The organism is Clostridium sp. AF23-6LB (assembly GCF_003461085.1).
GTDB lineage: Bacteria > Bacillota > Clostridia > Lachnospirales > Lachnospiraceae > Coprococcus > Coprococcus ammoniilyticus.
This window is the reverse complement of record NZ_QTWK01000005.1, coordinates 1-57,671: the sequence shown is the minus strand read 5'-3', so window position 1 is coordinate 57,671 and position 57,671 is coordinate 1. Positions and strand designations below refer to the sequence as shown.

General features: G+C 41.9%; 47 protein-coding genes, 6 tRNA genes and 1 other RNA gene (1 of these 54 running past the window's edge). 10 read left to right on the top strand and 44 right to left on the bottom strand.

Annotated elements, in window-relative coordinates:
* The 4 genes from DWY07_RS11745 to DWY07_RS11730 all read right to left on the bottom strand — a co-directional run.
* On the bottom strand, nt 1-688 hold the start of the coding sequence (locus tag DWY07_RS11745) for a glutamate synthase subunit beta (RefSeq protein ID WP_117823311.1). 881 nt of this gene lie to the left of the window's left edge; only the first 688 of its 1,569 coding nucleotides appear in the window; its start codon is at nt 686-688; the stop codon falls past the left edge of the window.
* A 2-nt stretch (nt 689-690) separates the two neighbouring features.
* Entirely contained in the window at nt 691-5,238 is a 4,548-nt protein-coding gene (gene gltB / locus DWY07_RS11740) for a glutamate synthase large subunit (protein ID WP_117823308.1), read from the bottom strand.
* 320 nt (nt 5,239-5,558) lie between these two features.
* Nucleotides 5,559-6,854, bottom strand: a complete 1,296-nt coding sequence (locus tag DWY07_RS11735) for a glycoside hydrolase family 3 N-terminal domain-containing protein (protein ID WP_181983927.1) — start codon at nt 6,852-6,854, stop codon at nt 5,559-5,561.
* Between the two features lie 107 nt (nt 6,855-6,961).
* Nucleotides 6,962-8,788 carry an LCP family protein gene (locus DWY07_RS11730; RefSeq protein ID WP_181983926.1) on the bottom strand — a complete coding sequence of 609 codons (1,827 nt, stop codon included), beginning with the start codon at nt 8,786-8,788 and terminating at the stop codon, nt 6,962-6,964.
* Nucleotides 8,789-8,989: 201 nt separating this feature from the next.
* On the opposite strand from DWY07_RS11730, the gene DWY07_RS11720 reads away from it, so the two are divergent.
* Nucleotides 8,990-10,216 (top strand): argininosuccinate synthase, encoded by a 1,227-nt coding sequence (locus DWY07_RS11720; protein ID WP_021944730.1) that lies wholly within the window; start codon nt 8,990-8,992, stop codon nt 10,214-10,216.
* Nucleotides 10,217-10,493: 277 nt separating this feature from the next.
* Here the strand turns inward: DWY07_RS11720 and DWY07_RS11715 are convergent, their stop codons facing one another.
* Genes DWY07_RS11715 through DWY07_RS11705 form a run of 3 tightly spaced genes read right to left on the bottom strand, consistent with a single transcriptional unit; the run spans nt 10,494 to nt 13,718 of the window.
* Nucleotides 10,494-11,648 carry an ABC transporter permease gene (locus DWY07_RS11715; RefSeq protein WP_117823300.1) on the bottom strand — a complete coding sequence of 385 codons (1,155 nt, stop codon included), beginning with the start codon at nt 11,646-11,648 and terminating at the stop codon, nt 10,494-10,496.
* Nucleotides 11,635-12,768, bottom strand: coding sequence for an ABC transporter permease (locus DWY07_RS11710; protein ID WP_117823298.1), 1,134 nt, complete (start codon nt 12,766-12,768; stop codon nt 11,635-11,637). Before DWY07_RS11710 ends, DWY07_RS11715 begins: the two co-directional genes overlap by 14 nt.
* 11 nt (nt 12,769-12,779) lie before the next feature.
* Nucleotides 12,780-13,718 carry an ABC transporter ATP-binding protein gene (locus DWY07_RS11705; RefSeq protein WP_242997354.1) on the bottom strand — a complete coding sequence of 313 codons (939 nt, stop codon included), beginning with the start codon at nt 13,716-13,718 and terminating at the stop codon, nt 12,780-12,782.
* A 304-nt stretch (nt 13,719-14,022) separates the two neighbouring features.
* Here DWY07_RS11705 and DWY07_RS11700 point away from each other — a divergent pair, with 304 nt between their 5' ends.
* Nucleotides 14,023-15,111 carry a histidine kinase gene (locus tag DWY07_RS11700; protein WP_117823294.1) on the top strand — a complete coding sequence of 363 codons (1,089 nt, stop codon included), beginning with the start codon at nt 14,023-14,025 and terminating at the stop codon, nt 15,109-15,111.
* 5 nt (nt 15,112-15,116) lie between these two features.
* Nucleotides 15,117-15,740, top strand: coding sequence for a response regulator transcription factor (locus tag DWY07_RS11695; protein WP_117823292.1), 624 nt, complete (start codon nt 15,117-15,119; stop codon nt 15,738-15,740).
* Between the two features lie 47 nt (nt 15,741-15,787).
* Here DWY07_RS11695 and DWY07_RS11690 read toward each other — a convergent pair whose 3' ends face one another.
* Nucleotides 15,788-18,427, bottom strand: a complete 2,640-nt coding sequence (locus tag DWY07_RS11690; protein WP_181983925.1) for a YfhO family protein — start codon at nt 18,425-18,427, stop codon at nt 15,788-15,790.
* Nucleotides 18,428-18,449: 22 nt separating this feature from the next.
* A complete protein-coding gene (locus tag DWY07_RS11685; protein ID WP_117823288.1) occupies nt 18,450-19,814 on the bottom strand; it encodes a cell wall hydrolase in 1,365 nt (454 codons plus the stop codon).
* Nucleotides 19,815-20,197: 383 nt separating this feature from the next.
* On the opposite strand from DWY07_RS11685, the gene DWY07_RS11680 reads away from it, so the two are divergent.
* Entirely contained in the window at nt 20,198-20,923 is a 726-nt protein-coding gene (locus DWY07_RS11680) for a pseudouridine synthase (protein WP_117823286.1), read from the top strand.
* Nucleotides 20,924-21,232: 309 nt separating this feature from the next.
* Here DWY07_RS11680 and DWY07_RS11675 read toward each other — a convergent pair whose 3' ends face one another.
* Nucleotides 21,233-21,946 carry a hypothetical protein gene (locus tag DWY07_RS11675; protein WP_021943496.1) on the bottom strand — a complete coding sequence of 238 codons (714 nt, stop codon included), beginning with the start codon at nt 21,944-21,946 and terminating at the stop codon, nt 21,233-21,235.
* Between the two features lie 184 nt (nt 21,947-22,130).
* On the opposite strand from DWY07_RS11675, the gene rnpB reads away from it, so the two are divergent.
* Nucleotides 22,131-22,481: RNase P RNA component class A (gene rnpB, locus DWY07_RS11670), an RNA gene on the top strand.
* Between the two features lie 191 nt (nt 22,482-22,672).
* Here rnpB and DWY07_RS11665 read toward each other — a convergent pair.
* From DWY07_RS11665 to DWY07_RS11625, 9 genes are all read right to left on the bottom strand, one after another.
* A complete protein-coding gene (locus tag DWY07_RS11665; protein ID WP_117808763.1) occupies nt 22,673-23,674 on the bottom strand; it encodes a nucleoside kinase in 1,002 nt (333 codons plus the stop codon).
* Between the two features lie 70 nt (nt 23,675-23,744).
* Nucleotides 23,745-24,479, bottom strand: coding sequence for a class I SAM-dependent methyltransferase (locus DWY07_RS11660; protein ID WP_117808764.1), 735 nt, complete (start codon nt 24,477-24,479; stop codon nt 23,745-23,747).
* Nucleotides 24,480-24,497: 18 nt separating this feature from the next.
* Complete coding sequence (rpoD, locus tag DWY07_RS11655; RefSeq protein ID WP_021943499.1) at nt 24,498-25,631, bottom strand: RNA polymerase sigma factor RpoD; 1,134 nt, start codon at nt 25,629-25,631, stop codon at nt 24,498-24,500.
* Nucleotides 25,632-25,671: 40 nt separating this feature from the next.
* The gene (dnaG, locus tag DWY07_RS11650; protein WP_117823284.1) at nt 25,672-27,441 is read right to left on the bottom strand and encodes a DNA primase; all 1,770 of its coding nucleotides are present in this window, start codon (nt 27,439-27,441) and stop codon (nt 25,672-25,674) included.
* Nucleotides 27,442-27,534: 93 nt separating this feature from the next.
* Nucleotides 27,535-28,542, bottom strand: coding sequence for a deoxyguanosinetriphosphate triphosphohydrolase (locus DWY07_RS11645; RefSeq protein WP_117823282.1), 1,008 nt, complete (start codon nt 28,540-28,542; stop codon nt 27,535-27,537).
* 122 nt (nt 28,543-28,664) lie between these two features.
* On the bottom strand, nt 28,665-29,417 hold the full coding sequence (locus DWY07_RS11640; protein ID WP_117823280.1) for a YesL family protein: 753 nt from the start codon (nt 29,415-29,417) through the stop codon (nt 28,665-28,667).
* Nucleotides 29,418-29,549: 132 nt separating this feature from the next.
* Nucleotides 29,550-30,419, bottom strand: coding sequence for a carbohydrate ABC transporter permease (locus DWY07_RS11635; RefSeq protein WP_117823278.1), 870 nt, complete (start codon nt 30,417-30,419; stop codon nt 29,550-29,552).
* Nucleotides 30,420-31,364: a sugar ABC transporter permease gene (locus DWY07_RS11630; protein WP_117823277.1), complete on the bottom strand. Its 945-nt coding sequence runs from the start codon at nt 31,362-31,364 to the stop codon at nt 30,420-30,422. It abuts the gene before it with no gap.
* A gap of 104 nt (nt 31,365-31,468) precedes the next feature.
* Complete coding sequence (locus DWY07_RS11625) at nt 31,469-32,905, bottom strand: ABC transporter substrate-binding protein (protein ID WP_117823275.1); 1,437 nt, start codon at nt 32,903-32,905, stop codon at nt 31,469-31,471.
* Nucleotides 32,906-33,568: 663 nt separating this feature from the next.
* On the opposite strand from DWY07_RS11625, the gene DWY07_RS11620 reads away from it, so the two are divergent.
* Nucleotides 33,569-34,576 (top strand): hypothetical protein, encoded by a 1,008-nt coding sequence (locus DWY07_RS11620; protein WP_117823273.1) that lies wholly within the window; start codon nt 33,569-33,571, stop codon nt 34,574-34,576.
* A 269-nt stretch (nt 34,577-34,845) separates the two neighbouring features.
* Here the strand turns inward: DWY07_RS11620 and DWY07_RS11610 are convergent, their stop codons facing one another.
* From DWY07_RS11610 to DWY07_RS11600, 3 genes are all read right to left on the bottom strand, one after another.
* Entirely contained in the window at nt 34,846-35,829 is a 984-nt protein-coding gene (locus DWY07_RS11610) for a CPBP family intramembrane glutamic endopeptidase (RefSeq protein ID WP_173784124.1), read from the bottom strand.
* 36 nt (nt 35,830-35,865) lie between these two features.
* The gene (locus tag DWY07_RS11605; RefSeq protein ID WP_008401240.1) at nt 35,866-37,497 is read right to left on the bottom strand and encodes an ATP-binding cassette domain-containing protein; all 1,632 of its coding nucleotides are present in this window, start codon (nt 37,495-37,497) and stop codon (nt 35,866-35,868) included.
* Between the two features lie 166 nt (nt 37,498-37,663).
* The gene (locus DWY07_RS11600) at nt 37,664-37,852 is read right to left on the bottom strand and encodes a hypothetical protein (RefSeq protein WP_021943509.1); all 189 of its coding nucleotides are present in this window, start codon (nt 37,850-37,852) and stop codon (nt 37,664-37,666) included.
* A gap of 269 nt (nt 37,853-38,121) precedes the next feature.
* Between DWY07_RS11600 and DWY07_RS11595 the strand changes: the two genes are divergently transcribed.
* Both DWY07_RS11595 and DWY07_RS11590 read left to right on the top strand, forming a co-directional pair.
* A complete protein-coding gene (locus DWY07_RS11595; RefSeq protein WP_117823269.1) occupies nt 38,122-39,414 on the top strand; it encodes a hemolysin family protein in 1,293 nt (430 codons plus the stop codon).
* A 237-nt stretch (nt 39,415-39,651) separates the two neighbouring features.
* Complete coding sequence (locus tag DWY07_RS11590; protein ID WP_226801120.1) at nt 39,652-40,419, top strand: DUF1836 domain-containing protein; 768 nt, start codon at nt 39,652-39,654, stop codon at nt 40,417-40,419.
* A 235-nt stretch (nt 40,420-40,654) separates the two neighbouring features.
* On the opposite strand, the gene DWY07_RS11585 is transcribed toward DWY07_RS11590, so the two are convergent.
* The 4 genes from DWY07_RS11585 to DWY07_RS11575 form a co-directional block, all read right to left on the bottom strand.
* Nucleotides 40,655-41,677, bottom strand: a complete 1,023-nt coding sequence (locus tag DWY07_RS11585) for a glycosyl hydrolase 53 family protein (RefSeq protein ID WP_117823267.1) — start codon at nt 41,675-41,677, stop codon at nt 40,655-40,657.
* A 144-nt stretch (nt 41,678-41,821) separates the two neighbouring features.
* Entirely contained in the window at nt 41,822-42,208 is a 387-nt protein-coding gene (locus DWY07_RS13485; RefSeq protein WP_226801121.1) for a beta-galactosidase, read from the bottom strand.
* Between the two features lie 119 nt (nt 42,209-42,327).
* Nucleotides 42,328-42,459 (bottom strand): hypothetical protein, encoded by a 132-nt coding sequence (locus tag DWY07_RS13540; protein WP_264293250.1) that lies wholly within the window; start codon nt 42,457-42,459, stop codon nt 42,328-42,330.
* 187 nt (nt 42,460-42,646) lie between these two features.
* A complete protein-coding gene (locus tag DWY07_RS11575) occupies nt 42,647-43,651 on the bottom strand; it encodes a LacI family DNA-binding transcriptional regulator (protein ID WP_117823265.1) in 1,005 nt (334 codons plus the stop codon).
* A 267-nt stretch (nt 43,652-43,918) separates the two neighbouring features.
* Between DWY07_RS11575 and DWY07_RS11570 the strand changes: the two genes are divergently transcribed.
* Together DWY07_RS11570 and galT are read left to right on the top strand one after the other, a co-directional pair.
* Nucleotides 43,919-45,199 carry a galactokinase family protein gene (locus DWY07_RS11570; RefSeq protein ID WP_117808778.1) on the top strand — a complete coding sequence of 427 codons (1,281 nt, stop codon included), beginning with the start codon at nt 43,919-43,921 and terminating at the stop codon, nt 45,197-45,199.
* Nucleotides 45,200-45,393: 194 nt separating this feature from the next.
* On the top strand, nt 45,394-46,881 hold the full coding sequence (gene galT, locus DWY07_RS11565; protein WP_117808779.1) for a UDP-glucose--hexose-1-phosphate uridylyltransferase: 1,488 nt from the start codon (nt 45,394-45,396) through the stop codon (nt 46,879-46,881).
* Nucleotides 46,882-47,264: 383 nt separating this feature from the next.
* On the opposite strand, the gene DWY07_RS11560 is transcribed toward galT, so the two are convergent.
* From DWY07_RS11560 to DWY07_RS11475, 18 genes are all read right to left on the bottom strand, one after another.
* On the bottom strand, nt 47,265-47,576 hold the full coding sequence (locus DWY07_RS11560) for a YerC/YecD family TrpR-related protein (protein ID WP_008401229.1): 312 nt from the start codon (nt 47,574-47,576) through the stop codon (nt 47,265-47,267).
* A 102-nt stretch (nt 47,577-47,678) separates the two neighbouring features.
* Complete coding sequence (locus tag DWY07_RS11555; protein WP_117823263.1) at nt 47,679-49,145, bottom strand: alpha-amylase; 1,467 nt, start codon at nt 49,143-49,145, stop codon at nt 47,679-47,681.
* A 41-nt stretch (nt 49,146-49,186) separates the two neighbouring features.
* On the bottom strand, nt 49,187-50,404 hold the full coding sequence (locus DWY07_RS11550; protein WP_008401227.1) for an LL-diaminopimelate aminotransferase: 1,218 nt from the start codon (nt 50,402-50,404) through the stop codon (nt 49,187-49,189).
* 11 nt (nt 50,405-50,415) lie between these two features.
* Nucleotides 50,416-51,252: a diaminopimelate epimerase gene (gene dapF / locus DWY07_RS11545; RefSeq protein WP_117823261.1), complete on the bottom strand. Its 837-nt coding sequence runs from the start codon at nt 51,250-51,252 to the stop codon at nt 50,416-50,418.
* A gap of 12 nt (nt 51,253-51,264) precedes the next feature.
* The gene (locus tag DWY07_RS11540; RefSeq protein WP_021943521.1) at nt 51,265-51,816 is read right to left on the bottom strand and encodes an ANTAR domain-containing protein; all 552 of its coding nucleotides are present in this window, start codon (nt 51,814-51,816) and stop codon (nt 51,265-51,267) included.
* A 150-nt stretch (nt 51,817-51,966) separates the two neighbouring features.
* A complete protein-coding gene (gene glnA, locus DWY07_RS11535) occupies nt 51,967-53,298 on the bottom strand; it encodes a type I glutamate--ammonia ligase (protein WP_008401224.1) in 1,332 nt (443 codons plus the stop codon).
* A 219-nt stretch (nt 53,299-53,517) separates the two neighbouring features.
* Complete coding sequence (locus tag DWY07_RS11530) at nt 53,518-54,330, bottom strand: ABC transporter permease (RefSeq protein WP_117823259.1); 813 nt, start codon at nt 54,328-54,330, stop codon at nt 53,518-53,520.
* A 175-nt stretch (nt 54,331-54,505) separates the two neighbouring features.
* Complete coding sequence (locus DWY07_RS11525) at nt 54,506-55,216, bottom strand: ATP-binding cassette domain-containing protein (protein ID WP_117823257.1); 711 nt, start codon at nt 55,214-55,216, stop codon at nt 54,506-54,508.
* A gap of 308 nt (nt 55,217-55,524) precedes the next feature.
* On the bottom strand, nt 55,525-55,788 hold the full coding sequence (gene rpsR / locus DWY07_RS11520) for a 30S ribosomal protein S18 (protein WP_008401221.1): 264 nt from the start codon (nt 55,786-55,788) through the stop codon (nt 55,525-55,527).
* Between the two features lie 17 nt (nt 55,789-55,805).
* On the bottom strand, nt 55,806-56,246 hold the full coding sequence (locus DWY07_RS11515; protein ID WP_008401219.1) for a single-stranded DNA-binding protein: 441 nt from the start codon (nt 56,244-56,246) through the stop codon (nt 55,806-55,808).
* A 15-nt stretch (nt 56,247-56,261) separates the two neighbouring features.
* Nucleotides 56,262-56,552, bottom strand: coding sequence for a 30S ribosomal protein S6 (rpsF, locus tag DWY07_RS11510; protein ID WP_008401218.1), 291 nt, complete (start codon nt 56,550-56,552; stop codon nt 56,262-56,264).
* Between the two features lie 153 nt (nt 56,553-56,705).
* Nucleotides 56,706-56,882, bottom strand: coding sequence for a DUF951 domain-containing protein (locus DWY07_RS11505; protein ID WP_117823255.1), 177 nt, complete (start codon nt 56,880-56,882; stop codon nt 56,706-56,708).
* Nucleotides 56,883-56,987: 105 nt separating this feature from the next.
* A tRNA-Phe gene (locus DWY07_RS11500) sits at nt 56,988-57,060 on the bottom strand.
* Between the two features lie 14 nt (nt 57,061-57,074).
* Nucleotides 57,075-57,148, bottom strand: a tRNA-Met gene (locus DWY07_RS11495).
* Nucleotides 57,149-57,166: 18 nt separating this feature from the next.
* Nucleotides 57,167-57,248, bottom strand: a tRNA-Tyr gene (locus DWY07_RS11490).
* A 21-nt stretch (nt 57,249-57,269) separates the two neighbouring features.
* Nucleotides 57,270-57,342: transfer RNA gene (locus tag DWY07_RS11485), tRNA-Thr, on the bottom strand.
* 13 nt (nt 57,343-57,355) lie between these two features.
* A tRNA-Glu gene (locus tag DWY07_RS11480) sits at nt 57,356-57,427 on the bottom strand.
* A gap of 12 nt (nt 57,428-57,439) precedes the next feature.
* Nucleotides 57,440-57,511 (bottom strand) — tRNA-Asn (locus DWY07_RS11475).
* Nucleotides 57,512-57,671: the final 160 nt, after the last annotated feature.

Below are 57,671 nucleotides of genomic sequence, written 5' to 3'. Positions count from 1 at the left end.
ACTTTCCGGTTGCCACTTCTGTATTTAATATAAAACGGATGCCTCGCTTTTCCATATATGCGATCTTACGGTCGATGACTTCTTTTTCCAGTTTCATATTTGGAATACCATACATCAGAAGTCCGCCCGGTCTGTCACTTCTCTCATATACAGTGACGTCATGTCCACGGCTGTTTAACATATCCGCTACAGCAAGTCCAGATGGACCGGAACCAATCACGGCAACTTTTTTGTCAGTTTTTCCTTTTGGAGGCTGATCATTTACCAGACCATTTGCATAGGCATATTCAATGATCGCACGTTCATTTTCTCTTACGGATACCGGATCACCGTTAATATTACAGGTACACGCCTTCTCACAGAGAGCCGGACATACACGGCTGGTAAATTCAGGAAAATTATTGGTCTTGCTCAGTCTGGCATAAGCATGTTCCCAGTTGTCATTATAGATCATATCGTTCCATTCAGGGATCAGATTATTTAACGGACAACCGGATGCCATACTGCCGATCATCATACCTGCCTGACAGAATGGAACACCACAGTCCATACATCTGGCAGCCTGGATCTTCTGTTCTTCAAGACTTAATGGTATATGGAATTCATTGAAATTCTTAATTCTTTCTTCCGGAGCGATCTCTATACTGGTTTCTCTTTCATATTCTAAAAATCCCGTTGGCTTTCCCATATCTATTTACCTCCATTTTTAATCTTGTAGAATGCTTCGATCGTTGCCTGTTCACTGGTCAAACCCTTTTCTTCCATCGCAACAATGGTGTTCATCATCTTCTCATAATCCTTTGGAATGATCTTCTTGAATTTTGGAAGATACTCATTAAACTTATCCAGGATTCGTTTTCCAATCTCTGAATTTGTATAATTTACATGATCCATGATCATCTGCTTCAGTTCACCGATCTCATATTTGTCGGATACTGCTTCCACATGGATCATTTCCTTATTCAGACGCTTATACAGGTCATTCTCCATATCAAGAACATATGCGATACCACCACTCATGCCGGCTGCAAAGTTCTTTCCGGTGCGTCCAAGGACTACCACCTTACCACCTGTCATATATTCACAACCATGATCGCCGACACCTTCAACAACTGCGGTTGCTCCGGAGTTACGAACTGCAAATCGCTCACCGGCAACGCCGTTGATATATGCCTTGCCACTGGTTGCTCCGTAAAGTGCTACATTACCGATAATAATATTGTCTTCATGGACAAATTTTGCGGAACGTGGCGGATATACGATCAGCTTACCACCGGAAAGTCCTTTTCCGAAGTAGTCATTGCTGTCTCCGACAAGCTCTAAGGTAAGTCCCTTTGGTACAAATGCACCAAAGCTCTGTCCACCTGCACCATTACATTTTACAAGGTAAGAATCATCCTCCAAGGTATCTCCATAGCGCTTTGTGATCTCTGATCCGAAGATCGTACCAACGGAACGATCGGTATTCACAACATCGATCTCGATACTCTTCTTCTGTCCCTTTTCAAGAGCAGGTCCAAGTTTCTTTAACAGAACACGCATATCGATCGTCTTTTCAAGCTGGAAGTCATATGGATGCTTCTCGTTATATTTGATCTTATTCTGAGGTGCGTCAATATATGGATTATTGATGATCAGTGACAGATCAACATTTCTGTCCTCTGCTCCCTTTCCTGCATATAACAAATCGGAACGTCCTACCAGTTCATCCACCGTTCTGACACCAAGCTTCGACATATATTCACGAAGCTCCTCTGCAATAAATTTCATAAAGTTGATGACATATTCCGGTTTGCCTTTGAATCTCTTACGAAGCTCCGGATTCTGTGTAGCGATACCAACCGGACAGGTATCCAGATTACATACCCGCATCATTACACAACCCATGGTTACCAGCGGAGCTGTTGCAAATCCGAATTCCTCTGCACCAAGCATGGCTGCGATTGCAACATCACGTCCGGTCATCAGCTTACCATCGGTTTCAAGGATAACCTTGTTACGAAGATCATTCTTGATCAATGTCTGGTGTGTCTCTGCCAGACCAAGCTCCCAAGGAAGTCCTGCATAATGAATGGAGTTATTTGGTGCTGCACCGGTACCACCATCGTAACCGGAGATGAGGATAACCTGTGCTCCTGCCTTTGCAACACCGGCTGCAACTGTACCAACACCGGCTTCTGATACCAGTTTTACAGAGATTCTTGCATCACGGTTTGCATTCTTGCAATCGTAGATCAACTGTGCCAGATCCTCGATCGAATAAATATCATGATGTGGTGGTGGTGAGATCAGGCTGACACCCGGAGTAGATAACCGAGTCTTTGCGATCCATGGATATACCTTTCCACCAGGAAGATGTCCACCTTCACCCGGCTTTGCGCCCTGTGCCATCTTGATCTGGATCTCTTTTGCGCTGACCAGATATCTGGATGTAACACCGAATCGTCCAGATGCTACCTGCTTGATCGCGGAGCAACGGTTCTTACCGTCTTTTCCTATTGTTAATCGGTCGATCGACTCTCCACCTTCACCGGAATTGGATTTACCACCGATCGTATTCATTGCGATCGCCATACATTCATGTGCTTCCTGTGAAATGGAACCATAACTCATTGCTCCGGTCTTGAAACGTTTTACAATGGATTCTACCGGTTCTACCTCTTCCAGCGGAATTGGATTCTCAGCATATTTGAATTCCATCAGTCCTCTCAAATGGAATGGTTTTGTCTCATCTTCCAGACATGCGGTATATTGCTTGAACAGGCTGTAATCTCCTCTTCTGGTCGCCTGCTGCAGCAGGTAGATCGTCTGTGGATTATACAGATGCTCTTCCTTACCGCTTCTGAACTTATGTGCACCGATGCTTGTCAGTGCAAGATTAGTATCCAGGCCAAGCGGATCAAATGCAGATGAATGAAGGGCATCCACGGTCTTCTCGATCTCCTTGATACCGGAACCGCCTACGCAGCTTACTGTATTTGTGAAATATTTATCAACGACCTCTTTGGAAAGTCCGATACATTCAAAGATCTGGGATCCCATGTAAGACTGGATCGTTGATACGCCCATCTTGGATGCGATCTTTACGATGCCATGCATGATCGCTGCATTGTAATCATCAACAGCCGCATTGAAATCCTTATTTAACAGATGACTGTCTACCATCTGTTTGATCGTCTCAATTGCCAGATATGGGTTGACAGCACAGGCACCGTAACCAAGCAGGGTTGCAAAATGATGCACATTTCTAGGATCGGCACTCTCCAGAATGATTGCAACCGAAGTTCTCTTCTTGGTCCTTACCAGATGCTTCTGCATAGCCGAAACTGCTAATAAGGAAGGAATCGCAACATGTGTTTCATCGACACCACGGTCTGACAGGATCAGGATATTTACACCATCACGGTACAGCTTGTCTGCTTCTACGAACAACCGGTCTAACGCTTTTTCCAGTGATGTATTCTTATAGTAAAGGATTGGAAGAACGCCGACCTTCAATCCTTCTACCTTCATGTTCTTGATCTTTAAAATATCAGTATTTGTAAGGATTGGATTATGGATCTTTAATACATGACAGTTTTCCGGCTTCTCTTCCAGAATGTTGCCATCCTTTCCAAGATATACGGAAGTTGATGTAACGATCTCCTCACGGATCGCATCAATCGGAGGATTCGTTACCTGAGCAAATAACTGTTTGAAATAGTTAAACAATGGCTTGTCACTGTTTGAAAGTACAGCAAGCGGAGTATCCGTTCCCATTGCACTGATCGCTTCTGCACCTTTTTCAGCCATTGGATAGATCGTATTCTTAAAGTCCTCAAATGTATAACCAAATGCTTTCTGAAGCTTTGCCCGTTCTTCATCGGTATATTCCTCTACACGGATGTTCGGGATCTTCAGGTCATTTAACTTGACCAGATTACTGTCGAGCCATTCACCATATGGTTTTGCTTTTGCATATTTTTCTTTGATCTCATCATCAGAGATCAGACGGCCGTTTACCGTATCAACTAAAAGCATACGTCCCGGTCTTAAACGATCCTTCTTTACGATCTTTGACGGATCGACCTCTAATACACCAACCTCTGAGGAAAGGATCAGGTAATCATCATCTGTTATATAATATCTGGAAGGTCTGAGTCCGTTACGGTCGAGCACTGCACCCATGATATCTCCGTCTGTGAACAGGATCGATGCAGGTCCGTCCCAAGGTTCCATCATAGTTGCATAATACTGATAGAAGTCCTTTTTCTCCTGACTCATAAATCGGTCATTCTCCCAAGGCTCCGGAATCGTGATCATAACGGCAAGTGGAAGCGGAATGCCATTTAATACCAGGAACTCCAGACAGTTATCCAGTCTGGCGGAATCGGAACCATTTGGATCAAGTACAGGCATAACCTTGTACATCTCATCCTGCATGATCGTGGATTCCATTGTCTCTTCTCTGGCGATCATCTTATCTTCATTTCCACGGATCGTATTGATCTCACCATTGTGGCAAAGATAACGGTATGGATGTGCACGAAGCCAGCTAGGCGTTGTATTCGTTGAGAATCTTGAATGTACAAGTCCGATTGCTGATTCATAATCCGGATCCTGAAGGTCGTTATAGAACTTACGAAGCTCTCCAACTAAGAACATACCTTTATATACGATCGTCTTGCTGGAAAGTGATGGCACATAGGTATCATCGTTACTTTCTTCAAATATTCTTCTAACAAAATACAGTTTCCGGTCAAAATCAAGTCCTGCTTTTACGGTTGCCGGTCTCTTGATAAACGCCTGCATGATACATGGCATAACATCAATAGCTTTCTTACCGAGGATACCCGGAGTCGTCGGAACCATTCTCCAGCATAAGAACTCCAGTCCTTCTTTCTCGACAATAACCTCGAACATCTTCATTGCCTGTTTTCTTGACAGTTCATCCTGTGGAAAGAAAAACATACCAACACCATAATCCCGTTCCTTCCCCAGATCATATCCGAGTTCTGCAACGGCTTTTCTGAAAAACTTGTGTGAGATCTGAAGAAGGATACCTACACCGTCACCGGTTTTTCCTTCTGCATCTTTTCCTGCTCTGTGTTCCAGATTTTCAACAATCTTTAACGCATTATTTACGGTCTCATGTGTCTTAATGCCCTTGATATTCACAACAGCACCGATACCGCAGTTATCATGTTCATATTCTTCACGGTATAACCCTGGATTTTCTACATTTCTGTTATCTTCCATGCTCGTTTTCCTTTCCAACTTATTGCCAGTGCCTGTTGAGATCCTACTGCCCGATCATCTGATAGTATTTCTCAAATACAGCTCTGTGTTTTTATGATTTGTAATCATACTATCTTTTTTCCCGTTTGTAAACAACTTTTTTCGTCAAATTGTCAGATAGTTTGTAAACTTAATTTTGTAAAGCATTTTGTATTTACAATTTATCGTATTTATATATTAAAAAATGCAACTCAAGTGGTTTTATCCCCATGAATTGCATTTTTACTCATAATTTTTTCTGATATTTTCATCATTTTATATCATGTTTTTGAATTGTGTTACTATTGTTTCTCAATTTTATGATCTATCTGGATTCCATTTACCTGTTTTGCCATCAGTATCCGTTCCACGCTTTCATCGATCCGCTTCTCTGTCAGTTCTCCCTTGTCTAACGCAGTCAGAATCCCTTCAACCGTTTCCCCAAGTTCTTCCGGTTCAAGGATCAGATCCACCCCTGCCCGGATTGCCAGCACTGCTGCTTCTCCCGGTTCATAATGATCCGTGATCGCTTCCATCTGAAAGGAGTCTGTGATGATTAGTCCATGAAAGGCCAGCTCGTTTCGCAGGCAGTCTGTAACCAGTGTTTCCGAGAGATCCGCCGGCTGATCTGATATGTCAGGCACTACCAGATGCCCGATCATAACACAATCGGCCCCTGCCCGGATTCCTGCCCGAAACGGAACAAACTCCTGCGTTTCCAGTTCTTGCAGCGTTCCCCTTACATATGCCGTTCCATAATGGGAATCCTCAACGGTATCCCCGTGTCCCGGAAAATGCTTCAAGGTGCACATCACGCCACCGGCATGAAAGCCCTCCACTGCATACGGAATCAGCTCCGCCGCCTGTTCATAATCATCACTGTATGCCCGTTTTCCGATCACGGTATTCTTAGGATTCGACCACACATCAGCCACCGGTGCGAAATCCAGATTAAACCCATAATATGCCAGATTGCTACCAAGCTCCCTCGCATTTTCAAATGCCGTATCCGTACCATCATCCTTATATTCATACATCGGATCGATCGTCCCGCCTTCCCGGTTTCCGAGGTTCGACAGTACCCGGCTGACATTTCCGCCTTCTTCATCAACCGCAAGGAATAATGCGATCTCCGATTGCTTCTGCAAATTTTTAAGCAGTTTCTTTAATTGCTTTTTGTTTTCGATATTTCTGGACTTCAGCATGATCCCGCCTACCGGATAGTCTGCAAGTGCCTGCTTCATTTCCGCATCCACTTTTGTGACATCATGTGTTGTGACCAGATTTTCCGGATCGGCAATGATCATCTGGCACACCTTCTCCCACAGTGTCATCGTAGATATGTACTGTTTTACCATAGCTGCCTGCTCCAGCTTACCTTCTGTTTCCAGTTCCCACTCTGACAAGATATAACTTTCTCTTCCACGAAACGGAATGATCTCTGTTTCTTCATCCGGAAGCTCTGCCGCGTATACATGGGTGATTGCATCCTGCTCTACCATATTCAGTTGTTGGTTACCGTTTCCGGCATTTCCGATTCCAAATCCTGCTGTCAGAACAACAGTCAGAATCCCGGATATCCACCATCGTTTTCTCATATGCATGATACCTGTCTTTCTTCGTTCTTGTGAAAAAGAACCTGAAAACCGCATCGGATACAGTTCTCAGGTTCTCTGTCTGAATCTATTTACCCGGCATCTGCCGACTATTCATTTTCTATCATACCCTCCGGAGGTGTTGTGATCGTCTTCACATCCGATGAATCATCTTCTTCTGTACCGTTTCCAGCTTCTGAAGCAGACTCCGTCGACTCAGTCGTAACTTCACTGACCGCCTGCTCGATATCAATGCTGCCTGCTGATGCCACACCGGTTTCATCAGCAATCGTTTTACTGATCGCAGCCGCCATTGTCGATACCGAATATCCGCTATCTCCATACAGCCATGCATGAAGTGCTGTTACATTTGCCGCCATATCTGCAGGCACGATCACACTGCCCTTATCCTCAAGGGATGCGAAGCTATAGGCAAATGGAAAGCCCGTATTGCCTGTGATCTTGTAAGAAGCAACATTCTTCGCAAGCTTCTCCGCCTCTGTCTTTGTAAGACTAGTAGAGATACAGTTAAAGGATACATCCAGCAGATTGCGGATCGTATCGCCTCCTGCATTTCCCAGCTTGTTGATCAGACCTAACAAAACGATTCTCTGTCGTTCGGTTCTGGTAATATCACCCTTTGCATTGCTCCGGATCCTGGTATAGGCTACTGCCTGCTGACCATTCAGGAGCTGTTTTCCCGCAGAATGAACACCATTGGAGTATTCTCCTGATATTGCGATCTGTTCTGCCAGATTCTTATTCAGGCTGTTGACTTCTTCCTCTTCGATCGTTATCTCCACACCACCAAGTGCATTGATAATGCTTGACATCGCATTAAAATCTACCGTTATATAATCTGTGATCTTCAGATCCAGATTCGTGTTCAGTGTGTTAATGGACATTAATGCTCCGCCCAACTGATATGCGTAATTTACCTTCTGTGTAACCGGTGTCTCACCCTGGATCTCAAACAATGTATCTCTGTACACGGATACCAACTTTACTTCCTTTGTGTCATTATTGATACTGACAAGAAGGATCGTATCACTGTTGGTTCCTGTATTCAGATTGGCGTCTCTGGAATCCACACCATACAATGCGATCGTTGTATATCCTTTCGTCGCATCTTCCACGCCATCATTCACTGTCAGGTCTGATTCCGCAATCGGACGGATATCCATCTGGTTATATTTGTATGATTTGTTTGCTCCAATATAACTTATCGTCAGCACGATAAAGACAATCAAAAGGACAACTCCGACGATCAGCCAACGATTAACAACAGATACAGTTCCAGATTGTTTCCGTTCCCTGTCCTTATCCTCTTTCTCTTCCTGTTCCTTTTTCAGATTCTGAAATGCCCGGCCGGCGCCAAACAATATATTCTGAAGATTCTCCTTGGCTGCTGATGTGCGTCCGCCATCTTCTTCCATAAAATCATCCGAAGAGTCATCATCATAATCAGCTTCTTCCGGTTCCGGCTCTTCTGTCAGTTCCAAAGTCTCTTCTTTGTCAAGTCCTGCATTCTTTCTTGCCAGCCGTTTCCGTTCCCGTTCTGCAGCAGCTTCAATATCATTTTTCTTTTCAGCTTTCTTTTCGATTTTCTTCTCTTCTTTTTTATTTTCTTCCTTTTTCTCCGGTTTCTTTGATACGCCGACTTCCTGTAATACAGATTCCAGCTTGTCCGCATACTCTTTATACGATTCCGACACCGGTTCCGGCGCTCTCTGTGTATCTTCCTTCTCCGATGTCTCCGACTGCTCCTGTATCTCATTCATACCCGCAGGAGCCTCCATTTCCTCTGTATCTGCACTTCCATTGATGATCGCATCGATCCGGTCATCATCGTCAGTCGTCATTTCCTTATTCCGTTGTAACAGTCTGTCCCGATATTCGGATAGACGTTGATCGAATTGTGTAGTCTTCTTATCCATATAAATAAAGACATCCTCTCTGCAACTTATTTTACGACATTATTATTTACATGATACAATAAAAAAGTGCAATTTACAACCAATATTCCTTTCAAAGTCCGATTTTCAGACCAGCATTTTCCAAAAATACTTGCATAATATTCATTACCGTTATATATTTATTTGCAGGTAAAACTTTATGAATTTAAGGAGGATTTAGAAATGGCAAAAGACAAAGTTGTTCTTGCATACTCAGGCGGTCTTGATACAACAGCTATCATCCCTTGGTTAAAAGAAACTTATGATTACGATGTTATCTGCGCCTGCATCGACGTAGGACAGGAAAGTGAGCTGGAAGGACTGGATGAAAGAGCAAAATATTCAGGGGCTTCCAAGTTATACATTCTGGATGTTGTTGATGAATTATGTGATGAATACATCATGCCAACCGTTCAGGCAGATGCTGTATATGAGAATAAATATTTACTCGGTACTTCTTTCGCAAGACCTCTGATCGCTAAGAAATTAGTTGAGGTTGCTCGTAAGGAAGGCGCTGTTGCGATCTGTCACGGCGCAACAGGAAAAGGAAATGACCAGTTAAGATTTGAGCTTTCAATTAAGGCTCTTGCTCCTGACATCAAGGTTATCGCTGTATGGAGACAGCCGGAATGGAAGCTGGATTCCCGTGATGCGGAGATCGCATACTGTCAGGCACATGGTATTAATCTTCCATTTGATGCTGCTCATTCTTACAGCCGTGACCGTAATATCTGGCACATCAGCCATGAAGGTCTGGAACTGGAGAATCCTGCAAACGAACCAAACTACGATGATCTTCTGGTTCTCGGTGTTACCCCTGAAAAGGCACCGGATGAGGATGAATATCTGACACTTGATTTTGAAAAGGGTATCCCAACTGCTATTAATGGTACAAAGATGAAAGTTTCTGATATCATTCGTGAATTAAACCGTTTAGGTGGCAAACATGGTATCGGTATTATCGATATCGTTGAGAACCGTGTTGTCGGCATGAAGTCCCGTGGTGTTTATGAGACTCCCGGCGGAACAATTCTGATGGAAGCTCACAAGCAGTTAGAGGAGCTGACTCTGGATCGTGAAACACTTGCATACAAGAAGCTCGTAGCAACCAAGTTTGCCGATCTTGTATACGAAGGAAAGTGGTTCTGCCCTCTTCGTGAATCACTTCAGGCATTTGTTGAAAAGACACAGGAGACAGTTACCGGTCAGGTTAAGATGAGACTGTACAAGGGAAATATCATCAAAGCCGGAACAACTTCTCCATATTCTCTGTATTCTGAGAGTCTTGCAAGCTTCACTACCGGTGAGCTGTACGACCATAAGGATGCAACCGGATTCATCAACCTGTTCGGTCTGTCCATGAAAGTCCGCGCAATGATGAACGAGAAGAACAAGAACAACGACAAATAATAGTTGAAATGGAAGCGGCATTCCTGTTATAAAGGAAATTTCTTCCGTAAATCTTTGAAATAAAATGGGAAATACATTACATATTATTCCGCAAGTCGTTCGCACTCTATTTTAACGCAACGGTACTAAGCTCCTCGCCCATGGCGACTCGCTAAGAACCGGCGTTAAAAAAGGCTTGCTTTATAATAGTAATGCTATTTCCCATTTTGTTTTATATATCGATTTCCAGATATGTTTCCTTCACAACAGGAATACCGCTTCCATTTTTTAGATATTTTCACGCCACCAGGCGGTGGTTTCTGGTACGATCGATCACGATTGCAATCGTGATGATGGCGGCTGCAAAGAGCACCTCGATTCCCATATATACGAATGCTTCCGATGGTATCTTTGCCTCATAGTCCAGAAGATCAACAACTTTGACATACCAGTAAGCCGGAAGAAAATGTGCCAGCTTAATGACTCCTGCTCCAAGGAATTCCACCGGAACAAAGATGCCGGACAGGAACGCCATACCAAGGGACACTATATTGCCGATCATACTGAAACCTTCCTCATTTCGGGCAATCTTACTTGCAAGAAAGGCAAGTGCCATGGCTACAAACATGTAGCAGACCATATTGAGCAGATTCCCAAGTCCTGCTGCCGTAAACATTTCTTTTCTGAATACAAAGCATCCTCCAACCGCAAATACAGCACATCCAAGAAATCCTGTTACGATCGTTCCAAGAAGGATTTCTTTTGTCATATTGGAATATTTATATGCCGAGCTTGCGATCCGTTCTCTTAATTCTTTTTTGTCATATACGATCAATACCGGACTTACACCTTCGATCATCATGACCACAAATATCCATCCCAGATAACTGAAAAATGTATATCTCGTACTATGTTTTCCGCCATGGTCTTCGCTTATCATTGTTACGTTCGTTCTGATCTGAAACAGTTCATTTACCTGAGCTGCTGCCTCCGCCCGGTCATATCCGGCTGCAAAATATGCATTCAAATAAGAGATGTATTTATTCACGCCCGATTCAAACAGTTCCACCTTGCTCCGGTTCGGAATTGCAACGATCTCGATATAATCGGACAGATCTTCCTTATCCAGATGATCCGCATAACCCTTTTTAATGCGGACGATACAGTCCGTATTCCGGTTAAACAGACTGTCCTGCATCGCTTCCGTTGTATCTGTTTTTAATTCAGCATGTTTATGTGCATGATCCAGATACAAAAACAGTTCTTCACTTTCTGCCGTCTGGTCATAATCAAACCAGGCGAATTTACACTTCATGCTTTTATATTCATCTTCTGTTTTACCGGAATTCGGCAATATAAATCCAAATATAATGCCTGCAAAGATTCCAATATACATCAGCATTGAGCCTTTTTTCTTATTTAAGATTTTAAAATAGGATTTAAACACTTGCATATTTATTCCTCCTTAAGACCAGAATACTCGCTCCAAGCAGACAGACAGCCATACCGGTTAAGATCAGGATATTTCTGAAATAACGGTCGTAATTATCGTATACATTGAGTGCATAAAGGCAGTCCGTTACCAGCACTGCCGGATTAACCCGGTTCAATATCGGAAGTTTATCTTCAATACTGTTTTTAATTCCGTGCACCATCAGATCTGCCATAAAAGAGAAGGTCAAGCTGGCCGCTACCGCAATTCCAATCTTTCCTCCATATGAGCATTTTGACCAGGAACCAAGCAGCATTCCCCCGGCAATACCGATATTACATGCAATAAAGAGTACCAGTAAAATAGCCGGATACTTTGTTCCAAACTGTACACCGAACAGCCGCATATAGATCACAGTGATAACCTCCGCGGCAAACTGAACCAGCAGTAATGCCAGATACTCCGCCAGAACAGTCACAAGTTTAGGATTCGGTGACAGACAACGACGCATTCCAAGTGCGCTTTCATTTGCCTGCAGCTTATGCATTCTTGTGATTCCGGCAAAGGAAGAAAACAGGCAACTCATAGCAAGCACTGCATAGAAATAATTATAATACTCATCCTGACATCCGTCCGTTGTGGAAATCTCTTCATAATATACCGCATCGCTCTGCACTGTCTTCTGAATGATCTCCGATGCAGCCTCCGGATCCTTCTGCATCAGATTCAGATACATCTGTTCCATCTGCTTATACTGATTCAGGATTGATTCCAGTATCGACTCCTTGATGTCACTCTGCCTCACTGTCAGGCTCGCATCCGATGTATAGATCACACCGGTCACTTCTTCATCCTTTAACTTCTGAAGTGCTTCTTTCTCGCTAAGCACCTCCATGTCGATCCGTTTATCTTCGCCGTCCATGGAGAGCGTAGACAGCACCATCATAAGCGCTGTATCGTTCTCGCCATCCCTCACAACCGCAACCGGGATATCTTTAAACATTTCATCCTTTTCCATGATATTTCCAAATGCCATGTACATGAATGTGAATAATGCGATCGGGAACAGTATCGTCCAGAACAATGTATCTTTGCCTTTTATCAGCATTTTACCTGCATATTTAAAATTATGCCAAAACATATCCACCCCTCCTAATCCCGAAGCGTCTTTCCGGTGATCTCAAGGAACACATCGTTCAGACTCGGAAGCTCAGTATATACTTTTCCAAATAGTACCGCATGCTCCTTCATATATTCCATAACCCGGATCAGATTGTGATTTCCACCGGAGTAGATCAGTTTCAACATTCCATCCTGGTATGAACTGTCATACACATGCGGAAGCTGTCTCAGCTCCAGCAGTTGTTCATCTGTCAGTGCCGGAGCTTCTATGAAGATACTCTCCGTCTTCTTTATCATTTTTTTCAGTTCTTCCTTCGTACCAAGGGCGACCTTTTGTCCTTTATCCATGATCAATATACGGCTACAGATCTGTTCTACCTCTTCCATGTAATGAGAAGTGTAAATGATCGTTGCACCCTTCTTATTAAGCTCGACAATTCCCTCTAAGATCTTGTTCCTGCTCTGTGGATCTACCGCCACCGTCGGTTCATCAAAAAAAATCAGCTTTGGTTTGTGTGCAATTCCACATGCAATATTTAATCGTCTGAGAAGTCCTCCTGACAGCTTTTTCGGCAGGAACTTCTTATAGTCCTGAAGCTCGACAAATGCGATCGCATCCTCTACATACTGTTTTCTCATCTCTTTATCCCTGATATACAGTCCACAGAAATAATCAATATTCTCATATACCGTCATTTCGTCAAATACAGCCACATTCTGCATTACAACACCAATCTCCCGTTTCAGATCGTAGCTCGTCGATGTCATCTTCTTACCAAATACCCGGACATCGCCCTGATCATATGTAAGCAGCGACAAGATACAATTGATCGTCGTCGTCTTGCCCGATCCATTCGGTCCAAGCAGACCGAAGATCTCGCCCTCTTTTACCTCCAGATCAAAGTGTGATAATGCCACAAAATCTTTATATCGTTTCACCAGATCTTTTACTTCAATCGCATATTCCATAACTGTCTCCTCATTCATTTTCTATTCGGATGCTATCGTTTCTTCCGGCATCGCACCTGAAACCCATCGCATGTTTTCTATGTTATGCTGTCATTCTACCATACCAGGACAATTCTGTTCAGTGCCAATCTTCACATCCATAATATGACATTTGTCACATTCTTTTAAAATCCGGGGTTTTTCAACTGTAGTCAATTGACGCTGTATTTTTCAACAGGTATACTAATATCGTCACTTATGAATCCGATCCGGTTCACGCAATTACCTGACCCTCGCGTGACCGGTCCATATACAAGGGGAAGTTATGAAGCAAATTCTGACACGACTGCTTATATTTGCAATATGCTGTATTATGTGTATTCACACTTTTTCGATATCCACACACAGCGTAATATATATCCTGCTTACGATCATTCTAGCCTTTGGCACGATGCTGATTGCTGACAGACTCTCACCTGCATCTCTGACTCTGATCCATGCAGGCATATTTATTCTGTGCTGTATGATTCCTGAACTTGTTGTATTTCTTCCGCTTTTCTGCTTCTATCTGAGCAGACGGCCGGTCTGTTATACTGCTTCCCTCGGGATTCTTTCCATCATTTTTGCAGTCACAAAATTTTCTGCGGAAACACTTCTTTTAATATGTGTTCTCTGTCTGTGCAGCATCTTGTACGGATATCTGACCACAGAGCTTGCCACCCTTCATCAACAAATGAAACACCTTACGGATACATCGGAGACAAACGAGCTTCTGGCAAGGGAACGGATTCACATGATCCAGAAGGAACAGGATAACAGGATCTATACCGCAACCCTAAAAGAGCGAAACCGTATCGCCAGAGAGATCCATGATAATGTCGGTCACATGCTCACAAGATCCATTCTTCAGGTAGGTGCGATCCAGACGATCAACAAAGAACCGGTTCTTACCAATCCACTTTCCGATCTCCGTGCAACGCTGGATACTGCCATGAACAACATACGGTCAAGTGTCCACGACCTCCACGATGAATCTATCGATACAAAAGGTGCCATTCAGGATATGTTGAATGATATAACAGGCTTTCATACTTCATTTGAATATGATATGAGCAACATTGTTCCAAAGGATATCAAATACTGCCTTATCAGCATTGCCAAAGAAGCGATCACTAATGCCGTAAAGCACAGCAACGGCGATCAGCTCTCGATTCTGATCCGGGAACATCCGGGTCTCTATCAGTTGATGATCCATGATAACGGAACAGACATTCACCATACAGACTCCTCAGGCATCGGACTTACTAACATCCGGGAGCGAGTCCAAGCCTTATCCGGTACTTTACAGATCACAACCGATTCCGGCTTCCGCCTGTTTGTCAGTATTCCAAAACGCACACGAAAAGGAGATTGAACTGCATGAATATTATAATTGTTGATGATGATGCATTTGTCAGTGCATCTTTAAAGATCATATTAGAATCTTACTCAGATATTACCGTACTTGCGACCGGCGCAAATGGTCACGACGCCATCTTCCTGTACGATACATACATTCCCGATGTTCTGTTAATGGATATCCGTATGGAGGGCATGGATGGTCTGACCGCATCGAAAGAGATCATCACCGGACACCCTGACGCAAAGATTCTGTTACTTACTACCTTCGCCGATGATGACTATATCATCAAAGCCATCCGGACCGGCGCAAAGGGATACATCTTAAAACAGGATTTCGAGACAGTTGCATCTGCGATCACTGCCGTACACAACGGACAAACTGTTTTTGGAAATGAGATCATGAACAAGATCCCAACCCTATTACAGGCTGATGATCATTTTGATTACCTGTCCTACAATCTTACGGAAAAGGAATTTGAACTGATACGGCTGGTTGCAGACGGTCTGAACAACAAAGAAATTGCGGAGCAGCTCTTCCTCTCGGAAGGAACCGTCCGCAATTATCTCAGTAACATCCTTATGAAGCTTGACCTGCGCGACCGCACTCAGGTTGCCTGTTTTTATTATAAGAATTTATTATGATCTGTTTTTCAATATCTGCATTCCTATAAGCTGATAACTTGTATCCGTCATCTATCAGATGATTTTTTTCGGCAGATCACCATATATCCTGCCAGTATCAATATTCCAATTCCAGACAGGCATACGCCCACCATCAGATAAGGTGTATGGTAAGTCAGCATAATTACATGGTCACCTGCTTCAACCGGAACGCCCATCAGGCCGGTTCCAATCTTTACAGGAGCCAACTTTTTCCCATCTACAGTAGCCGTAAAGCCTTCATTGTACGGAACCGCCAAATACAGGATTCCAGCCTTGTCCGCTGTTATATGTCCATTTAAGCAATTGCCGTCATACCCATCAAATTCCATTGTATTCTTTAACACATACTCTTTAAATGCCTGAACCGTTTCCTCGTTTATCGCATACAAGGCAACTGTCTTTATGCCCGATTCATTCATAGCTGCTCCTGTAGCAAATCGCAGCTTAACCTCATCTCCTGCATTTACATTTCCAATATGTATCATGCCTGCTGATTCCGGATAGACCGAGCCAACAACCTGCTGACCATTCACATAAACATCAACGCCTTGCAATCTGGTGTCCGAACACTCTACATACAGATCCTCTGCCTGTTCTGCTTTATAGGAAACTATCATGGAGGTTGCAATATCCGCCTGAGCTGTATAAGCATAGACACCATCGCCCTGCTTTGCTGCATCCAGGCCGGTAAATGAGATCATATCATCTGTAAGAGTCTTCTTCTCAAACAGATCTGAAAGCTCCGGCTGACCCATTCCAAGCATTACCAGTTCATTCTGATTTTCGGCTGCACTCCTCTCTCCACTCCAGTTCAGAATGTCCTCATCCAGAAGGAAGCCCATCCCTGCAAGAGCATCCGCCTCATACAGATATCCATATGTTCCATCCGGTGCTGCCACCATATGATATCCACCTGCTGCTCCTAATTCATTTGTCATAATATACCGGACATTATACATCAGTGCTGTAACCGGAGTCGTTCTTCTGTAGGTATACTCTATATTCTGATAATGTGATAATCCAAGACTAACAAAGGAATCAATGGCAGAACCATTTGCCATGGAGGAATAGCAGTTTGTATTTGATAACTGCAGATAATCATAGGAATACAATGCCGTCTTACGTTCTCCGGCTTCCAGATCACATTCTGCATATGCCGTTTCCCTGGATGTCTGTTTTATATCATCTGTAAGACTTCTGTTATTTCCCTTTGCACTCAGTACATAGCTGCCATTTAACACCAGCTCTATGATCCAAAGGCTGACCACCCATATATAAAAGGTCTTCCATTTGATGCTTTTCCGGAGTGCAAAGACAAACAAACCAAAATAAGCAACGATAAATATGAGTACCGCTACATAGGAATTTGGATTTGTTTCATCGCGATTGAAGAACAGCTCCAGCAGAAACAATACAAGGCAGCTTCCAAATGCTGCTCCTGCCTGCCACATCCGGATCTTCTTTATATTCAACAGACATACATAGGCTGCCCCAAGCAGCAAAAATGTCCAGATAAATGCAAAACGATTTCCCATACCGTGTGTGACTGCGAATCCATGAAGCACATAATTCAGTCCTGCCTGATTCATTGCAAATGCAAGAAATATCAGAACTGTCAGATACCGGAGCTTCCAGGTCCATTCTATCTTCTTCATAAAGAACAACAGGATCACAAGCAATACAATCAGTGTGCCACAATAATTATTATGATTAAACAGATTGCCTGTCGTCACCTTATTCAACGGGTAAAATGAATTGATAAAATTACCGATATTACCAAGCTGATACCACGGCAGCTTATCATCCATACTTCCTGCCCCGGACAAATGCAACACTGCATAAAAAGCAGGAACCAGTACCACACCTGCGATCATCCCTGCTATAACGGACCAGATCAGAAACCGGAGAATCCCCCTGCCAAATTCACGAAGAGTTTTCCAGTCCTGTAACAGGAAATACAGCACGATAAACAGGCACAGATAAAAGGCAAAATAAAAATTCACGATAAATCCAACCGCAAGCAGCACTGTATAAGCAATCTTTCCCTTACCGGCAGCCATCCGTTCTACTGCGATCGCAAGAAACGGTACAAGGATCAGACCATCCAGCCAGATCACATTGTGCTCATATACCAGCACAAATCCGCACAGTGCATACGACAGAGACAAAACAATTTCAACTGCTGTCTGCCAGCCACGACCAGTTTCTTCATCTGCATACCGTTTCAACTCTGTACGTCTGAAAAAATACAGTCCCGAAGGAGCAAGCAGAGAAGCTTTGACAACGATCATAATAACCATTGCCAGCTCCACATGTCCGGATCCGCATATTACTGCTATGATATTAAACGGACTCATACAGTAATAAAACATATTTAAAAGCATGTCCATTCCCAGACCATGATCCCACAAAAAGGTACTTTTATCTCCGGAATGCAGCCATTCCAGAAAGGTCTGCAGCATTCCTGTATACTGATCATATGCATCCTGATACAGAAAGCTGTGGCTTCCAAATGGATACTGTCCGTTTATTATCATATTTACAATATAAAAGCCCAGACAAAACAGAAACAACAGAAGGTACATCATACCATGCATGTACCTTCTGTTCTTCTGAGTTGTCTGAGCATCGTTATAATTATCTTTTACATTCATCTGCCTCAACATATCTCTTACATCCATTCACTTATTAATAAAAACAATGATTTCCAATAACCGTATAATCGGATAAGGAATCCGTATCAATATAATTCACATTCAAGAAACTCATAAAAGATCCAATATTATTATTTCCTGCTAATGCATCATCTGCAGCCTGCTGTGCAGTAGACAGCGGTCCGTTCTGCAGATATCCCTGCATCACACTTCCGGTTGCCATCGGAAACTGATTTGGTGCATAAATAACAGATGAGATTGAATTGCCCCAGCTACCACTCTTTACACGATTCAGAACCACATTTGCAACTGCAAGCTGACCTTCGTATGGCTCATATCCAGCTTCCATGCTGACCAGACAGGCAAGCAGATAAGCATCATCATACTGAGATGGATCTACAGAAGATGCTTCTGTCGTCGCTTCCTCTGTTGTTGGTGCTTCTGTAACAGGTTCTTCCGTTGTCGGAGCCTCTGTGGTCACCTCTTCTGTCGTCGGTGTTTCTGTCGTATCGTCCGTTGTCGGCTCATCTACTGACATAACCTCAGGTTCTGATGCTTCTTCGGATGCAACCTCTTCTTCTGCAGATGCAACTTCTATTGTTTTCTGTGTCTCTGCATCAACCATTGCTGTATAATCATCGATTGTCATTGCGTACTCATAAGACTCTGCAACTGTGATATAATCTGCTGCTATGTACCCGGTAACATCATTTGCCAGTGTTACCTGAACCCAGTTCTTATCCTGTTCCTCTACAGGAAGAACCGTATCCTTTGCTACCAGCTCAAGAATATCAGAATCTGTTGACTTCTCTGCACGTACACGGACGGTATCATCCGTTACTGTTCCAAGCACTTTCTTATAATCTGCCGCATATGTCTCTGCATCCTTACCGGTCAGAATATAATCCCTGTTTACATATCCCGTTACATCACCGGAGGAAATTTTCACCCAGTCACCATCTGTTTCCAGAACATCACCTACATTACCATCAAACAGCTTTCCAACAATATCAGAATCCGTCGATGCTTCCTCACGGATATTTAATGTATCGTCAATCTTGGCGATAAATTTACCATCAAATTCGGACTTCTCTTCTGCTTTTGCTACTACTGTCTTCTTCTGTGCAGCCTTCTTGGTTGTACTGTTGTTCTGAAGTACAGTCGTATCGACAGAAGCAACCTCTTCACTGGTTGTCTCCACTTCAGCAGTCTGAACGGTCTGACTGTTCAGGTAAGCAGGGTTGTGATCCAACGCCTCCCCATACTTAACAACGAGTCCGATTCCTGCTGCCGTAACGATCGTAGCTGCTGCTACAAGCAGATTACGTTTCATATATCTATAACTGAATAAACCTCTTCTCATATGGGAAAAACGATTATTTCTTCTGTTAATTCTCATCTTTTCGTACCTATTTATTAAAAACCATGACAAAATGTTACATTTCTGTTAAAAATAATACTCTAATTTTGATTTCATGTCAATACGCATATGTCCCCCACATCAACTTTTTATAGTAAAATGTATTAATTTTTTGTGAATAAACAAAGGATTTTTTTGTTTATTTTATATAATCTGCTGTAATATTACTTTGTAATCACACACTTAACATTTCCGTCATAATTACAGATTTATTATAACATTTTCGCACAATACCAGCCATATTCTGAAATTTACTGAATTTATTCCACAGCAACGAAAAATCCATGCTATAATGGTGAAAAATCGTCAGCCAGCAGGCATGGTTTTAGACTCAACAAATGAACAAAAGGCAGGTAACAGCTATGCGAATTGATAAATTTCTGGCAAATCAGGACATCGGCTCCAGATCCCAGGTAAAACAATATATTAAAAAGGGAATGATATCAATAAATGGAACGGTCTGCAAATCTCCTGAACAGAAGATTGATGAAAATACAGACCAGATTTCTTACAACGGAACGGTTATTGGCTATCAAAAGCACCACTATTACATGCTGAACAAACCGGCAGGCTGTGTCAGCGCAACCAATGACAAACTGCACACAACCATTCTGGATCTGTTAAAAGGTTCTGTTTCTGTAAAAAATCTGTTTCCTGTCGGCAGACTGGATATTGATACAGAAGGGCTGCTGCTCATCACAGATGATGGAGAACTGTCCCACAATCTCTTATCCCCATCCAAGCATGTAGCAAAAACATATTTTGCCCGTATCGACGGGCTGGTAACAGAAGAACATATCAAAGCATTCAAGGCAGGTCTGGATATCGGAGATGATAAGCCAACCAAGCCGGGCACTCTGGTCATAAAAAGCACCAATCCTGATACCAGCACCTCTGAAATTCTTCTGACGATCACCGAAGGACGTTACCATCAGGTCAAACGCTCCTTTGAAGCCCTCGGCATGAAAGTCACCTACTTAAAACGCCTGTCCATGGGTAGTCTGGCATTGGACGAAGCCCTCGCTCCCGGCGAATTCCGCGAACTGACAGAAACCGAGTTACAGGCATTAATACAGAAAATTTTTTAATTTAACTTTGCACTGATATTGTTATTCCTTATAAACATACAGAAGGGGTTCTGCCCCGGATACAGACAACCACTATAATATGACATAAGCGAGGATTTTGAAATAAGATGCACATTGCCAGTAAATGCGAGCGCTTGTTCGAGCCAAAGGCGAGTTAGCGCAGAAGCATTTACGAATCAGGCATGTGCAGCGAATCGAAACCGCAGCGAGTCATATTATAGTGGTTGTCTGTATCCGGGGCAGAACCCCTTGTATATGTTTTGTAATAAATAACAATATCCGCACAAACTACAGAAGGACATTTCCGTATTAGATCATTCCTTTGATGTACAGGATGCTGCTTGTAATTCTTCCGCCGGAATGTTTTACATAATCACGGTACTCTTCGTAGCTGATGTAGTATTTCTTACCCCATGAAGAAACGATCAGGTATTCATGACCTGCTATTTCCTCTACTCCTGTCACAACAACAAAATGGCTGTGAACATTTTTCTTCATGGAAGCAAGCATCCGCCCATCCTTTTCCACATACATATGGATTCCTTTATTTCCAAATACATTTGGTATATTCGGACCAATTGATAATACAACCGGCTTATTTTTACGGATCAAATGCCTGATCTGTTTCATCATTTCCTCGTCAGATAAAAACAGTCTCCATCTGGCACGAAGTCCAATATCATTCAGCATAAAATAACGGTTCAATGTATTCATTATCGTCACGCCTGTCATTCCTTTATACCACAGGAAAAATACATAATGCTTATAGAACCATTTCACATATTCAAGGTAATCATTTTTGTTATAAAGTCCCTTCGGCTTGTTGATCTTGCGGATTGCATCTGTCATAAGTCCGGGATTCTGTTCTGCAAGATAGATGGATATATCCGCCAGTGCGATCACTCCGCAGCCTACCTTCTGCATCTTCTTACTCTTGCACCATGACTGATTACCACCATAGCTGATCGTATTCATGTTTTTTATTCTGATATAATCTTTATTTAACAGATAATTATTCTCCATATTATTCACCCTCTTATATCAAATCTTTGATAATACTTATTATCAGGCTTCTATAGAGAGATTATAACACCCATCTCCATTCACTTCAACCATTTTTTATACCATGAGAAGTAGTTTTGAAAACCATGTTTCTGTTTCTATATTTTCCCCTTTACTTTTCGTCCCTATTCTGCTATAAAAGTAATGAGCTGGACAAGTGATCGCGGCTGTCATATGACAGGTGAGGAAAGTCCGGGCTTCACAGGGCAGGGTGCCGGATAACGTCCGGTGGAGGAAACTCCCAGGCTAGTGCAACAGAAATAAACCGCCATGTATATGGTAAGGGTGGAAAGGCGAGGTAAGAGCTCACCGCTGCTTCTGGTAACAGAACAGGCTCTGTAAACCCCACTCGAAGCAAGACCAAAAAAGCAGCTTCGGCTGTGAGACGAATGGCTGCCCGTCAAGTCTCAGGTAGGTCGCTTGAGCTTTATGGCAACATAAAGCCTAGATAGATGATCACTCTCGACATAACCCGGCTTATCGTCCAGCTTTTATCATACTGACGATAAATGGGCTGGCTATATATGTATTTCACAGAACACTCGCGTTCTATTTTCTACGTAGCGGTTCTAAACTCTCCGCTTTTCAAGCGGCTCGTTAAGCACCGACGTAGAAAAAGGTCTGTTTCATACATATATAGCCAGCCCATTTATCTGTTCATTGACTTATACAAAGTGAGAATCATCCTCAGACTTTAAAACAGCCTCCACCGATAAACTCGCGTAAGATGGAGTTTAATGGTACGACGGTTTCTTCCAATGGAAGAAACCGATCAGTCAGCTCTTTTAATCGAAGGACGTCTGAATAATATGGAGACGTTTCTTCTACTGCCATCAATAGTGGTTCAATATGTTTTTTCAGCACAGAATATTCATACAACAATCCGGAATTAAACATCACATCCGCATTGTCTTCATATGGGAATATATACCGTTCCTCTCCCTGTCTGACGGATTGCCACATCGAAAGAGTTCGTTCTATGTCATGGCCACGGGTTCGGTTATCCCGGACGATCCGGCGGATCAGCCGGCTGTCCAGTGTAGAAATCTTATCCTCTGATCCAATCATAAGCTGATTCAATGGACTGATATAGATTTTATATTTATCCTCATCTGAAAGTGCATATGACATTTTGGGATTCAGTGAATGGATTCCCTCCAGAATCAAAACATCCTGAGTCCCTATACGCAAATTATCCCCTTTGTACAGTCTTCTGCCATTCATAAAATCAAATTCCGGCAGTTCAACTGTCTGTCCGCTTAACAACTGATTCATATCATGATTCAGTAATTCTACATCCAAAGCTTCCAGACATTCAAAATTATAATTTCCATTTTCATCCTTTGGATTATCTTCCCGATTGATAAAATAATTATCAACTGCAATCGGATGCGGATGCAGTCCAAGTGCACAAAGCTGTATACTAAGCCGGTGTGAAAATGTCGTCTTTCCGGCAGAGCTTGGTCCTGCGATCATCACAATCCTTTTTTTCTCTCTGCGGATACTTCTGGCTATATCATAGATCGCATTCTGCTGCATGGCTTCACATACAAGGATCAATTCCGTGCCTTTCCCTGCTTCTACGATCTCATTGATCTTTTCAACCGAATCAGCCCCTACACGGACTGCCCATTTCTTTGCAAGCTCTTTTAAAGTCAGCACGCTGTTATGTACCGCTTTTTCGCTCATATTTCTAATAAACCTCCAAAACCCTTCTGTCAACAAAGGCCACTGATGATCATATCATCCACGATCTCTGTCATCCATCTATGCCATATACCTGCTTCAAAACTGCACAAATGGTCTTTTGTTCTGCTTTTACTGTCTTCAGCCGTTTTGCCGCATTCTCCGTATTCTTACCACTTAGGCTGTTGATCAGCCCGGCCGTTGTATCCCGCCGTTTTACCAGCCACGACCGTAAAACCGGATCTTTCTTTCGTAACAGGCTTCCACCATACATATAGCACCAGTCATCAGCAAGCTTTGAACAATCATATTCATCCTTCTGCACCATCTCATGAACCCTTACATCCAACAGGTTATAATATTTTCCGGCGTCGATCAGCATCTGTTCATCTGCAAGATGATATCCTTTTTCTGCCAGATATCGTCTGACCTTTTCAATATCCGACTGTGGTTGAAGCACAAGCTGATCACAACGTGTAACCACCTCTTCGCCGCGTTCCAGAATGTCGATCATCAACATACCGCCCATTCCAGCCAGAACAACAGCGTTTACCTCGCCCGGCACAATTGTATCAAGCCCGTCACCCATACGAATCTCAATCTGATCCGACAGGTTCATTGCTTCAATATTCCGTTTTGCTATCGCAATCGGTCCCCGTCTGACATCGGATGCGATCACCCGTTTTGCTCTGCGCTGTTCTACCAGATATATCGATACAAATGCATGATCGCAGCCGATGTCTCCGACTGCATCACACGGCTGTATCATATCTGCAACCGACTGCATCCGTTTCGACAGTTCTATCATATGCTCTCCATCCCTATTTTAGTATATATAATCTCTCAGTTTTCTGCTTCTGCTTGGATGTCTGAGCTTCCGAAGAGCCTTTGCCTCGATCTGACGGATACGCTCTCTGGTTACATTAAATTCCTTACCAACCTCTTCCAGTGTTCTTGCTCTTCCATCTTCCAGACCAAAACGAAGGGTAAGTACCTTCTTTTCACGTTCGGTCAGCGTATCAAGTACCTCAACCAACTGTTCCTTCAATAAAGTAAATGCAGCAGCATCTGCCGGAACCGGCATATTATCATCCGGAATAAAATCACCCAGATGGCTGTCTTCCTCCTCACCGATAGGTGTCTCCAAGGATACCGGTTCCTGCGAAATCTTCAAAATCTCACGCACACGTTCAACCGGAATATCCATAACCTCTGCGATCTCCTCCGGCTGTGGCTCCCTGCCAAGTTCCTGTAATAACTGTCTGGATACACGGATCAGCTTGTTGATCGTTTCTACCATATGAACCGGAATACGGATTGTTCTTGCCTGATCTGCGATTGCTCTTGTAATTGCCTGACGGATCCACCATGTTGCATATGTGGAGAATTTATAACCTTTTCTGTAGTCAAATTTTTCTACTGCTTTGATCAGTCCAAGGTTTCCTTCCTGGATCAGATCAAGGAACAGCATACCGCGTCCGACATAACGCTTTGCAATACTGACAACCAGACGGAGGTTTGCCTCTGCAAGCTTCTGTTTTGCCTGCTCATCACCTTCTTCCATACGTTTTGCCAGTTCAATTTCTTCCTCTGCACTCAGAAGAGGCACTTTACCAATTTCCTTCAAGTACATTCTGACAGGATCCTCGATGCTGACACCGTCCGGTACAGAAATGTCGATCTTATCTACATCCACATCCTCTTCCAGATCTTCTAACAGAAGCTCCTCATCGTCATCCTCTTCTGTGATCGTCAGAATATCTACATTGTGGCTCTCTAAAAATGAAAAGATCTGCTCCATCCGTTCCAGATTCAGCTCAATTTCTTTTGCATCATTAAAGTAACGTATGATCTCTGTATCTTCAATTACCATCTTTTTCTTTTTTGCCATCTCAAGCAGGCCCTGCAGCTTCGCCTGAAATTTCTCTTCAATCTGCTCTTTATTCTCTTTTGATTCCATAAATCATGATCCTCCATAAATATATAATAGTTTATCCATTCTATAAGGAAATATGCAGCTTTGTAAGATTTGCTTTGGCACGTATGAGGTTCTGCATCTCGCTTATATCATTTGTCTTTGCCAGCTTATCTTCTATACTGCTTAAACTTATCTTTTTTACAACATCGGTCACTGCATTGTTAATTTCTTCCTGCGTCATATCAATTCCGATGTTCGTCTGAAGCATCTCTGCCACCAGCCGCTGTTCCTCCAACGACTCAAATGTCGTCACGATGCTCGCAGGCTCTACCCTGCCATTCTCCCGATACTGGGAATACAGCTTATCAGCCACTACCCGGTAAACACCATCTTCAAAACAGGTTTCATCAATGATTCCATCCAGTTTCTGAAATAATCCCGGTTCGTTGACCATCCATGTCAGAAGCAGCTTCATTGGTTTATTCTTTGCCGGATCGGCAGCTCTGCTTTCATGCTCTGCCCGCCGTTCTTCCCGTTCTACAATCTCTGACCGCGGAACACCTGCAATTCCGTATTTGTGCACCAGATCTGTAAGACCTGCCTTGTCAATATGGTATAGGTTCGATACCGCTTCTATATAATTATTACGCTCCAGCACTTCTTCTATCTGTGCCAGTCGTTTTGCTGTCTCATTGTGGAAGGAGGTTCGCTCCTCCGGATCGTTCAGATTGTATTGTTCCGACAGCATACGAACCTCAAACATGATCGCGCTTTCTGCATTTTTGATCCGCTCCTCAAAGGCTTCACTGCCAAGTGTCTGAATAAATTCATCCGGGTCCTTATACGGCCGCATATTAATAACTCTCGCCGAGATACCTACTTCTCGCATGATCGATATAACCTTCAGCGTAGCCGCAACACCCGCGCCATCGCTGTCATATGCCAGATATACTTCATTTGTATATCGCTTCAATATATTGGCATGTCCAAAGGTAAATGCAGTTCCAAGTGATGCTACCGCATTATCAAAGCCCGCCTGATGCATGGATATGACATCCATATAACCCTCGCAGCAGATAAACCCTTTTCGCCGGCTTCTCCTGGCAATATTCATTGCAAACAGATTCCGGCTCTTATCAAATACAACTGTATCACTGGTGTTGATATACTTTGGTTTTCCATCACCCATGACTCGTCCGCCAAATCCGATCACCTTGCCATTGATATCCAGAATCGGAATCATCGCACGATTCCAGAACTTGTCCGATCCACCATTTTTCTCATCGATCAAAACCAGACCGGAGTCCTTTAACTCTGCATCTGTATATCCTTTTCCTTTCAGGTAACGATACAGATCATCCCGGTAAATGTCTGCATATCCCAGACCGAACTGATTGATTGTTTCATCCGAAAGGCCTCTGCCCTTAAAATACTCATAGGCTTTCTTTCCATGCTCTGTATGCCGCATGATATAATGAAAATATGCTGCTGCGGTCTTATTCATATCCCGAAGCAATATTTTATATTTCTCTCTTGATGCATCCTGTCCGGACTGATTACTCTCCGGCAGCGTCATTCCTGCCTTATCCGCCAGATACTGTACGGCTTCCGGGAATGACATATTCTCATATTCCATGATAAATGTAAATACATTTCCTCCAGCTCCGCATCCGAAACAATGATACAACTGCTTGTCCCGGTCCACCTTAAAAGACGGTGTCTTTTCATGATGGAATGGACAACAGGCTTCAAACGTCCTTCCTTTTTTCCTGAGACTGACATACCCCGATATCACATTCACGATATCATTTCTGGATATCACCTCATCTATCACTTCATCTGAATAGTACAACGACTACCCTTCCTTTCCAATTCAACTACTTTCTATCTATACGTCCATAAGGTTCTGTCTAAACACATCCTCCTTACGGATTGCAGTCTCATCTCAGACACCCTGCCATGCACTCGGAACATAAATCTCCTTAAATGTCTCGATCGCATAGTTGTCTGTCATCCCCGCTATATAATCACAAATCACCGTCGCAAGATCTTCACCCATATAGAGCATCTCTATACTTTCATTGTTCAATCTTGACTGATCCTCCATGTAATAATCATATAATATCTCTAATAACTTTTCTGCTTTTACTTCCTCGCTCTTTGCCACCGGATTCGTATACAGATATTCAAACATATATCTGCGGAGAGCTGATAATGCATCTCCGATCTCCTCCGACATCTCAACTGTATCCGTACCATAGCTTGTATCGATCACGTCATGGATCAGACAATCCAGCCGATCTCTTGTATTGCTTCCAAGAGCCTTTACAATACTGATCGGAAGATCCGATTCTTTCATAATACCACCGCGGATGGCATCATCCATATCATGGTTTACATATGCAATCTTATCTGCAAGGCGGACAATCTTTCCTTCCAATGTTGCCGGTGTACAGGAGGTCTTATGATTCAGCATACCATCCCGGACTTCCCAGGTCAGATTCAGTCCTGCTCCTTTTTTCTCCAGTTTTTCCACCACACGCACACTCTGTTCATTATGCTGAAATGACCTGCCGGAGCATCTGGACAATGCCCGTTCTCCTGCATGCCCAAATGGCGTATGCCCCAGATCATGACCAAGTGCGATTGCCTCTGTCAGATCCTCATTCAGTCGAAGTGCTCTTGCGATCGTTCTTGCAATCTGCGCCACCTCAAGGGTATGCGTCAGTCTGGTTCTGTAATGATCATCTCCCGGTGATAGAAATACCTGCGTCTTATGCTTCAGACGACGAAACGCCTTACAGTGAATGATCCGATCCCTGTCCCGCTGATAGACTGTCCGAAGATCGCACTGTTCTTCTTCCCGATCCCTGCCTCTGCTCTGATCACTGAATGATGCATAAGGATTCAGAATCTCATGTTCCTGTTGCTCCTGTTTTTCACGAATCAGCATATTTCACCATCCTCCATGGTCAATATAACGAATATAACAAAAAAGTCCGTACAATTTTATTATTCTACAGACTTTTTCTTTTTCCTTTATTTTATTTTGAAAGAATACAATTTGTTTTTCTTTTATTTTCCCTCTTCATCCACTGATTCCTGTTCATACAGTTCAGCTTCCTTTGCCGCTTCTTCCGCAGCTTTTCTCTCCTTCTCTGCAGTGTCAATGATCCTTTGTTCATTCAAACGGAATATCTTACGCATCGTATGTGTTGTTCCCCACGCAATTGCTCCAAATAAAAGCAACAACCACATATACCAGATACTCACAAACACAACCGGATATTTCACACAGATAAATATCGGGACAAACCATGCGATAACGACCTTTACCCATGACCACAGATAAGTGATTGAAAGTACCATTGCATTTCTTACCGTGATACTCAACGTATTATTATACCTTGCAATTAATGGAAATAAAAACGGTACAACAAGTGCAACTAATACTGCCTCAATTATAAGCACAAATGTATAAAATGTTGAAATAAATCCTGTTACTCGTTTGATCATAATATATTCAGCCAACATTACAGCAACTGCAACGAGCAACAGTAAAAACGCAATCGTAGATTGTTTGAAACTACGCTTAAACTCATGAATGAAACCAGAAACAACAGTTTCCTCTTCATCTTCCTGAAGTCGGATGCACATTGCATACAATGCAGTAAATGATGCACCAATCGTAAAAATCGGAATACATCCTATTACAAAACAGATATTCAGTGCAAACATTGTTCCAAATGCATCCATTGCCCGTCTCAAAAACGGTTCTTTATCCCTTCCGCTATTCTTGTTGTCTTGATTGTTTGTCATTTCATTCATCAAATTATCCTCATAAACAAAAATATAGAGAACCTGCTACCGCAGCTTCTCCTCACTTATTCAGTATATATAATGTGGGTATCGATCGCCCATGGCTTCCGATACCTACATTATATTTTATAAAAGACCTATTTACTCCTTTACACCACCAAGTGCTACACCTGCGATAATGTACTTAGAAAGGAAGAAGTACATAACCAGAATTGGAAGTACTGTAGTGAAAAGTCCACAGTAAATCTGACCCCAGTCTCTTGACTTATCATTTGCCTTTAACGCTGAAACGTACATAGGCATTGTCTGCTTCTGTCTCTCTGTTGCAAGAATAATTGAAGGTGTATACAGGTTATTCCATGATGCAACGAATCCGAAGATCGCCTGTGTTGCCATAGCCGGTTTCAACAGCGGAAGTACAATCGTATTGAATGTATGCATTTCTCCCGATCCATCGATTCTGGCTGCTTCAACGATCTCAACTGAAAGACCTGTTTCCATGTACTGCTTCATGAAATAAACAGTAGTAGGAGCAGCGATTGCCGGAATAATCAGTGCTAAGAATGATCCGTATAAGTGTGTTAAGTTACAAATCTTAATGAAACCAACGATTGATACCTGCTGAGGAATCATCATGATCGCATAAATAAAGCCCCATGCAAACTTCTTTAACTTGAAGTTATATACTGTAACTGCATAAGCTGTTAATGATCCGAAATAGATCTGCAATACTGTAGCCGGAACAGTAACCAATAAAGAGTTTAACATAGCCTGAAGTACGTTAACACCACTTGTTTTTTCACTACCTGCTAACAAACCTTTGAAGTTTGTAATAAATTCTCCACCCGGTATCAATTTAATACCTGTAACAATTTCTGTTGACTTTAAAGTAGAGTTAATGATCAAAATATAAAATGGCAATATTGACAGGAAACAAAGCAAGATACAAACGACGTATCTGACAATCTTGCCTCCTGATACTTTTGATTCTGTCTGATCCACTTTGTTCACCTACTTTCCATCCTTTGATGATTTTTCTGCTGTTAATTTGTAGAACAGTAAGCTGATAATCAGTGTGAATGCAAAAAGCATAACTGAATATGCAGCGGCTTTACCATAATCCTGTGTACCTCCGGCACTTACATACTTCTTAACCAGCATTACGACTGTTGTTGTTGAATTAACGGATGATCCACTGCCTGTTACAACTACAGGACCGCCCTCATTGAACAACTGAGGAATATCGTACATCTGTAAACCACCGATAGCTGATGTTACAAGTGTATACTGTAAGATCGGCTTTAACAATGGAAGTGTAATCTTGAAGAACTGCTGTTTAGATGAAGCACCATCCACGCTTGCAGCCTCATACAGGGATGGGTTAATACCTAAGATACCTGCACAAAGAACGATCATTGTGTTACCATACCACATCCAGAACTGAATGAAAGCAATGATGATCAATGATGCCCAGCCATGATTTAAGATACCACCCTTATCACACCAGCCAAGGTCTTTGAAAATAGTCGTGATAGGACCATTAACCTCGAACATACCGTAGAATAATACGGCGATTGTAGCTGCTGTAATAATGTTAGGCATATACATGATAACCTTGTAAATACCGCTTCCCTTTAACTTGATCTTGATGTCTGTAAACCATGCAGCAAGAAGTAAAGCCAATAAAATCTGTGGAATGAAGTTTAAGATCCACAGAACTACTGTTACCATTAATGACTGCCAGAACTCGCTACCAGTCTTTGCAAATACATAGTTTGTAAAGTTTCCAAGACCAACCGTCTCAGTTACATATCTACCATTTTTAGCGGAATAGATAAATGAATTATAAAAAGTATAAAGAAGAGGATACAGCTGAAAAACTAAGAATACAAGAAAGAATGGAATGAGAAAAAGTAAACCATATTTTCCATATTCAACTGTCTTATTCTTTTTCATTGTGTAAGAGCACCCCCTAAAAATTAATCGTTTATAGTACACACGCACCAGCAACTTTCATTACTGATGCGTGCAAATTGTGTTACTTAATCAGTTTTTAGGGATTATTCAGCTGAAATACCTAATTCTGATGCACACTTATCCTGGATATACTTAACAGCTTCATCAACTGATTTGTATGTTCCTGAATTGTATGCTGTAGAAGCTTCATCAATAAATGCCTTGATTGAAGCATCCTGGTATGTTAAGTTGCTGAGGTTAATACCTTCTGCTGATGCTGCCCATACTTCGATAGGATTCTGGCCACCAAGGAATTTAGCTGCTGCATTGTCAGCGCTAAGTTCGCCAGCGATAAGTCTAGCATTAGCTTCTTTGTTGTTTACACAGTCACCTGTCTGGTTTGTAATTTCAACACCTACGTCTGGATCACATGTTAATTCGTAAAGAAGGAATGCAGCTAACTCAGGGTTATTTGTATCCTTACCTACACATACATATGTACCGCCCCAGTGATAAGATGTAGGGCCTGTAACAGCTCCCCAGTTACCATCTGTAGCACCATTACCCTGCATTGAACCAATGAACCAAGGACATCCGAAGTAGCAGAATACCTTAGAATCATCCTTCATATCTGCTGCCCATGAATTATCCCACATAGATGTGTTGTTTGAATATTCACCATCGTAAATCTTCTTAGCTGTCTCAAGATACTCTGTAACTGACTTGTCAAGTGTAAGAGTTTCCTTTGAACCGTCATCTGTTACCCAAGGCTGTGACTGAGTATCCCAGATAGCATACTTAACATCAGGAGCACCAGACACGATCTTGTATCCAGCAGCCTTTAATGTCTCAGCTGTCTCGAAGAACTTATCCCATGAAGCAAGTGCTTCCTGAACCTTTGCAGGATCATCTGTTCCAAGAACTTTCTTAGCGATGTCTCTTCTGTAGTATACAGAACCTGCTGTTGCCTGCCATGTTACGCACTTAAGCTCGCCGTCTGTTGTACCATACTGCTTAGCGAAGTCGTATGAGTTAGCAAGCATCTCATCTGTGAAACCTAAGTCATACAGATTAGCTGTCTTTGAATCATCTTCTGACCAGTACTTAGCTACATCGTTATCAGCTGGGATAAGTGTAGGATACTTGTCTCCGCTTGTAAGAGCTGTATCAATAGCTGTCTTGTAGTCATCTGATGTTCCACCAAGACCAAGTGTTACGAACTCAACGTAATCCTTGTACTCTGGGAACTTGTCAAGAACAACGTTCAGCTTCTTTGAGAAATCTTCATCCCATGAATAAGCGTAGATCTTCTTGCTGTCATCCCATCCATCTGTACTAGGAGCTTCGATCTTAGCTGCTCCTGAAGCGTCCTCTGATGATGCTTCTTCTGATGATGCATCCTCTGATGATGCTGCCTCTGATGTTGCTTCTGATGATTTTGACTCTGTTGTTGAGTTATCTGTCTTGTCACCACAAGCAACAAGTGATAATCCCATAGCAAGTGCTAATGAAAGAGCCAATGCTTTTTTGATTTTTCTCACAAAAAAACCCTCCTTTTAAAATATGTGTGCTATTCCTTTCATTCATACTTCTGCGGATTGACATCTGCATCTGTATTATTTACTGGAATGCCTGCCACTTATTATACACAATCTGATTGACTTATCATTGGCACAATATGTCAAACATGATTATGTATGTGGCTTTCTTAAGATATTATTGACAAATTTCCTTGTCAACATAGGCTTATTATAGGACATATTATCTAATTTGGCAAGCCCTTTTTTATTCTTTTTTATCTTTTTTGTACATTTTTAAATTTTCGTTAAAAAAAATTTACCAATTTGCGACACTGCTTATTTATACTATTTCCACAATTTTAGCTCAATTGACATACAATTTAAATCTTTATCTTTCCGTTGTCTCATTTTTCGCGTAGTTGCAGTTCTCTTTCTGTATAACTCCATCTATATATAATGTGCATTGCGGATTCGTTAAAATGTATACGTTTTTACCACAACGCATATCGCTAATTCTGTTTTTTTCAAGGTACACGTCTTTATGACCTGCTAAATACATATTCTTTATATTTCATTTCTTATATTTTCATTCTTTTTTCATACTCTTTACCACGCCTGCTTCTTTTTATCCATTTCCATCTGTGTTATACTTATCATTATTATATAAGTAGAAAAGGAAACACTATGAGCAACAGCAAAAAGAAAAAGAAGAAAAACAACCATACCTCCGCAACTTCCAATGTACAGGCAAAAAAGCAGACTGCTGTGCAAACAGCAAAACCGGCTAAGGCACAAAATATCGAAACTAAACAGGAAACTGTCAATACTCAGGCTGCCGTCGAAAAGAAGGAACCGGTAAAGGTACAGACTATCGAAAACAAACAGGAGCCGCCGCACGAGTTCAAAGATCCACGCAAGGTTCCACCAAAGGAAGATCTTAAGATTGAGGACAAACTGGAATTTGCAACCATGTCCCGTAAGGAGCGTCGGGCAGCAAAAAGAAAACGATTAAAGGAAACGACCGAAGGAATGACCTTGGTGCAGAAGTTACAATACTTTTTATATGCGTATAAGATGGAGATCCTGCTACCGCTGATCGTGATCATCGCAATCAGCCTGATCGTAGTTGCATTCTTCCGCGGCAACAAACCGATTGCACTCTCCTATGCGGTTGTAAACTGTGAAGATCTGGAAGCACTTGATACCTCTGTCATAGAAGCTGATTATTGGAACTACTATGGTTTTGATGACAATTATCAATTTCAGAAAGTTCTGGATCTGAAGTATAATCCAAGCATTAGCACCAACGAAGCATCCAAAGATGCCGAAAGCGGAAACTACATTGCATTTCCTACTCTCTGTGATGAAAACTACTACGATATTATCATCACAAATAAACGGGGACTGGAATACTTAAGTGAAAGTTCGATCATTCATACACTGGGTGAAGCATTGCCTTCCGATCTGTATGATATTTTCACCGCTGATTACAACGACCAGATCACAACTTCTCCTGCTTACACAGGAAAGAGTGCTCCATATGCAATTAACATCAGCGATACCGACTTCGCAAAGAAACTGAATCCGGGATACAACGATGTCTACATCTGTTTTCCCGGCGTATCCGAGGACAACCAGAAGCGTGTCAAGCAGATCTGTAACTTCATCTTCGATCTCGGATTGGAGCTATAAATAATACCTATATAGAAGAAGATCACACAGGACTGTCTCTGAAGTGATCCAAATATAAATATACCCACTATAAATGACTTGCTGCGGTTTCTGCTCGCAACACATGCCTGATTCGTAAATACTTCTGTGCTAACTCGCCTTCGGCTCAGACAAGCACCCGTATTTACTGGCAATGTGTTGCTTGCGACGAAATCCTCGCAAACGTCATGTTATAGTGGGTATATTCATATAACGGATTCACTCCGAAGACAACCCTGTGTGATCTTCTTCTATCCAGCTATATTCTGTTTTGTTTCTTTTCTATTATAGTAAAGCATTCCGAGGACTAAGACTGCTGCCATCACGACAGTTGCCACGATGCTGCCCTCCATGCCGAATTTACCGCCCGTCAGGAATATATTTTCCGGTTTGATTTCAGAGGAAAGAACAGCACTTCCTACGTTGGTTCCGCTGACAGAGATTCCATAAAAGGTTCCCTGCACAAAATTCCACATGCTGTGGTAGCCCGCTGCACCCCAGATGTCATTTGTTTTTATCACATACAGTGACAGGAATATTCCGATCAGCAGCAGGTTGAGGAATGCCAGAATCGTAAGTCCCGGATTCAACATATGGCAGAATGCAAATGCCAGTGAATTCACAAGAACAGCTTTTACTGCCGAGCTTCGTTTCATCAGGCTTATCATAAAATATCCTCGGAATGCGATCTCCTCACTGAAGCCCTGTACCAAAAATCCGATAAAATACAAAAGCACGATCAGCAGATTGCAGTTCTGATTCCATCCCTTAATATTTATAAATCCAAGAGCAGCACCTGCAAGTACGCAAAGAGAAAAGGATACCGCGCCAATAAGCAAGCCCTGTACATAATGCTTTGCTCCATCTTTCTTAACAAGTCCCATAGAATAATAGGAACGCTTTTCTATCTTATTACAATAGATCAGAACAGAAATGATCAGGATCAGTGTACAGAATAATGTAAGTATATACATTCCGTCTGTCATATTGGTTGCCAGTTCCATCATATCCGAAAAAGATGAATCTCCGTTTAAGAACAGTCGCTGCAGTTGGTCAAACATTTCCATATCTGACAGGAACAGGTACATTTCATATATTGCAGGAATCAAACCTGCAATAAAGCTTCCGACCAGGAATACCAGGATAAACCGCCATATTTCCTTGCCAAACGAATAAATCTTTCCTTCTTCGCCTGCCCGCTTTGCAATCTCAGGCTTTTCTAATCTCATCTTCATATGAAACATCCCCTGTCTGCCATCTTAATCTCTGTCTTAATCTTCTCCATCAACATCCATGTTCATGATCTGACGTTTTCTTGCAAGCTCATCATTTGCCAGATATTCATCATATGTTGTCTGCTTATCGATCAGACCTGTATTGGTAAGTTCGATAATACGGTTTGCTGTTGTCTGTACGAACTGATGATCCTGTGACGAGAACAGAATAACACCAGGGAACTTGATCAGTCCATTATTCAATGCTGTAATAGATTCCATATCCAGATGGTTTGTAGGCTCATCTAAGATCAGGCAGTTTGGAGCCATGATCATTAGTTTGGATAACATGCAACGAACCTTTTCTCCACCGGACAGAACCTTTACTTTCTTGACACCATCGTCACCGGCAAATAACATTCTTCCAAGGAAGCCTCGTACATAAGTTGCATCCTTTTCTTCCGAATACTGTGTCAGCCAATCTACGATGATCAGGTCATTATCGAATTCCTTTGTATTGTCCTTCGGAAAATAGCCCTGTGAAGTTGTAACCCCCCACTTAAAACTTCCCTCATCCGGCTTTTCTTCTCCTGCAAGAATCTTGAACAGCATTGTCGTTGCCTTTGTATTTGGTCCGACAAATGCAATCTTATCATCATGTCCTACTGTGAATGATACATCATCTAACAGTTTCTCGCCCTCTACCGTCTTTGAGATATGTGATACAGTCAATACTTCATTTCCAATCTCTCTCTTTGGACGGAAATCAATATATGGGTATTTACGGCTGGATGGCTTGATATCATCCAGTTCGATCTTTTCCAGTGCTCTCTTTCTGGAAGTTGCCTGCTTGGACTTGGAAGCATTTGCCGAGAATCTCTGAATGAATTCCTGTAATTCCTTGATCTTCTCTTCCTTCTTCTTATTCGCTTCTTTCATCTGCTTGATCATCAACTGACTGGACTCATACCAGAAATCATAGTTACCGGCATATAACTGGATCTTTGCATAATCGATATCGGCGATCTGAGTACATACCTTATTCAAGAAATAACGGTCATGGGATACCACGATAACGGTATTCTCAAAGTTGATCAGGAATTCCTCCAACCATGCAATCGCATCCATATCCAGGTGGTTCGTAGGCTCATCGAGAAGGAGAACGTCGGGATTGCCAAATAACGCCTGCGCAAGCAGTGCCTTAACCTTCAGTCCACCATCCAGATCTTTCATCATCATATAATGATATTCTGTGTCTACACCCAGACCATTTAACAAGGTCTCCGCATCGGATTCTGCTTCCCATCCGTTCATATCCGCGAATTCACCCTCAAGTTCAGAAGCACGGATACCATCTTCATCTGTAAAATCTTCTTTTGCATAGATCGCATCTTTTTCTTTCATAATCTCATACAGACGCTTGTTTCCCATGATAACAGTATCGAGTACTGTGTATTCATCGAACTTGTAATGATCCTGCTGTAATACAGACAGACGCTCACCCTCATCCATTGTGACATCGCCCTTTGATGGTTCGATCTCTCCTGAAAGGATCTTCAAAAAGGTTGATTTACCGGCTCCGTTTGCTCCGATCAGTCCGTAGCAGTTACCCGGTACAAATTTAATATTTACATCTTCAAATAAAGCTTTCTTTCCAAATCTTAATGTTACGTTATTTGCACTTATCATCGATACACATACCTTTCCATTTTTCTAATCTAAAAGTATATCAATTAGTTGAATATGTGTCAATTATGAAAAGAACGTATGTGCCTGAAAAAGCCGGAAAAGGCTCATTTTCTAAGTCTTTTCCGGCTGACCGATCAGGGGTGAACCCTTCAGTTCTGTTTTCCTGTTATTTCAGATTCTTTACAATCGGATCATAAAGATCTAATTTACAATGTTCGTCCTTGCTGAAATGGGAACAGTTTAAGCAGCTCTTTTCACCATCCGCTTTGTTGGTCATGCTGTTGCAATGGCATGTCTTTTCATAAGCACTACAACGTTCTGCTACCTCATGATAGGTTTCTGTTGAACTTCTCATCGTTCTTACCTCCTTGACATTTGTCAGTCTTTCTCGCAGATTTCATAGATCCGGTCATGCACCAACAACATCAGGCAATGATATCTGCATAACTGTCTATTATCATCTACATGCATTAGTATCTGCATCTTCTCCGTCATTTATTCCGAACATTACCGGATAGTGTAATGTTTATGTAAAACCATCATTTCTTAGCCATTCTGTTCTTGACAAGATTTCCGCTATTCTGTACAATCAAAAGCAAAAATATTTTTAGGAGATGATCTTTTTTGCACCCCAGTACAATTATCCAGTTATTTACAATTATTCTATTGATCCTGTTGTCGGCATTCTTTTCTTCTGCCGAAACAGCTCTTACAACTGTCAATAAATTCACTCTGCGTTCAATGGCTGACAATGGGAACAAACGTGCTGCCAGAGTTCTTAAACTGATCTCTAACAGTGACAAACTGATCAGCACAATATTAATAGGTAATAACATCGTGAATATTTCAGCTTCCGCTCTTGCAACAACACTTACCACTAATTTATTTGGAAGCAAGGCAGTCGGAATCGCAACAGGAATCCTCACCCTTTTGATCCTGTTATTTGGTGAGATCACGCCGAAAACGCTTGCCCAAAATAACAGTGTTAAAATGTCAATACTTTATGTGGACGTCGTACGGTTTCTGGTATATATCTTTACCCCATTTGTGTTCATCATCAACAAGATCTCTCATGTTATTTTCTGGATCTTACGAATGGATACAAACGGAAGCGCCAAATCCATCACCGAAGACGAGCTGATCACTATGGTAAATGTCAGCGAGGAAGAAGGTGTTATTGAGAACAAAGAAAAGGAAATGATCACAAATGTAGTGGACTTCGGAGATTCCCGTGTACGTGATATTATGATTCCCCGTGCCGATGTGACCATGGTTCCTGTTACTGCTTCTTATGATGAACTGCTGAAGCAATATATGGAGGTTCCTTACACCAGACTTCCTGTTTATAAGGATTCCCGTGATAATGTCATCGGTATTCTGCATGTAAAAGATTTATTTTTTTATAAAGCAACTCATGATATCAACAATTTTGATGTTGCAAAGATCATTCGTGAACCACTCTATGTGTATGAATTTCAGAAGACAAATGATCTTCTGACTAATATGAAATCCAGTTCTAACTCCATCGGTATCGTTCTGGATGAATACGGTGTCAGCGTCGGTCTGATCTCCATGGAGGATCTGATTGAAGAGATCATCGGTGATATCAAGGATGAATACGATGATGCAGAACATAATAATATCGTAAAAATAGATGATACACACTACAGCATCGATGGTGGCATCAAGCTCGATGACTTAAATGATGCTCTGGATCTGGATATTGAATCCGAAGATTACGATTCCATCGGTGGCTATATCATTCAGTTATTAGATCACCTTCCTTCGGTCGGTGATACTGCATCCGACGGAGCAATCTCCTGTAAAGTCACAAAACTGGATAAAAAACGTGTATCCAGAGTTCTTCTTGAAATCCTGCCACAGCCGGATACCGACAATGATGACGGCAACGCATAATGAAGTCTTGTCTTATATGACTTTTACCTGTACTAAAATGCCGGTATCGTGCAGGTATACAGATTCCAATATAATTCGTAATTTATAAAAATTCTGGCAAAACGCTTGTGTTGTGGTTTTTATTCCTATATAATAGAATACTAAGGTTATAAAGTCCTGTATTTCATATCATTTACATGAAAACAGGACTTTCCTATAGAATTCATACAGATTTGGTTACGTTTGGGAGAGATTCTAATGAATAAAAATATTACTCGCAGAAAAAAATTATTACAGATCGCAACTTCTCTAAGTTACATTGATCCGGATGATATACCCGAGATTGATCTATATATGGATCAGCTAACAACCTTTATGGAGGATAAGCTGAACGCTAATAAGCGAAGCGAAGAAGACAAGACCATGACGAAGACCATGATCAACAATTATACGAAAAACAACCTTCTCCCGCCCCCTGACAAGAAGCGTTACTCCAAGGATCATCTGATCATGCTGTTGTATATTTACTACCTCAAGAACTTTGTAAGTATCACTGATATCCAGACACTTCTTGCCCCGATGAATAACAACGACTGCTATAACGGCGAGTCCCCGGTCAATATCGAAGAGGTCTACCGCAAATTATTCAATTATGAGATTGATAACTATAACGATATTATCAAGAGCATTTTATCTACCTATGATAAGGCATCCGATATGTATGATCCGGAAACAGACGCTTATCTTCATGATATGTGTATGGTATCTATGTTGTCCGTCGATGTCTATGTTAAGAAGAAATGTATCGAGCATCTGATTGATGATATGCATTCCGTTCAGGAACAAACATTGAAGCAGAATGCACAGAAAGCAAAAACTGCCGAGAAAATAAAGAGCACCGAGAAAGTTACCGTAACCGGCAAGGCAAAAACTGCCGAAAAGATTACTGCAAACAGCAAAACGAAAGCTGTGGAAAACACCAAAGCAAACAGAACAACGACCGGCAGTAAAAATAGTGGACGCTAAAGACAGCACCAAAGAATAAAAGCACGAACCCACCAGCAAATAGATCCTATGCACTATATAAATACCGCTTTTCGGAAACAGACATTTCTGTTCCGAAATAACAAAAGGCTGAATGTCTTGCACAAAAATGTACAGAGCATTCAGCCTTTTATTATATTTAAATCCACAACAGAGATCTTGAATTTTCCATACCTGTCATATCAGTTTTCTTGCCACTGCGTAATTGATATTTTTTTCATTTACAGTTTAGTCTGTTAAAATCACGGATCACAGCAAGGGCAGGCAGGGCATTTCCATCATAATCGAATAAGGCCTGATTCGCCCACTCATTTCCTCCCGGTCCTTTTTCTCCGGTATATGCAAGTGCTGCTTCTGTCGCCCAACCACATCCCGGAACCGGAATCCATGAAGGCTCCCAGTAATAGAAGCCTTCTCCACTCGGAATATCTGCGATCAGTTTCAAAAAGTCTTTCATAAATGAAGCCTGTCCTTCCTTTGTCATCGAATAATTCAGCTTCTCTACAAGCTCCGGCTTTGTCGCCATTCCTTTTAACTGATCCAGCGGTTTACCCTCGCGATCGCGATAATCTTCCATCGTGCCGTGCCAGAACGGATAATAAGACAAGCCTATAATGTCAAATGGTTCTGCTCGCTTTGTAAATTCGTCGAACCACTCCACATACATCTCATTAAAGCCACCATTGTCCAGATGGATCATGATCGGAATATCCGCCTGAATCTCTCTCACTGCACGGATTCCTGCATTCAGATACTTTGCGATCCGGTCAAACTCCGGTTTCTTACCGCCTGGCCAGAGCAGACCATTTGTCAGCTCATTTGCAACCTGTACCATTTCCGGAAGCAGGCCTTTGTCTTTTAGTGTCTGCATGACTTCTTTTGTATACTGATATACCGCTGCCTCCAATTCGTCCTCGTTCATACCCTGCCATGCTTTTAGTGTCGTCTGTTTTCCCGGATCCGCCCAGAAATCACTGTAATGAAGATCCAGCAGATATCCAATTTGATATTTTTTTGCACGTCCGGCAAGAATAATCACTTTATTCAAATCGTTGGTCCCTGCGCCATATGGGGTACCATCCGGCGCATATGGATCATTCCAGAGTCTTAATCTCACAGAATTTGTACCATATGCTTTCAAAATAGCAAATAAATCCTGTTCTACACCATTATCATAATACCTCGCACCACAGGTTTCTTCCTCCAGCAGGGTGGAAATATCCATTCCTTTTATAAACATAACATCCTCCTTTTAATACAGCTTCTGCCTATATATCTTTCAAAAATCAACTTCATACTTCCGCAGCCTGCTTTTACAGTTTTTTATCTGCCGTCCTGCGTTTATTAGGCATCTTTTACGGAGCAGTACTGATGATCTTTTAATTTATATTTTCCCTTTTATAATCATCACATTTTTTGCATCAACAGAGATTTTTCCGTTTACAACCTGTCCACTCAGAAGTTCTGTCACATTCAGAAGTTCTGCCGCCACATCGCCCTCATTGATATAAAAGGCATAACGGTGTGTATCCGTATAACGCTCATGATATTCCACGTTCTCAGGCAGTTCCTTTATCCGGATTCCTGCATTTGTAATCAGCTCTTTGATCAGTTCTGTCATCTTCCGATAATCAAGTCCGTCATAGAGCTGCATAAAATTCGTTGTAACCGGGCGATCCGGAGTCAGCTTCTTCACCAGATCAATCTCAAATTCCATATAATCATTCATATTCCATGTCGTGAATCTCTTCCATTCCAGATTTAAGCCCATAATACTGTACTCGCCATTTTCATAACTTCTACCTCTTATCTTTCTTTTATATTCAGCGCGGATGCGCCACCCTACAAACTTTAATTATATTTATCCAAAGAAAAAAATTCTCTCGTAGCTTACATATAGCACCATATAGATCCATCTTTAACCCTTATAAAACATGCTTTTTTCTTCTGGTCATGATTCCAGCTCACAATCTCATCATCATCGATAGTTACTGTTATTCCTTTGTTCATTACAAATTCCATAAAAACCCACCTTTCTCTACCCCCTATTATTTTACTAATCCTTTTTATAGCGGAGCGCATCGACCTTTGACACGCTCCAAGAAAAAGGATGGGAACTCATGCGTTGAGAGGGGGGGAAAAACAACGCATAAAAAAAGTAAGTACAACACACAATTCATGTGTTGCACTTACTTTACAACGAATAATTTTATTTTTCTGTGTATTCCATACAGGATTCCCTGACGATCAGATTACAAGGAATCTCCGCCTTTAACGGAGTACGGATACTAAGGTTTGATGCAGCATAGATCAGATTAGCACCATGCTGTCCCATATCATATGCCGGAGCATTTACGGTTGTAAGTGCAGGAACTGTATACTCACTAAGCTCTGTGTTATTAAAGCCAACAAGCGATATATCCTCCGGCACTTCCATATCCGCTTCCTTGAATGCCTTTAATGCTCCTACTGCAAGAGCATCACTGGCTGCAAAGATTGCACTTGGACGTTCGTCAGCTTCTGCTATTACTTTCCCCATCTCATAACCAGAGAATGTATTGAAGCTTCCCTCATACAAATATTTCTCATACGGGAGTTTTTTCTCCTTCATATATGCAATGTATTCTTCTAGTCTCGGATCTACCAGAAGCTCATGATCGCCCACAAACTCTTTACCACCCATGAAACCGATCTTACGATGTCCCAGATGATACAGATAGTCAAGTGCATCCCGTACTGCCTGTTTGAAGTCCATTGTCAGGGATGTAATGTTGTAGTTCTCAACCTTCATATCCAGAAATACGATATTACTGCATATCTCTATAAATGATTTTACTTCCTCATGCGCAAACTTACCCAGACAGATAATTCCATCACAACCACGCAGCATGTCCAGATAGTTGCTGTCATTCCGAAATACCCGAACCAGTTCAATCGACTGGCTGATACAGAAATCCTCGATTCCCTTTCTTGCGGACAGATAATAACTATCCTTCATCTCATCCTCTGCGGAAAACCAGAGTACAAGACCAAGTTGGAATGACTTCTTCAATCTGGCTGACTTTTTCTTTGTATAGTGTAGCTCTTTTGCTGTCCGAAGGACTCTTTCCTTAGTCTCCGGTAAAACATTTAATGTCGGATCATCGTTCAAAATTCTTGAAACTGTAGCCGGTGACACATTTGCCCGTCTCGCAATATCCTTGATTGTCGTCATAATGTACCTCTTTACTCCATATTTATTGGATAAATTTACTATATTTTTACTAACTTAGTGTAACAGATTTCTTTTTATTTTTCAATTACTTTTTCAGTAAATCTTTACTAAAGTGTGGTTGACATTTTACTAAACATATGTTATCCTGTCACTATAAAGAACAAACAGACTTAGGAAAACAGGCACATCTGTACAAGTAAACACACATTTACGCATCGTACAGGTGTAAGCACATTAATTATCATGTATGATCAGGAGGACAAACATATGAAACATGCATCTGAATTAATAAAAGACTTTGAATCAGAACAGTACAATGAATTATTAACCGATATCTATGTCGATGAGCATCTGCTCGCTTATCAGAATGGCAGATATATCGCTGCTCTTCAGGAATTCATCAAAGATTTCGGAGACACAGAGGTATCTATCTTCTCCGCTCCGGGTAGAAGTGAAGTAGGCGGAAATCATACTGATCATCAGCATGGTCAGGTACTTGCCGCATCTATCAATCTAGATGCGATTGCCATCGTTGCAAAGACTTCCGATGATAAGATCCAGGTTATCTCAGACGGATATGATCTCATTACAATCGACGCATCCGACCTTTCTCTTGTAGAAAGTGAAAAAGAAACAACAACGGCTCTGATCAAGGGTGTTGCTGCCGGATTAAAGGAACACGGACACGCTGTCGGCGGCTTCAAAGCATATATCACCAGTGATGTACTGATTGGTGCCGGCCTTTCATCTTCTGCAGCATTCGAAACAATCATCGGAACCATCTTGTCGGGACTTTATAATAATGGTTCCGTATCTGCAATCGAGATCGCGATCATCGGCCAGTATGCAGAAAATGTATACTTCGGAAAACCTTGCGGCCTGATGGATCAGATGGCATCTTCCGTCGGAAATCTTGTACATATCGACTTTGCAGATCCAGCCGATCCTATTGTTGAAAAGATCGACTTTGATATGGCAAAGAGCGGTTACAGTCTCTGTATCACTGATACAAAGGGCTCTCATGTAGATCTGACTGCTGACTATGCTGCAGTTCCTGCCGAGATGTGTGCCGTTGCGGAGATGCTTGGCAAACCGGTATTAAACGAATTAAGCGAACAGGATATTATCGACCACATGGCTGACATCCGCACCAAACTCGGCGACCGTTACCTGCTTCGTGCCCTTCACTATTTTGAAGAAGTAAAACGGGTAGAAATTCAGGTTGCTTCCCTGACAAAGGGTGATATGCCTGCATTCCTTGCAGCGGTTAAAGCATCCGGTGATTCTTCTTTCAAGTATTTGCAGAACGTATATACGAATAAAGATATTCAGGCTCAGAATGTATCTGTTGCTCTGGCTGTCAGTGATATCACACTTGGAAGTCACGGAGTCAGCCGTGTTCACGGCGGTGGATTTGCCGGAACTATTCAGGCATTTGTAGAAAACGATACTGTTGAGACGTATCGCCAGGCTATGGATCACGTATTTGGCGGAGGCTCCTGCCATGTACTGAAGATCCGTAAATACGGCGGTATGCAGGTACTGTAAAACAGACGACATGATATAATGAATGCAAAATTATTTGCTCGCAAGGATGCTGATTTTGCGGAATGCATTGAGTGAGCTATGCTCACGATATAATGAACGCAAAATCACTTGCTTGCAAGGGGGCTGATTTTGCGGAATGCATTGAATGTGCGAAGCACATGATATAATAACAAATTTTATGGGAGGTTATGACTATGATAGAAACATATATCAAAGAATTGGTTACTTATGGTTTAAACAAAGGACTTGTAGATCCTGCAGACGAAATATATGTTACAAACCGTCTGCTAGAGTTATTCGACATTCAGGAATACAACGAACCGGCTGAGATTCCATCCCGTCCGCTCGTTGATATCTTAAACGATATGTTAGATTATGCATACCGGCACAAGCTGATGGAGGATGACACGATCACAAACCGTGATCTTTTCGATACAAAGATTATGGGTATGCTCACTCCTGCTCCATCTGTTGTACGGAAAATATTTGCTGATAAATATGCCGTATCCCCAAAGGAAGCAACGGATTATTATTATGCTTTCAGTAAGGCTACAAACTATATTCGTGAAGATCGTATCGCAAAGGATGAAAAATGGGTTACGGAAACGGAATACGGTCCGATCGATATTACGATCAACCTGTCCAAGCCGGAGAAAGACCCAAGAGATATCGCGAAAGCAGGAAAGGCAAAGAAATCCGGTTATCCAGCCTGTCTGCTCTGCCGTGAAAACGAAGGTTATGCCGGACATTTCTCACATCCTGCCAGACAGAACCACAGGATCATGCCTATTACCTTAGATGGACAGGCATATTACTTACAGTACTCCCCTTATGTGTACTACAACGAGCACTGTATTATCTTTAATGCAAACCACACACCAATGAAGATTGACCACGCTGCGTTTGTAAAGCTACTTGATTTTGTCCGGTTGTTCCCTCACTATACAGCCGGCTCCAACGCAGATCTTCCGATCGTTGGCGGTTCCATTTTAAGCCATGACCATTTTCAGGGTGGCGGCTATACATTTGCAATGGCAAAGGCTCCATATGAATCAAACTTTACTTTACCTGGTTACGAAGACCTGACAGCCGGTATCGTCAAATGGCCTATGTCTGTTATCCGTCTTCAAGGTTCTGATCCTGCACGTATCGCAGATGCAGCAGATCACATCCTGACAGCATGGAGAAATTACACAGACGAAGCTGCATATATCTACGCTTACACAGACGATACTCCACATAACACGATTACTCCGATCGCAAGAATGCATGGAGATCTGTTCGAACTGGATCTGGTACTTCGTAACAACATCACAACCGAAGAATGTCCGATGGGGCTCTACCACCCACACAGCCAGTATCATCATATTAAGAAGGAAAATATCGGTCTGATCGAGGTCATGGGTCTGGCTGTTCTTCCTGCAAGATTAAAAGGTGAAATGTCAGAGCTTGAGGATGCAATCTTAAATCACAAGGACATCCGCGCAAATGAAGCTATCGAAAAACATGCAGACTGGGTTGATGAATGGATTGGAAATTATGACATTACTCCGGAAAATATCCATGGAATCATCCAGAACGAGATCGGCAAGGTATTCTCAAAAGTTCTGGAATGCTCCGGTGTATACAAAAATACCACCGAAGGCAGAGAAGCCTTCATGCGCTTTGTAAATACCCTTTAATCCCCGCTTCGCTTCCTAATACCAAATATATAGGGGATTTTCTCCCCGCATGGTCGGGCAGACTGATGTCTGTCCGACCAATTTTATGTCTGCACAGGCACTATGGCAAACAGAGTACTGTGCAAATGACATCAAGCGAAGATTTCGTAATAAATTGCATATATCAGCAAATATGGGGGCTTGTTTGAGCCGTCAGGCGAGTTAGCACAGGAATATTTGCGAATCAGATATATGCAGTTTATAGAAATTGAAGCGAGTCATTTGCACAGTACTCTGTTTGCCGCAGTGCCTGCGCAGACATAGGTTGGTTGTAGGACAAACAAAATCCTCCGGAAACGGATCGTCTTGATCCATTCCCAGAGGATTTCCTGTTTTATATGTTGTTATTCTGAATCTTTCTTTTCTTTATCCAGATTCATTCTGCTGAATACAAGTTCATAACCATCTTTACCATAATTAAGAGATCTGTTCACTCTGCTGATTGTTGCTGTCGATGCACCGGTCTTCTCGGCAACTTCCAGATAAGTATTATCTTCCTTTAACATCTTCGCAACCGCAAATCTCTGGGCTATGGACAGCAATTCATTTACCGTACAAACATCTTCAAAGAAATTAAAACATTCCTCCTCTGTCTCCAATGTCAGTATTGCTTCAAACAGATCACGGACTGCTTCTGTATGTACTGTCTTTCCCATAACTCATACTCCTTTGCCACTTTTATGCTGTGAAAATCCGGATCATCCTCAGACTTTCATGCACTTTTACAATCTAAAGTATTAATATGATAACTCAATTTCTTATAATTTGCAATCTTTTTTAATCCAGATTGCAAGTCCCTGACGGTTTACATAGAATTCGCCGCAGCCTTCTTCATCGATACGGATATCATACTTTGCATTTCCCATTACATCTGCGAAATGACAGCCTGCAAACTGTCTTCCGACATACATGCGCTTTGTTCCGCCGGTTCCATCTGACATAATAACTGCCAGACCGGAATTCTCATGCTCTGCATCTCCTTCTCTGGTAAAGCCGACAACATCCGGATGATCAAAGTAGTCATGCTGTGTTCCGTATGCATATTTCTTACGAAGCTTTAACAGTTTGTTCATGATTGTCTTTCTGGACTTGATCTTAGCCGCAGGAATGCCTTCATAATCACCCATGAACATACATGGATATCCCTGTTCTCTTAATAAAATGATCGCATATGCCAGTGGTTTAAACCACTCTGCTACAGCAGATTCCAGCACACCGCCCGGCTGTGATTCATGATTCTCTACAAATGTAACTGCCTTTGCAGGATTACTCATCATCATGGAGCCATCCAGTAACCGGCTCAGATCATATTCTCCCTCTGCAACGGATGCATCATGGAAACTGAAATGCAGCGGCACATCAAACATAGATGGCTGATTGTCCGCAGACGCGATGTAATCATTGATATAGTCACATCTCCAGTGCCAGAAGTCACCTACCGTAAAGATCTCTTTTTCTTCTTCTCCGGCATTCGAAGCAGCTTCTGCAAAGTCTCTGATGAACCATCCCGGAATCTTCTCTGCTTCCTGGAAACGGAATCCGTCCACTCCGGTCACATCCTCATACCACTTCGCCCATGCCATTAATTCATCATATACTTCCTGATTGTACAGATCCAGCTCACTGCCTATGATATAATCATATTTGCTGAGCTTGTATTTCTTCTCTGCTTCCGTCTCTGTCATACCAGACAGTTCGCAGACACGCCTCTTAAAATCATCCTGCTGCCAGTCAATCCCTGCAAAATGATTCCAGTTCCATTTGAACTTGGAATACTTGCTCTTTCTGCCCGGGAAGGTGAACTTCGACAAGGCTCCAACTATCTTTTTATTACCGATCATCTGCGGAATATCCTTGGCATTAAAATCTGCTGCCGTAACCTTCTCCACAGAATCTGCGCCTAACTTCTGTCTGACTGCGATATCTGCATATACATTGATTCCCTGCGCCTTCATTGCATCGATTGCTTCCAGATATTCTTTCTTTGTACCATATCTGGTTCCAACCGAACCCTTCTGATTAAATTCACCCAGATCATACAGATCATATGGCGCATAGCCCCTGTCATCTTTTCCCGCTGCCCCTTTGGTTGCAGGTGGAAACCATACAGCAGTTGCACCGAGCTTTTTCAATGTCGCTGCATCCTTTACCGCTTTCGCCCATAATGTCTGATCAGCCGGTGTATTTGCATTAAAATACTGCACCAGCAGTCCATTATCTTTCATCTTGCTACCTCCACGATTATATAGTTAATTGCACCCCGCTATTATAACGCTTTAATTCTCTCGATTGCTTCTACTGTATTCTCATATGTACCAAATGCTGTCAGTCTGAAATATCCTTCACCACTCGGTCCAAAGCCTGAGCCCGGTGTACCTACGACATTTGCATTTGCAAGCAGATAATCAAAGAACTCCCATGAAGTCATCTTATCCGGTGTCTTTAACCAGATATATGGTGCATTCACACCGCCGGATACGGAATAGCCTGCTGCCTTTAATCCATCATAGATCACCTTCGCATTGTTCATATAATATGCAATCTGTGCCTTTGTCTGTGCTTTACCTTCTTCTGAATATACAGCTTCTCCTGCTGCCTGAACAATATATGGAGCACCATTAAACTTGGTTCCATGTCTTCTAGCCCATAAACCATGAAGTGCAACACCATTTGCATCCTTCAGATCCTTTGGTACAACTGTAAATCCAAGACGGGTTCCGGTAAATCCTGCATTCTTCGAAAAGCTTCGAAGCTCGATCGCACAGGTTCTTGCACCTTCGCACTCGTAGATAGAATGTGGTACATCGTCTTCACTGATATATGCTTCGTATGCTGCATCATAGATGATCACAGCTCCGATCTTATTTGCGTAGTCAACCCATTCCTGAAGCTGTGCTTTGCTGATGGTCGCTCCTGTCGGATTATTTGGGAAACACAGATAGATAATGTCCGGCTCCTCCTTTGGGAATTCCGGTGCAAATCCATTCTCCTCCAGACAAGGCATATAGATCACATCGCTCCAGAGTCCGGTCTCTTTATCATAAGTTCCGGTTCTGCCTGCCATTACATTTGAATCTACATAAACAGGATAAACAGGATCACATACAGCAATCTTGCTTTCCGGTGCAAAAATCTCCTGAATATTTGCAGAATCGCTCTTTGCACCATCACTTACAAAGATCTCATCAGCAGAAATATCAACTCCATGGTCAATATAGTCATTCTTTACGATGGTATTTCTTAAGAATTCATATCCAAGATCCGGTGCATAGCCCTTAAATGTCTCTGCTACCGCCATCTCATCTACAGCCGAATGCAGTCTCTCAATAATAGCAGGCGCAAGCGGCTGTGTTACATCTCCGATGCTCAGACGGATAATCTTCTTATCAGGATGTGCCGCACTGTACTCTCTCTGTTTCTTTGCTACTGTTGAAAATAAATAGCTTCCCGGAAGCTTCAGATAATTCTCATTTGCCTTAAACATGTCATTTCCTCCTAAAATCTGTCAGTCTCGCCGTCAAACACTACCTTGGCCGGACCTGTCATGTATACCTTATTGTTCTCTCTATCAAAACGGATGATCAGATCGCCGCCTAATAATTTTACGGTTACCTCATCATCTGTCTTTCCATTTAATACACATGCAACTGCAGTTGCACATGCTCCGGTTCCGCATGCCAGTGTCTCTCCGGTTCCTCTCTCCCATACACGCATCTTTACGGTATGACGGTCGATCACCTGAACAAACTCCGCATTCACACGGTTCGGAAATACTTCATGATGCTCGAATAACGGACCAGCTTTCTCCAACGGGAAATGTTCTGTATCGTCTACGAACATAACTGCATGTGGATTTCCCATGGATACACAGGTCATATGATAATCCACACCTGCTACTGTGATCTTCTCGTCGATCACCTGCTCTTTATCTGAACGCACAGGCACCTGATCTGCCTTGAGGATCGGCGCACCCATGTCAACTGTTACCATATCAACCTTGCCGTCCTTTATCACAAAATCCAGATATTTGATTCCGGCAAGTGTCTCTACAGATATCGAAGTCTTATCCGTAAGTCCATAATCATATACATACTTTCCTACACAACGGATACCGTTTCCACACATCTCAGATCTGGAACCGTCTGCATTATACATATCCATTGTAAAATCTGCTTTATCGGATGGCTTAATCAGGATCACTCCATCACTTCCAACACCAAAATGCCGGTCACTCATGGCAATCGCCAGTTTCTCAGGATTTTCTACCTTCTCTGAAAAACAATTTATGTACACATAATCGTTTCCAAGACCTTCCATCTTTGTAAACTTCATATTCGTGCCTCCTTAAAACAGTGCTGTATGTTCCAATATCATATATGCCATTTCAACAATATTGATACCATTATCCATGCTCTTTTTCTGCAGATACCGATGAGCGCCCTGCTCATCAAATCCATTGTCATTCATTAATTTCAGCTTTGCAGCCTTAATTACCTTTTTTTCATCTTCTGTGCGTTCCTTTGGTTTCGTCTTGCGTTTTTTACGCTCCCACAGAATATTTTCAACCGTCAGTGAAACAGTATTGATAAAATCCTGTGTACGAAGTGGCATCGGCAGGCATGTAATCCCACTTTCTCTACACGCCTCGTAATGCACACGAGATGCAATCACAAGCATATCAAAATAATCCGGTATATTTGCCGCCAGCTCCGAAAATAACATATCCGGATACTGGTATCCGCATATAATAAGACCATCATCACACGCATCTGCTGCCTGTGCTGCCTGTGCTCCGGTCGTACATACCTGAGTTACATTGATCCCATGTCGAACCAAAAGATTTTTTATGCTTTTTGCTTCTTCTATCTTTGCAAATAGTACAATTACATTTACCAAAACAACAACCTCTCACCCGACCAGTTTCAGTTCCTTATATTTTCATGGAACAAATTGATTCTATAATATAGCAACACAGGCACCCATAAAATGGGTGTCTGTATTACTCCTTGTTCTTCTTCGGTTTTACTTAAACATACCGGCTTCTGATCAGACTTTGTAAAGGTAATTGCTGATCTCCCAGTCAGTGACCTGTCTGGTATATTCGTTCCACTCATCTAATTTTGCTGATGTGTAACGTGTAAAGATATGCTCACCAAGTGCTTCCTTCATGAAGTCACTGTCTCTCATACATAAAACAGCTTCTCTTAAGTTTGCCGGAAGGCTCTCGATGTGTCTTGCTTTCTTTTCTTCTCTTGTTAATTCAAAGATATTGCTGTCAACACTTGGTACAAGCGGAAGCTGTCTCTTGATTCCGTCTAATCCGGCTTTTAAGCATACAGCCATTGCCAGATATGGATTTGCTGTTGGATCCGGGCAACGAAGCTCTACTCTCGTTCCTGCTCCTCTTGCACTTGGGATACGAACCAATGGGCTTCTGTTTTTTGCTGACCATGCAATATAAATCGGTGCTTCATAACCAGGAACCAGTCTCTTATAAGAGTTTACTAATGGGTTTGTGATTGCTGTCATCTCTCTCATATGTTCCATGATACCTGCAATGAAGTAATATGCTTCCTGGCTTAAACCAAGCTTATCATTATCATCTGCAAATATATTTTTGCCATCCTTTGACAAGGACATATTCATATGCATACCGGAACCACATACGCCATACTTTGGTTTTGGCATAAATGTAGCACACAAACCATGCTTCTTGGCAATTGTCTTAACAACGAGCTTAAATGTCTCGATGCTGTCGGCAGTCTTTAATGCCTCGCCATACTTGAAATCTATCTCATGCTGTGCAGGAGCAACCTCATGGTGGGAAGCTTCAATCTCAAATCCCATCTGTTCCAGTGTCAGTACCATATCTCTTCTGGCATTCTCACCGAAATCAAGTGGTCCAAGATCAAAATAGCTTGCACGCTCGTAAGTATTCGTTGTTGGTAATCCATTCTCATCTGTCTGGAACAAGAAGAACTCACATTCAGGACCTACGTTCATCATGTAACCCATATCAGCAGCTTCCTTCAATGCCTTCTTCAGAACATATCTTGGATCACCTTCAAATGGAGTGCCATCCGGCTTATAAACATCACAGATCAGTCTGGCAACCTTACCCTGCTGTGGTCTCCAAGGGAAAGTCTCATATGTATCATAATCTGGATAGAGATACATATCGGATTCCTCGATTCTTGCAAATCCTTCAATAGAAGAACCATCAAACATAATCTTGTTATCCAGTGCTTTTTCAATCTGACTTGAAGTTATAGCAACATTCTTAAGGTCTCCAAAAATATCTGTAAACTGAAGTCTGATAAACTCTACATCATCTTCTTTTACCATCCTTAAGATATCTGCTTTCGTGTACTTACCCATAATATACTCCTTTTCATTACTTAATGTTGATATAATGCAGCGTCTGGTTATATAAAAGTATTCCACTGTTGCATTCTTTCCTGTGGACAGACTCCATCCACATTAAAGTTCTTAATAATCATAAACGCATCCCTTTATTTTGTCAACGAAAACCACACTTTATCATAAGGCTTACCGGTCAAATATCTTCACATAGCCGGCAGCGTTCATTTTCTGTTTTTATCTTTTTTTCTTTGTAAATACAGTATTGCCAATAAACACCGCAAGCCCGCCATAGCCGACCGCTTCTATCAATCCTGTTATAGTTTCCCGCACAGTTGTATCTGTATGATCGATATAGGCAAACTGTTCGATTGCGGATAAGAGCCAGTACTTGCGGAAAAACACATCTCCATCAGCAAGAATCTGATCCAGACCTGTTATCACTGTTGAGAATAAAAGTACAATAATGAGATTCACCGCAACTGCCATTCCTGCATTTTTTACATTCATCGCAACTGCCATATAGATATAGGAAGAAACTACATACATAACAAGCATTAAAAGAAACACTCGGATAAATCCTGTCACATCCTCGCGTTCGATTGTTCCATGCCAGAATATCGCCCCGGCAATCAACGATACAGCTACATATAAAAGATAACCGATGCCTGCTATCACCGTTGTCGCATACAATTTAGCCATATAAATCTGACGTGTCTGATACCCGCGTTCCAGCATCAGCGAATAGACACCATTCCGTTTCTCTGCCCCGATCATGATCGTGGTCACAATTGCATACAAGATAGAGAGAATCTGCATCAGTGAAACAGCGATTCCTGCACAGTCAAACAGATTTATGTCTGTAAATGCATCCACATCCGTATCATATCCACCCGCTGCTTCCATCAGCTCTCCAGATATCATATGTGTTGCAGCATAAAACAATGCAAATCCAACTAATACCATTCCAATGATCACAATGCATGCAATACGAAATGTCTTATTCTTCCTGATTCTGTAATTCTCTGCACGAATGATCTGATTCATCATTTGTTTCCTGCCTTTCCGTCTTACCTGTTATTTTCTGTACAGCATATTATTTTAATCTACTAGCCCTGTTGATTTCTCTAATGTATTCTGGTCCTGTCTTTTCTCCTGTTTATTATTCTGATCTGCTATATTTGTTTTATAATTTTACTTGATATTCTACACTCATGCTATATGTTTACGTTGTTTTTTGGAATCGTGTAATAATATAATCCTCAACTGCTTCCTCGCTGCCTGCCTGCTGAAGCAGTTCTTCTCTTGTATATTCCATACAGATCCTGCCATGATCCATAATCAGATACCGATTGCAAAGTTTTACCAATTCACCGATCACATGACTGCTGATCAATATTCCGATTGACCGATCCTCATGCATTGCCCACAGACGTTCTTCCAGATCCTGCATTCCCTGTACATCCAGACCATTTAACGGCTCATCTAAGATCAAAAGTCTCGGATCACCGAGCATTGCAACCGCTATGCCAAGTCTCTGTTTCATTCCAAGTGAATACCTGCCAGCCAATTTCTTTCCAGCTTCTGCAAGCCCCATCTGGTGCAGCAGGCTCTCATATACTGCTTCATCCTCTACCCCAAATAATCTGCCAAAATATCGAAGATTCTCGATTCCAGACATATCAGTATATATATTTGGATTCTCGATCAGCGTTCCTACGTCCTGCGTTCTTCGTTCTCCTAAAAAACTGATTTCTCCCGAATCAACCGGAATACTTCCTGCAATTGCCCTCATCAATGTCGTTTTACCTGCTCCATTGCCGCCCAATAACCCAATGACATCCCCTGTCCAGATAGACAATGATACATCATCCAATACTGTACGTTCCTTATATTTTTTTGTAACATGATCTATCTGTACGATCTTCTCTGCCATAAAGGTCTCCTTGCATTCTTTTTTTGTGCTAATCCTTTTTTCATATTGCTAATTATCCATTTATTCTTCATCTAACAATATAACTATACCTTCTATATTTAATAATATCTTTAATCAAAATTTTATCCCAGATGATTCAGGACGTCAATATTGCATTAAATAAGTCAAATGTTGTTTTTCATATAAACACGAAATCTGCATTTGGCTTATTAACATAAACATAAAAAGGATGATTGTGAATCACTTCACAACCATCCTTCATTTTTCAGATTGTATGCACACCCTACGGTGTAACCAATGAATATAGATTAATCTACTACGTATGGTAAAATTGCAATCTGTCTTGCTCTCTTAACTGCTACAGTTAAAGCTCTCTGATGCTTAGCACAGTTACCGGTAATTCTTCTAGGAAGGATCTTACCTCTTTCAGAGATGTATCTCTTTAACTTGTTTGCATCTTTATAATCGATAACAGCAGTCTTATCTGCACAGAATACACATACTTTCTTTCTTCTACGAATATTTCTTCTCTTCATTGGAGCGTCTGCTCTATCTGTCTTTGTATAAGCCATTGTATTTACCTCCTTCTTTACTTGAATGGTAAATCATCCTCTATACCTTCCGGAATACTCATAAAACCTTCTGCACTTGCATTTGCAGGTGAAGGTCTGCCAGCTGGCTGATAACTTCCGCCATCTGATGAAGAACTTCCTTTGCTTTCAGCAAATTCCTGGTCTTCGATAACAACATCTGTTGTATATACTTTGTTTCCATCTTTATTGGTATAACTGCCTGTCTGGATTCTTCCAGTAGCCACGATCTTTGTACCCTGTTTCAGATACTTTTCAGCAAATTCTGCTGAACGGCCAAAAGCAACACAGTTAATAAAATCTGCGGTCTGATCACCATTTCTGTTAAAACGTCTATCTACAGCGAGAGTGTATCTGGCAATTGCCATCTGATCATTCCCCTGAGAATATCTGATCTCTGGATCTCTTGTTAAACGACCCATTAAAATTACTTTATTCATACGGAATTCCTCCTATTACTCAGCGTCTAAACGAACGCAAAGATATCTGAGAACAGGCTCCATGATACGAACATTAGCTTCAAGCTGTGCTGGTACATCAGCTTCTGCATCGAACTGAATGAAGTAATAGTAAGCTTCGCCCATCTTCTGGATTTCATAAGCAAGCTTCTTGAGTCCGCAGTCTTCAACATTAGTGATAGTTGCATTAGCTTTCTCGATGTAAGCCTTTACTTTCTCAACTGCTGCTGTTCTAGCATCCTCATCAATCTTTGCATTAACTACTAAAGTTAACTCATACTTGTTCATGTAATTGCACCTCCTTATGGTCTCTGGCCCATATATGATATATGAGCAAGGAAATATATGATTATTAACACATCACAGAACAAAATAATATCATAAAGGTTCCCATGTTGCAAGGATTTTTTTATTATTTCAATACTTTTTTCTATTTTATTGCTATTCTATAAAACCTTTAAAATTCTTTTCAACTAATTTTCTCGGTACCATCACCTGATGATTGCACCCTTTACATTTCAAACGAAAATCCATACCAACGCGAAGGATCTCCCATTCATTTGCACCACATGGATGCGGCTTCTTCATCTTAATTACCTGACCAACATTAAACTCCATACTGCACACTCCTTATTTATCAACACCTGAATCTGATTTTCTCTCAGTCTTTTTACAGATAAAAGAAAAAGCTGAAATCGTTATGATTTCAGCTTTTCAAAGTCGTGCCCAAAGCTGGAATCGAACCAGCGACACGAGGATTTTCAGTCCTCTGCTCTACCAACTGAGCTATCTGGGCATATTACATAATAGTAGCGGGGACAGGATTTGAACCTATGACCTTCGGGTTATGAGCCCGACGAGCTTCCAGACTGCTCCACCCCGCGATATAAATAAAAAAGAAATGGGCGGAGGTGGATTCGAACCACCGAAGCATTACGCAGCAGATTTACAGTCTGTCCCCTTTGGCCACTCGGGAATCCACCCATTTTTTGCTTTTCAGCAAAAAGCCGATGATCGGACTCGAACCGATAACCTGCTGATTACAAATCAGCTGCTCTGCCAATTGAGCCACATCGGCATATTAAATTAAATGACCCCAACGAGATTCGAACTCGTGTTACCGCCGTGAAAGGGCGATGTCTTAACCGCTTGACCATGGGGCCTTATAAGATTAGCTCCCCGAGTAGGGCTCGAACCTACAACCCCTCGGTTAACAGCCGAGTGCTCTACCATTGAGCTATCGAGGAATAACACCTGGTATACCACGGCGTACTCATCAAGCCTAACACAGATTCAGGTTGATGTCAATACTTTTTATTTCATGTACCTTCAGAATTTCATACAGAAAGTCTTACGACTTCATTCTCTCCAATCTCTTCCGCTTATCTTTCGAACCTCTCAGGATAA

What these genes read in the sequence shown, in the direction of transcription:
- gltB (WP_117823308.1), bottom strand. Translation starts at nt 5,238, where the DNA reads ATGGAAGATAACAGAAATGTAGAAAATCCAGGGTTATACCGTGAAGAA.
- DWY07_RS11735 (WP_181983927.1), bottom strand. Translation starts at nt 6,854, where the DNA reads ATGAGAAAACGATGGTGGATATCCGGGATTCTGACTGTTGTTCTGACA.
- DWY07_RS11730 (WP_181983926.1), bottom strand. Translation starts at nt 8,788, where the DNA reads ATGGATAAGAAGACTACACAATTCGATCAACGTCTATCCGAATATCGG.
- DWY07_RS11720 (WP_021944730.1), top strand. Translation starts at nt 8,990, where the DNA reads ATGGCAAAAGACAAAGTTGTTCTTGCATACTCAGGCGGTCTTGATACA.
- DWY07_RS11715 (WP_117823300.1), bottom strand. Translation starts at nt 11,648, where the DNA reads ATGCAAGTGTTTAAATCCTATTTTAAAATCTTAAATAAGAAAAAAGGC.
- DWY07_RS11710 (WP_117823298.1), bottom strand. Translation starts at nt 12,768, where the DNA reads ATGTTTTGGCATAATTTTAAATATGCAGGTAAAATGCTGATAAAAGGC.
- DWY07_RS11705 (WP_242997354.1), bottom strand. Translation starts at nt 13,718, where the DNA reads ATGGAATATGCGATTGAAGTAAAAGATCTGGTGAAACGATATAAAGAT.
- DWY07_RS11700 (WP_117823294.1), top strand. Translation starts at nt 14,023, where the DNA reads ATGAAGCAAATTCTGACACGACTGCTTATATTTGCAATATGCTGTATT.
- DWY07_RS11695 (WP_117823292.1), top strand. Translation starts at nt 15,117, where the DNA reads ATGAATATTATAATTGTTGATGATGATGCATTTGTCAGTGCATCTTTA.
- DWY07_RS11690 (WP_181983925.1), bottom strand. Translation starts at nt 18,427, where the DNA reads ATGTTGAGGCAGATGAATGTAAAAGATAATTATAACGATGCTCAGACA.
- DWY07_RS11685 (WP_117823288.1), bottom strand. Translation starts at nt 19,814, where the DNA reads ATGAGAATTAACAGAAGAAATAATCGTTTTTCCCATATGAGAAGAGGT.
- DWY07_RS11680 (WP_117823286.1), top strand. Translation starts at nt 20,198, where the DNA reads ATGCGAATTGATAAATTTCTGGCAAATCAGGACATCGGCTCCAGATCC.
- DWY07_RS11675 (WP_021943496.1), bottom strand. Translation starts at nt 21,946, where the DNA reads ATGGAGAATAATTATCTGTTAAATAAAGATTATATCAGAATAAAAAAC.
- DWY07_RS11665 (WP_117808763.1), bottom strand. Translation starts at nt 23,674, where the DNA reads ATGAGCGAAAAAGCGGTACATAACAGCGTGCTGACTTTAAAAGAGCTT.
- DWY07_RS11660 (WP_117808764.1), bottom strand. Translation starts at nt 24,479, where the DNA reads ATGATAGAACTGTCGAAACGGATGCAGTCGGTTGCAGATATGATACAG.
- rpoD (WP_021943499.1), bottom strand. Translation starts at nt 25,631, where the DNA reads ATGGAATCAAAAGAGAATAAAGAGCAGATTGAAGAGAAATTTCAGGCG.
- DWY07_RS11645 (WP_117823282.1), bottom strand. Translation starts at nt 28,542, where the DNA reads ATGCTGATTCGTGAAAAACAGGAGCAACAGGAACATGAGATTCTGAAT.
- DWY07_RS11640 (WP_117823280.1), bottom strand. Translation starts at nt 29,417, where the DNA reads ATGAATGAAATGACAAACAATCAAGACAACAAGAATAGCGGAAGGGAT.
- DWY07_RS11630 (WP_117823277.1), bottom strand. Translation starts at nt 31,364, where the DNA reads ATGAAAAAGAATAAGACAGTTGAATATGGAAAATATGGTTTACTTTTT.
- DWY07_RS11620 (WP_117823273.1), top strand. Translation starts at nt 33,569, where the DNA reads ATGAGCAACAGCAAAAAGAAAAAGAAGAAAAACAACCATACCTCCGCA.
- DWY07_RS11610 (WP_173784124.1), bottom strand. Translation starts at nt 35,829, where the DNA reads ATGAAGATGAGATTAGAAAAGCCTGAGATTGCAAAGCGGGCAGGCGAA.
- DWY07_RS11605 (WP_008401240.1), bottom strand. Translation starts at nt 37,497, where the DNA reads ATGATAAGTGCAAATAACGTAACATTAAGATTTGGAAAGAAAGCTTTA.
- DWY07_RS11600 (WP_021943509.1), bottom strand. Translation starts at nt 37,852, where the DNA reads ATGAGAAGTTCAACAGAAACCTATCATGAGGTAGCAGAACGTTGTAGT.
- DWY07_RS11590 (WP_226801120.1), top strand. Translation starts at nt 39,652, where the DNA reads ATGAATAAAAATATTACTCGCAGAAAAAAATTATTACAGATCGCAACT.
- DWY07_RS11585 (WP_117823267.1), bottom strand. Translation starts at nt 41,677, where the DNA reads ATGTTTATAAAAGGAATGGATATTTCCACCCTGCTGGAGGAAGAAACC.
- DWY07_RS13485 (WP_226801121.1), bottom strand. Translation starts at nt 42,208, where the DNA reads ATGGGCTTAAATCTGGAATGGAAGAGATTCACGACATGGAATATGAAT.
- DWY07_RS13540 (WP_264293250.1), bottom strand. Translation starts at nt 42,459, where the DNA reads ATGGAATTTGTAATGAACAAAGGAATAACAGTAACTATCGATGATGAT.
- DWY07_RS11575 (WP_117823265.1), bottom strand. Translation starts at nt 43,651, where the DNA reads ATGACGACAATCAAGGATATTGCGAGACGGGCAAATGTGTCACCGGCT.
- DWY07_RS11570 (WP_117808778.1), top strand. Translation starts at nt 43,919, where the DNA reads ATGAAACATGCATCTGAATTAATAAAAGACTTTGAATCAGAACAGTAC.
- galT (WP_117808779.1), top strand. Translation starts at nt 45,394, where the DNA reads ATGATAGAAACATATATCAAAGAATTGGTTACTTATGGTTTAAACAAA.
- DWY07_RS11560 (WP_008401229.1), bottom strand. Translation starts at nt 47,576, where the DNA reads ATGGGAAAGACAGTACATACAGAAGCAGTCCGTGATCTGTTTGAAGCA.
- DWY07_RS11555 (WP_117823263.1), bottom strand. Translation starts at nt 49,145, where the DNA reads ATGAAAGATAATGGACTGCTGGTGCAGTATTTTAATGCAAATACACCG.
- DWY07_RS11550 (WP_008401227.1), bottom strand. Translation starts at nt 50,404, where the DNA reads ATGTTTAAGGCAAATGAGAATTATCTGAAGCTTCCGGGAAGCTATTTA.
- dapF (WP_117823261.1), bottom strand. Translation starts at nt 51,252, where the DNA reads ATGAAGTTTACAAAGATGGAAGGTCTTGGAAACGATTATGTGTACATA.
- glnA (WP_008401224.1), bottom strand. Translation starts at nt 53,298, where the DNA reads ATGGGTAAGTACACGAAAGCAGATATCTTAAGGATGGTAAAAGAAGAT.
- DWY07_RS11530 (WP_117823259.1), bottom strand. Translation starts at nt 54,330, where the DNA reads ATGATGAATCAGATCATTCGTGCAGAGAATTACAGAATCAGGAAGAAT.
- DWY07_RS11525 (WP_117823257.1), bottom strand. Translation starts at nt 55,216, where the DNA reads ATGGCAGAGAAGATCGTACAGATAGATCATGTTACAAAAAAATATAAG.
- rpsR (WP_008401221.1), bottom strand. Translation starts at nt 55,788, where the DNA reads ATGGCTTATACAAAGACAGATAGAGCAGACGCTCCAATGAAGAGAAGA.
- DWY07_RS11515 (WP_008401219.1), bottom strand. Translation starts at nt 56,246, where the DNA reads ATGAATAAAGTAATTTTAATGGGTCGTTTAACAAGAGATCCAGAGATC.
- rpsF (WP_008401218.1), bottom strand. Translation starts at nt 56,552, where the DNA reads ATGAACAAGTATGAGTTAACTTTAGTAGTTAATGCAAAGATTGATGAG.
- DWY07_RS11505 (WP_117823255.1), bottom strand. Translation starts at nt 56,882, where the DNA reads ATGGAGTTTAATGTTGGTCAGGTAATTAAGATGAAGAAGCCGCATCCA.